We start from the raw sequence: 57,671 nt of genomic DNA, 5'->3' as shown, positions 1-57,671 counted from the left end.
CAAGCATACTCATCACTTGATCGACACACATTTCCAACTCATAAATCCCAGTATCCACTATCAAATCGGGTTTTTCCGGCGCTTCATACGGCGAGGATATACCGGTAAACAATTTGATATCGCCTTGCCGCGCTTTTTTGTATAGACCTTTTACATCCCGCTGCTCGCATACCGACAAGTCGCAGTTGCAGTAAATTTCGATAAAATCACCGTGCGGCACTAAATTTCGCGCATATTGCCGTTCGGCGCGAAAGGGCGAAATAAAGGCGGTTAACGTTATGGTGCCGGCTTCCAGCATTAATTTTGCGACTTCGGCAATTCTACGGATATTCTCCTGGCGGTCTTCATGACTAAACCCCAGGTCGCCGCATAGACCTTGGCGAACGTTGTCGCCATCCAACACAAACGTCCGACACTTTAATTGATACAAACGCTCTTCTACCGCATGAGCCAACGTTGACTTGCCCGCCCCAGACAAGCCGGTAAACCACAAAATAGTGGATTTGTGCCCGTTTAAATTCTCTCGGCGACTACGAGTTACCGTGGCATGATGCCAAACAATATTTGTACTTCCATTTTCCATTTAATTAAACTCCATAATTGTTCAACCAAGACTACTTCATCGCGGGCAAACGATGCAATCCTCTTTAACGACTGCGGACACCGTGTCGATATATTTTTACGCCTCTTCCTTTACTACCGGATTTCGCGGCAAAGATGACCACAAGGGGTTTAAAAGCCAAGTCAACAGTTAGGGCTTACTCCCAAATCAACGCAATCAACGATTTTCAATAACTTTCTCCCACCCATCGTTAATCAGCGCGTTTTCGGGTATCATTTGCCGCCTTTTTCGACTAGCCCGGCTTTTCATGCGAATTGGCCCTTACGAACTTCCCAACCAAGTATTACTGGCGCCGATGGCAGGCATCACAGACGCGCCATTTCGGCAAATCTGTAGCGAATTTGGAGCGGGTCTTACCGTGTCGGAAATGGTGATTTCTAATCCCAGCTTGCAGCATCACCCACGCACCCTGAAAAAACTGGATTACACTGGCGATAATAGCCTACGCTCAGTACAGATTTTGGGCACGGACCCTCGGCAAATGGCTGAAGCCGCTAAACTAAATCAAGATCGTGGCGCACAGATTATCGATATCAACATGGGCTGCCCGGCAAAAAAAGTTTGTTCGGTGGCTGCGGGTTCAGCGTTACTGAAAGACGAGTCATTAGTGGCTAAGATTTTAGATGCGGTAATCGGTGCCGTGGAAATTCCGGTAACCCTGAAGATTCGTACGGGCTGGGACTTTGCCAATAGAAACGCGCCTACCATCGCCAAGATCGCCGAGAGCAGAGGCATTCAAGCGCTCACCATCCACGGTCGCAGCCGAGCCTGTAAATTTACCGGAAATGCCGAGTACGACACCATCAAGCAAGTCAAACAGAGCGTCAGCATTCCGATTATCGCAAACGGCGATATCGATAGCGCCGAAAAAGTGAGACAAGTCCTCGCGTACACTGGGGCGGACGCTGTGATGATAGGGCGAGCAGCGCAAGGCAAGCCCTGGATATTTAAAGATCTAGTCGCCCATCTTAACAACACGACATATCCACCACTTTGCTTGACCGATATCAAAGCCGTCATCAACCAGCATCTGGAAAATTTATACAGTTTTTATGGCAACGACAGTGGTGTTAGAATCGCCCGCAAGCACATCGGCTGGTATTTCGATCATCTCGGCATACTGCCTGCTGACCAAAAGACTGCCATTAACCAAGCCCAACACGCTGCGCGGCAACTCGCGCTAGTCAATGCCTCTTTCAATTTGATGACATCACGAGCCGCCTAGATGGGAACACACCTTACACATAAAGTCACCGACAGCGAGCAAACGCTGTCTGACCATGTCCGTCATTGCGTAGAAGACTATTTCGCTCACCTAAACGGGCACGATTCCAGCGGTTTATATCATTTAGTGTTAGCGGAAGTAGAAAGACCCTTGTTGGAAACTACGCTGAAACACTGCGATTACAATCAAAGCAAAGCCGCGATTATCCTCGGTCTCAGCCGTAGCACCTTACGCAAAAAGCTGGAACATTACGGCATAGGTTAATTTCCAACCCTTCTCTTTACCCTTTATTGAGGTTTGCATGAATCCCCCTTTGGGCATAAATAAAAAAGTGACCCGCGCTCTGGTCAGCGTCTCCGACAAAACCGGTATTCTGGAGTTTTGCCGCGAACTAAGCCACCTAGGCGTCGAGCTACTATCTACCGGCGGCACGGCTAAACTACTAGCCGAAAACAATATTGCCGTTACTGAAGTCTCCGATTACACCGGCTTTCCGGAAATGATGGACGGCCGCGTTAAAACCCTTCATCCGAAAGTTCACGGCGGCATTCTCGGTCGGCGCGGCATCGACGATGCAGTGATGGCCGAGAACGGCATCAAAGCTATTGATATGGTGGTGGTTAACTTGTATCCGTTCGAGCAAACTGTGGCAAAACCCGATTGCGATCTGGAAACCGCGATAGAAAATATCGACATTGGCGGCCCAAGCATGATCCGGGGCGCAGCGAAAAACCATGCCGACGTTGCTATAGTTGTCGATCCTGTCGATTACCCAAGAATCTTGACCGAGTTACAACGCAATGCGAGCGCTCTTAGCCACGACACCCGTTTTAAATTGGCGCTGAAAAGCTTTGAGCACACCGCCCGTTACGACACGATGATTGCTGCTTACCTCAGTAAAGTCGTTGATACCGGCAACTTCCCGGAAACCCTAAACCTGCAATTCCACCGCCTACAGAGCATGCGTTACGGCGAAAATCCGCATCAAAACGCGGCATTTTACGGCGAGAAAAATCCGCCAGCCGGCAGCATCGCTAGCGCCAAGCAATTGCAAGGTAAGGAACTGTCTTATAACAATATTGCCGATGCGGACGCTGCGTTGGAATGTGTTAAAGCATTTAACGGCCAATCGGCCTGCGTGATCGTAAAACACGCCAATCCCTGCGGTGTCGCGGTAAGCGGCGACATTTTCGACGCCTACAATCTGGCGTATGCTACCGACCCGACCTCCGCATTTGGCGGCATCATCGCTTTCAACCGCGAATTGGACGAAAAAACTGCTGCGGAAATCGCAGGACGCCAGTTCGTCGAAGTCATCATCGCGCCGGCAATATCAAGCGGAGCGCAAGCGGCGTTGGCAAAAAAACAGAACGTCCGGGTGCTGGAGACCGGCTACTGGTCCGATAACAACACATCCTCCCTGGATTTTAAACGCATCGCCGGCGGCTTATTGGTACAGGATAAAGACACGGGCAGTATTTCTGCCAGCGATCTTAAAGTAGTCAGCAAGCGCGCGCCTACCGAACAAGAACTGGCGGACCTATTATTCGCATGGAAAGTCGCTAAATTCGTTAAATCCAATGCTATCGTTTACGGTAAAAACGGCCAGACCGTCGGCATTGGCGCCGGACAAATGAGCCGAGTCTATTCGGCAAAAATCGCCGGCATCAAAGCTGCGGATGAAGGCTTAACAGTACCGGGCTCAGTAATGGCCTCCGACGCCTTCTTCCCGTTCCGCGACGGCATCGACGCGGCGGCGGCGGCCGGCATAACCGCGGTGATTCACCCCGGCGGCTCCATGCGCGACGTAGAAGTGATTGCGGCCGCCGACGAACATAATATAGCGATGGTATTGACCGGCATGCGGCATTTCAGACACTGATACAGGATTACCAAAAATGAATATATTGATCGTGGGTAGTGGGGGCCGAGAACATGCCTTGGCCTGGAAAGTCAGGCAATCCGCAAAAGCCGATAATGTTTACGTTGCTCCCGGCAATGCAGGCACAGCGCTGGAACCCGGCATAAGCAATGTCGATATTCAAGCCGATGACATTGAAGGTTTGCTGAGTTTCGCCCAAGCCCGAGATATAGAGCTAACCATTATTGGACCGGAGGTACCTTTAGTCAAAGGCATAGTTGACAGGTTTTCCGCCGCCGGTTTGAAGTGCTTCGGACCGACGGCTCAAGCAGCACAGCTGGAAGGCTCCAAATCTTTTTGTAAGGATTTTATGATCCGCCACGGCATTCCTACCGCAGCATATAAAAGCTTCACCGAAGTCGAACCGGCAATCGCTTATATCCGCGAAAATGGCGCCCCCATCGTGGTCAAAGCCGATGGATTGGCTGCGGGTAAAGGTGTGATTGTCGCGCAATCCGAACAAGAGGCAATAGCAGCCGTCGAAGACATGCTAGCTGGAAATACGTTCGGCTCGGCCGGCCACCGTGTGGTGATTGAAGAATTTTTGGATGGCGAAGAAGCCAGTTTCATCGTCATTGCCGACGGCTTGCACGCCTTAGCCATGGCGACCTCTCAGGATCACAAAGCGCGTGATAACGGCGACCAAGGTCCCAACACCGGAGGCATGGGGGCTTATTCGCCAGCACCTGTCGTGACGCCGGAGATCCACCAACGCGTCATGGATGAGGTAATTTTGCCAACCCTAAAAGGCATGCGGGAAGATGGTAACGAATATACCGGCTTTCTATACGCCGGCCTGATGATAGGTAAGAACGGTAGTATCAAAGTCTTGGAATATAACTGCCGCTTTGGCGACCCGGAAACGCAACCGATTATGATGCGTTTAAAAAGCGATTTGGTTGAGCTTTGTTTGGCGGCCATAGACAAAAATCTTGATCAGACGGCTACAGAGTGGGACGAACGTCCCTCATTGGGTGTGGTGCTGGCAGCGGGCGGCTACCCCGACAACTATGCCAAAGGCAATCCGATTAGCGGTTTACCAAGTGATATAAGCAGCGATTACAAAGTGTTTCATGCAGGCACCAAACAAGTCGGCGACCAAGTAGTCACCGCAGGTGGCCGCGTACTATGCGCTTGCGCATTGGGCGACAGCATCGCTCAAGCCCAAGAAAGGGCCTACGAGCTATGCCGACAAATCGACTGGCAGGATGTGTATTTTCGAACGGACATTGGCTTTAAAGCGATTAGATCAGAAACCGTCTAACAAGGTTTCAGAATAAGGTAGGCAAGATGTAATCCGGCCAATACACCCGGATTACATCGCGACAAAAAACTTAGGCGTCGCCTACGCGCAGAACTTCAAGTTTGACGTTCGCCAAGCCCGCTTGGATGAAACCAAGTTCGCTGGCAGCCCTTTTGGACACATCAAGCAACCGTTTATTGGCTTTGTGAGCGCGGCTATTTATCCGCAACTCGACACTACGATTATTACTTAGATTAACGACACGCACCAAAGAACCGAACGGCAAGCTCGCGTGAGCCGCAGTTAGTGCGTTTTTATCATAAAATTCACCGTTTGCTGTCCGCTGACCATGCATTTTGTCGCTGTAATACGATGCGACGCCGCTTTGTTCAAGGGAAAGAAAACCGTTCCTTTCTGTTTTCGCTAAACCTACAGAGCTAAAAGACGCTAGACTCGCTGAAAGCAATAAAATTGCCGTCAATTTCGTTTTTCGCATCCTACCCTCCTTACGTTGAGTATTGACAGGAGGTTTGAGGTTATCCGAATAAAAACGCTTTGACAAGCTTTTTTCGTTAGCCTACAAGTTTCGCAAACTGTCAACAACTATTTTTACGCCAGCCAAAACTGTCTTAAAACTGCTAAAAACAGGGCCTCCAGCATAAATCTCAACTTATAGACCACCACTTAAAAAAAGAAAAAAACTTGCTTAGTCACGGCAACCTTGGAGATGTAATACAGACAAAATAATGCACCACCGAAAGCCAACCAGCGCTTACGCCCCGACTGGCGGATGGCCAAAATCCCCAAGCCTACGTAAAACAACAACATCAATAATTTGGCTACGATCCAAGCAAATTCGTTTGATAACCAGCCCCCTTGGAAAACCAAGGCAAATCCGGTCAACAAGACCAAACTCGCAATAATGTGCGGACTGATCTTTAGCCATTTCTGCTCCAACAGAGCTGGCTTTAACTCGGCGAGCGCCACTCGGCCGATAAAACTGATAACCAAAACTGCCACGAAAAGAAGATGTATATGTTTAAGCATGAATACCCCTAGTTAATTAACGATTGTTTTCCTGATTTCCGCCCGCTCGAACAGCTTACTCCGCGAGAACAAACAGGCTGTCAGAATTAGAGCTCAATCCTATCATGCAACCTGCACGATGGCCGAAGTTAACAATACTCCCTTCTTCATCGCCTTGCCGAATATCCCGAAAAGCTACACGGATTCCCCGCGACATTCTTCGACTTATGCCCCGCATTATCGACTTAGGGCTTACTGACATTATGCGTTACAAGCCGCGCCAAATCAGATAATCAACAACTATATCGCATAAAGACAGGATGACTTTCGTTCAGAAAAATAACGTAATTAATTGATTTTATTAAAAATAAAAAACAACCATAGAACTGAAAGATTAATCGCAAAAATATTGTTTTGACACAAAACAGTTTTGAGTGTAAAAAATGCACCGTCGACCAACAATAATACTAACTTCGACATACAACTCGAGTTGCCCCTTTTAGGGCTAATTATTACAACAACAAGATGAGGATTATAAAAATGGCTGAACAAGAAAAAGACAATACCTTTACTGTAGTTGCTGTCGTTACTGCAATTGCTATTGCCGGCGTCGTTATGCTGAAAGCAGACGAAACCAAACATCTTCAATACGGCGGTGAAACTTCTGCCGCTGCCGAAGCTCAAGTTTTGGCAAAACACAAAGATTTTAATAACGATGTGTTAAGCCAAGCAAAATAATTTTTGCTTAGCAATTTGGGCGCCAGCTGATAACTCGGTTGGCGCCTTTTTTATGCCCGTAAGTTTCTCATTCCATTTCTGATAGTTCGCTTTTTCAACACCTCACCCTACTGTAGAATCGAGCCTTTTACCAATTCTATTTCACCTACAGATGGACGCTATCCAACGCATTGCCGAAGAACTCTCAGTTAAGCCTCAACAAGTCGCCGCCGCCGCCGCCCTGCTGGACGACGGAGCCACGGTACCGTTTATTGCTCGTTATCGCAAAGAAGTAACTGGCGGTTTAGACGACACGCAATTGCGAAACCTCGAGGAAAGACTGATTTATCTGCGGGAGCTCAATAGCCGCCGTGACTCAATTCTCGATACTATTCGCTCGCAAGGAAAGCTCACGCCGGAACTGGAAAGAGCGATACTCGACGCCGATACCAAAACGCTGCTGGAAGATCTATATCTTCCCTATAAGCCTAAGCGCCGCACCAAAGCGCAAATTGCTCGCGAAGCCGGTCTGGAACCATTAGCCGACGCCATTCTTAATAATCGCGGCGCAATACCAGAACAAATCGCAGTTAACTACATCGATGCTGAAAAAGGTGTCGCGGATGTCGTAGCCGCCCTGGACGGCGGCCGACAGATCATCATGGAACGCATTTCCGAAGATGCCGAACTACTAACAGAGTTGCGTGAACGTGTTTGGAGCAAAGGTATCCTGCACGCTAGCGTCGTGACCGGCAAAGAGACAGAGGCCGCAAAATTCAAAGATTATTTCGACTACAGCGAAGCGATCAACAAGATCCCTTCACATCGAGCCTTGGCCCTATTCCGCGGCCGTAACGAAGATTTACTGTCTTTAACCCTGAAACCGGCAGAATTGGACCAGGAAGAACACCAATTATGCGCCCAGTTCGTCAGCCAACGCCTGCAAGTGAAAGACACAGCAAAACCCGCCGACGCCTGGCTAGCCGAAACTGCCCGCTTTGCCTGGAAGATCAAGCTGTTTACCCGTATCGACATGGATCTAAAGTTGCGACTGCGCGAAGCAGCCGAACAGGAAGCCATTCGTGTGTTTGCCAGCAATTTGCGCGACTTGATGTTAGCGGCGCCCGCTGGCCCGAAAGCAACCATGGGCCTGGATCCCGGCATTCGCACTGGCGTCAAAGTAGCTGTTGTTGACCCTACCGGCAAGTTGTTAGCCACTGAAACCATTTATCCACATCAACCGAAAAACCAGTGGGATCAATCGATAGCGGTTCTGGCTAAATTGATTCAGCAGCACCAGGTACAGCTGGTTAGTATCGGTAACGGCACCGCGTCTCGGGAGACTGACCAACTGGTAGCGGACTTGATGAAGAAGCATAAAGACCTGTATTTTCAGAAAATCACCGTTTCCGAAGCCGGCGCATCGGTCTATTCTGCCTCGGAACTGGCCGCCAAGGAGTTTCCGGACCTTGATGTGTCGTTACGCGGTGCGGTATCGATAGCCCGCAGACTACAAGACCCCTTGGCGGAGCTGGTAAAAATCGACCCAAAATCAATAGGGGTTGGCCAATATCAACATGATGTCAACCAAGTGCAGTTGGCCCGTATGCTCGATACCGTAGTGGAAGACTGCGTGAATGCGGTCGGGGTGGATGTGAACACCGCTTCGGTTGCCCTGCTGAAACAGGTATCCGGCCTACGCAGCAGCATCAGTGAAAACATTGTTGCGTTTCGCGATGCCAACGGCCCGTTTGCAAACCGCAATCAACTGAAAAAAGTACCGCGCCTCGGCGACAAAGCCTTCGAACAAGCTGCCGGCTTTCTCAGAATCATGACCGGTGACAACCCGCTCGACGCCTCGTCCGTGCATCCGGAAGCCTACCCCGTGGTCAATGCAATCCTCGATGATACCGGCAAATCAATCCGTGACCTGATCGGCCAAAGCCAGTTTTTACGCAGCCTGAATCCAGCAAACTATGCCAACGCCAATTTCGGCGTCCCCACCATCTCAGACATTTTACAAGAACTGGAAAAGCCTGGCCGCGATCCGCGCCCGGAGTTTAAAAGCGTACAATTCAAGGACGGAGTGGAGAAAATCACCGATCTTGAACCCGGCATGACGCTAGATGGCGTAGTAACAAACGTCGCCAATTTCGGTGCTTTTGTAGATATTGGCGTACATCAAGACGGCTTGGTGCATATCTCGCACTTAGCGGATGACTTCGTCAAAGACCCGCGCAGCGTGGTTAAAACCGGCGATATGGTAAAAGTACGCGTACTGGAAATCGATGTGGCACGCCAGCGTATTTCTCTGAGCATGCGAAAACACGTCGACGCAGGCGATATTGTTCCAAAAGAAAAACAGCAAAAATCCGTCCATAAACCCAAACCGCAACCCGCACTGCAGAACAGTATGAGTAATGCATTTGCCAAGGCATTGAAAAAGTAAACAGTTCAGGCCTCTGCTATACTTTTGAGCAAATGTTGGCCGGCCGGACCGGTTAATCCGGCTCGGCCAACAGATCTTACATCCGTTCTCATATACAGGATCAGTCATGAAACGAAATACTCGCACCCTGGCCACTGTTTTACTGGCAGCTTCCTTATTTACCAGCTTGCCGACCCGGGCAGACGAAGCAGAAAGTTATGGAGAAACCTTCGGGCGAAAATTGACCACCGGCTTGGCGAACATAGCGACATCTTCTCTCGAAATACCGAAGAGCATTATTCTAATCAACAATCAGAGCAACGTTATTTACGGCTTTATCGGCGGTACGTTTAAAGGATTATTGAATATGGGCGGGAGGATCGGCGTCGGCGTGTTGGATTTGGTTTCGGCGCCAATTCCCACGCAGCCTATCGTCCATCCTTTATACGTTTGGGACAATTTCAACGCCGAAACCACTTACGGCAAAGCCTTCCGACCCAGTGATTAGTCACATAATTTTGTGGTGGAGCGTTCGCCGACTCCACCATTTCATCAAGCAACCATTTTCAATTCGCTCATACCGTTGGCTTTTTTTACCAATTCTATCTGCGTTTTAATGCGCTTTTTTACCGCTTCGACATGAGAAATGACACCGACCGTTTTTCCTTGAATCTTCAAGCCCTCTAAGGCGCTCATTGCCAAATATAAGGCTTCCGCATCTAAATTACCAAAGCCCTCATCCAGAAACAGCGAATCGATAGCCTTACCGTTGTTGGCAATCTCGGATAAAGCCAAGGCCAAGGCCAAGCTCACCACAAAACTCTCGCCGCCAGACAAGGTTTTCGGCAAGCGCCGCAGATTTTTTTGCTTGGTATCTTCAATCTCTAGCGCCAAACCATTATCGCTGGCTAAACTGCGAATATAGTAACGCCCGCTCAGTTTTTCCAAAATCCGATTGGCTTGCGACAACAAATTATCCACCAATAGCTGCTGAATACGTCGCCGAAAACCACCCTGCTCGTCATTGATCAACTTCATTTCCGCTTCGGCTTGCGCATGTAACACCAATTGCTCAGCCAATAGCCCCTGAAGGTTTTGATATTTTTCTCGATAAGCAGACTGTTTATCCAGCTTAGTATCCAACGTAGCCACTTCTTGCTCGGCAATATCAATTTTCTGCGATAACTGGCGTTGCATTGCTAAAAGATCGGCTTCGTTTAAGTTGGCCGGCGTAACCGCCAACTCATTTTGTAAATCGGTTGACACTTTAGCCACTTCTTCGCCAATTGCCATCAATTGCCGATTTTGCTGCTCCAGCATTTGCTCAATTTCCGACCGTCTATCAATCAAATCTAAAGCCGACCGCAAGCTATCAACATCAGCAAAAACGCCGCCCGCAATTTTATTAGTCAATACTCGCCGCATCGCATCCAGTTCGAGTTGCTGGGTAGCTAATTTCCGCTCCAGTTCGACGATTAGTTTTTGCTTCTCCAAGATAAGCAGATGCAAACCCAGTGACTCTTCGCTTTGCAAGCGGCTCAAACCGCCTGCCAACTGCTCCTGATAACTGGCTATTTTTGCTTGGCTAGCGTGCAGCCTATCTTGCAAACTAACAATTTCCTCCAGCAAGCCTTTCTGACGTAATTCTCTAATTTGATAATCCTGGCGCCGCGCATTGAGCTTATCGAAGAGTATATTTTCTTTGCCTTTTCCAGGTAGCTTCTCACCCAACAAAGCTAACTGCTTTTCAAGCTTATCAACAAGCGCTTTTTGTTCCGCCGTACGACTAGCGAACAGCTGTTCGGATTCGATATATTCCTGAGGACGACTACGCCAAGTCGTATCAAGCTGCTCCACCGACGCCGTTAATTTTTCCACCAAGGCCTGTTTGGCTTCTACCTCGGCATTCCATTTAGCCACATTACGCTGTAACTGCGCGTGATCATTAACCAGGTTTTTGATTTTCTCCAATTCTTGGCTTTCTGCGTCCAACAAGCGTTTTTGCAAAGACAAATTGTCTATGTTCAATTCAGCGCTGACGACGTTTAAACGATTGCTCAAAACCAACCATTGCGAGCGCATTTGCTGCAATCTTTGCTGCCGCGCCGACAATTGTGTGCCTTGCTTTTTTGCTACTGCCAACTGGCCGGAGACACTATCAATCGCCGCTTTTAAAGCCTGCATCTTGCCACGTTGATCGACTAAGGCCTTTTTGGAGTTAGTCTGTATTGGCGGTTTAGAGACATAAGGATGATCTAACGAGCCGCATAAAAAACAAGGTTTACCATCAACCAATTTGCCGCGATCACCGCTAAATTTTTTCAGCAATGCTTCATTCAGGACAGCTTGCTCCAATGCTTTACCGATATTCTCTTCACGGTCCATCTCTTCTCGCAGCGCATCCAATCTGGCTTGCAAGCGGGTTTCATCGGGCAGGTCCGGCGTTTTATTTCGAGAGAACCAACTAAAAAAACTTTTTTTGGTAAATTTGGCGTTAACCTCGGCCAATGAGTGCAACTCTCGAAAATCATTGACCCGTGCTTGCTGCTCGGCTAGTAACTCCTTCAACTCCTCGAAGCTTTTGCCTTGCGCCAGCTCGAGCAGAGTTTTCCGTGCCGCGTCAATGCGCCCACTCAAGTCCGCGACTGTTGTTTTAGCATCTCGCAATGCTGTCTGGTTTTTTTTAAGCGCAGCAGACGTGTTCTTAGTCCAATTAGCCTGTACCTTCTGCTTTCCAGCCAAATCCACCAACTCGGTCCTTAAAATGCGCAACTGCACAACGTCGGGAAAGTCGGACAGCAAGCTAGCATCGGCTTGATTAAGTTGCAGCCAGCCTTCTATTTCGGCAAGGCTTGCCTTTCTTTCATCCAATTGCAATTGCAGCGATTGTAGTAGCTCGGTTTCACGCGGTAATTCCAGCTTCAGATCACTGACTTTCAACTTCAGCGCGTCAATAGCCTGTTTTTGTTCCTCTGTAGTCTTACCATGCAAACTTGGGGCGATTGCGCTACTGACATCTTCACCAAGTTGGCGCTGTAGCGCGTTCAGCTCCTGACGATAAGCACCCAAGGTAGCCTGACTTTGGACAATTTGTCCCTGCTTGCCATCCAATAAAATCACTTCTTCGCGAAATTGTGTCGCTTGCTGAGTATCGACAATTTTCTGTAGATCGTCTTGTAAGACCTTAATTTGCGCTTCAACTTTTTTTGACTGTTCGAGAAGCTGTCTTTGGCGCCCTTCTAGGGCATGAATGTTTTCAATCGTCAACAGTTGCTGTTGCAACTGATTCTGTTGATTTTTAAATTCGGCAACTTGATCCTTGAAATCCTGTAAGTCATGCTCACCGGCTTGCAAGGCTTCCGGACCAAGTAAAGGAATCGCTTCGATATCCTGTTGCAGTTGCGTCAAACGAGTTAGCGAATTTTGAAAATTATTCTCCGTCTGCTGCCGGTACTCGGCGTATATATGCGTACCGCTGATCTTTTCCAGAATATCCATGCGCTCGCTATCGAGCGCATTCAAAAAAGCCGCAAAATCACCTTGCGGTAAGACCATGGATTTGCTGAATTTATGGAAGTCCATACCCGTCAGTTCGGCGATTCTAGTCCGCACGGTATTCGGCGTCCTGGCCAGCAACTCCGGCTCATCACTTAGCCTAGTCAAACTCATTTCCGGCTGTAAAACCTGGTCTTGATTGACATCAGTAGGCCGTTTCACATGCCAAGAAGAACGAAACTTCTCACCATCCAAAGCAAATTCAACCTGCGCGAAGCTATCGTTAGCCTGCTTGGTGATTACATGCTCGGCAGGCTTATCGAAACGAAACGTTTCACCGTATAAACCCAGAGTGATGACGTCGAGAATACTGGTTTTACCGGAGCCGTTTGGCCCGGTGATGGCAAACACACCGCTATCGGCAATCGGCCCCTGGTCGAAATCGACTCGCCCCTCGCCTTCCAGTGAATTTATATTTTTAAAGACTATATTGAGTATCCGCATAATCCCAGGCTTTGAAGGCTGTTGGTGGCAATTTGCTCGACCTCGAATAGCGTCAAGCTAATCCCAGCAAAACAGATTGAAAATCTATGCGGGTATTTTAGTGAATTTGATTCGGACGCGCTGATTAATCTGAACCTTTCGGCAAAGCGACCAGATAGTAGAAGGACTAACGGCTTAGTACTGCAATATTCTGACGTAGAGTTCCGAACTCTTGTTTATCGAAGCCATTTGCAACGCCGCGAGCCTCAGCCGTTTTGATCACCTGTTCAGCTTTGTCATATTGCTTTAGGTGAATGAACAAGTCGGCTTTCTCACTGTAGAAATACATTCTGTCAGGCGCCAGTGCAATGGCTTTATCAACATTTGCAAAAGCTTCTTCAATATGGCCTTGAAAAAAGTATATTTTGGCTTTTATGATATATAGAACTAATCTATCGGAAAAATCGGGCTGCGCCAAGGCGGCGTCCACCCATTCCATCACATCCCCTGAAATATTCTTACACTGATATTCAGCATTGAGAAGGCAGCTTGTCATCAGCCGCAACGTTACTAATGTTCGTACCGAGTAAGCCTTGTTGGCGATACGAGCCACAACCTCCTGATGCACCAACGATTTCAACGCCTGCATATAACGGCTGTCCAGTACGAGCGAATCGTCATAACGTTTTGGCATGGCAATTCCCGGCTGATCATTTTTAGCATCATGAAAGTAAAGAAGCTTGTTCAACTCCGTATAGACTTGAACCAAAGTAGCAACCTCTAGTTCATTACCTTGTGCCGCCAATAAATAGTAACGGTAACTTTCGGGATTCGGCCCAAGTTTTACTTCAAGACTATGAGCATAGAGACTATTGGCCCTAATCGACGTCGGATGATTGCGCACTTCAAAATAACTTAAAGCATCCAAACTTGACCAAATTGAAGCACGAGTAAAAGTAGCCAGCCCCAAACTAAACACGACTACAGCGAATAGCAGATTTAATAACTGTTCACTGATTAATTTAGAAAAAATATTATAGGTCAACGCAACTGTTGCGATGACCAACCCAATACTTGGTAAATAATTACGATGCTCGTAAATTAATTCCAGCGCAAAAATACTGGACTCCATACTTTGGCCGATCAAAAACCAAAGAATACCAAAAGTTAAAAATGGCGTTTTTTTGCGTAGGCAATTGAATACACTGAGCGCTAGTAAGCAAGAAATACCAATAACCGAATACAAGGTATTGATCGGCTGAAACAAACCTTTGCTCAAAGAGAAATCATCATGGTCGAAGCTGAGCTGAGTATTATCCGGATAAAACAGTAAACTCAAATAATAAAACAGCACTCTGCTTTGAGTCATGACTCGTTCAATAAAAGTAAAATTACGTGTCGCATATCCACCCAACACATATTCCGGGTGACTAACTAAATAAACCATTGCCGCAAAAACAGGTAGGACCACGGCCAATGCATAGAACACTTGTACACGAACGCGAAAAGCATCATTGGGAATCGATGGCAGCAGAGTCACCTCAGATACAAACATCAACAAAGGCAATAGTAGAGCGTTTTCCTTCGCCAAAACGCCCAACCCGGTTCCGGCCAAACAACCAACCAGCATCAGCACAATACTGAACGGTTTTTCTAGTTGAAGTCTGCCCTTTAAAAAAATCAAAAAACCCGTCAGCATAAAAAAGCAGGACAAACTGTTCATTCGTTGCACGACGTAAAGAACAGACGTTAACTGCAACGGGTGCAATCCCCATATCAGTGCTGATAATAAAGCTAATTTTTGCGCAGGATAGTTTTGAGCAGTTGCGGTAAACAGCAATCGACTGAGAAAAAAAACCAGAATACTGTTGACGACATGAATAGCAACGTTCGTCAACTTAAACGCGATAGGATCGAAGTACTGGCCTGCGAAATAGAAATTCAACGCAAAACTTACATTGGCTAAAGGTCGTTTAAAAACCCCGCTGGCATTGGAGCTCCATGTGGATATTAGCTCACTGAGGTTAAGATGAGTTAGTAACACCCCTTTATTTTGCAGAATATTCGGATAATCATCGGCTATAAATGGACCCATCCGACCGGGCAAATAGACCAAAATAATTAGCAAGCTTATTGCGATCAATTTGACCCAATCGCTTTGCCAAATTTTTCTATCAAAAGGCCCAGCCGAGATCATCATACATTATTGGAAATATAGACACACTAAACAAAAGGGGCTATTCGCCCCTTTTGCATTCTGTTTCAACCTTAACTATTAACTTTTCGGACGATACTTAGCAGGCAGGGTACTATTTGTACTATCGACCGTCCATTGCATACCAACACCTATAGCACACACACCTGAATAAACCAGTTTGTTGGTAGATGCCGTAACATCTGAACCCAACGCTCCCCCAGTAGTATATAAAATTGTTACTCTTGCGCTATTTGTAGCCGCTGATGTAATCTGGACAGAAGTGACATATTTACCAACGATTGAAGTTGGCTGAGCCAAACCGAAAGTCCCGTTGCCTGTTGTACTCACACCCAGTGTTACTTCACTACAACCCACGCCACCAGCAGTTAGCGCTGGCGAAGCCAAACTAGGACCTTCAGACACCTTGGATTTAACCGTATAATCTTGATAAGCCGGAATCGCAATGGCGGCCAGGATACCAATGATGGCGACCACGATCATTAACTCGATCAAGGTAAAACCTTGTTGTACTTTTTGCATTTGCTTATTCATAACTACCTTCTTTTTTATGATGAACTGGATTTGAAACTCTTAAACTTATACACAATTAGTATGCCAATTACTTACACAACAAGATCAAACGACAAAATAGAGCATCTTTCCTATGATTTTCAATACCTTGACCAAAAGGCTTTCCATCAAAACCATGGCAACAGGGAAACTAGCCTATAGCTACAACCCTATAAGGCAAGTAGTTTTTGTTCATAACTGACGTTTTTTGTCACTGCCGATAAATCACTAAACAATACGAATCGGTTTATTACAAACCCTTCCCAATAAACCAAAACTCAAGCATCATCAGCATCCATACTAAATCACCGTAATAGGCGGCATGCACGCTTTGATGCATCTCAATGGCGTGATCCAAAAAGTCCGATTTAAAAAACTCACGCCGCTTCAAATCATTTATTGCGCCATAAGCCATTTGCTTAAGTGGTTGATGATCCTTCAGCCAAACACCAAAAGGCAGGCCAAAGCCGTGCTTGGGCTTATTGATAATCCGTTCCGGGAGGAAATCCGTCATGGCCTGTTTGTAAAACCAGCGCAGTTTCTGTCCACGCAACTTGTCATTCGAGGGAATCCGGCATGATAAGTCGAGAATGCGTCGATCCAACAAGGGGTAGCAAACTTCAACACCTGCCATTTCGCACATCCGGTTGACCTTCACTAAGTCGTTATCGTGCAGCGTATTTTTCCAATCCAAATACAACATGCGGTTCAAAGTACTAGCGGATTCCGGCCGCCAATAATCGTCCCTAAACTGACGCAAGGGCGCGTCCGTATCAATTTCCGCTAAAAAATCAGCCTGAAAAATATCTGCCGCAGCATGCCGGTGCAAAAAGTTGTAATCCTGCAAGCGGTCAGGCATCGCTGCATTCGCTTGCTCGATATAGCGCTTCGCCTTAAACGGCAACTTCTGTTTGGCTATTGCGTCCGGCAAAGCATCTAATGTCGCTTCGAGGCCTGCGCTGATAAATTTTGGCAGGCGTTGATAACTCTCGAATAACATTTGCTTGGCGTAACGCTCGTTACCTGCAAAAATCTCGTCACCACCATCACCGGCAAGCAAACGGTTGACACCGTGATCCTTCGCCAACTTGGCACAGTAATAAGCGGCCAGAGCTGACGCATTCCCAAACGGTTCATCATAATAAGCCGCTATTGCCGGCACGGCATTAACAGTATCTTCGGGAGTGACGTAATACTGGTGTTGCCGCGTGTTGAAACGCTGGACTGCAATGTTGGCATACTCGATTTCATCATAGCCGTCAGCATCAAAACCCATCGAAAAGGTTTTCGCCTTACCTGGAAATACCTTGGCTAACGCACCCGCAACACTGGAGCTATCCAGCCCACCACTCAGAAACGCACCGGTATTGTCCTCGTTATCGGCCATACTTCTTACCGCATCGATCAACGCCTGCTGCAATTCTCGACCGGCTTGTTGTAAATCGCAGGCTTGCTCATGGAATACCGGCAACCAATAGTGGTTTAAGCTGACTCGACCATTTTGATACACCAGACATTGCCCGCCTTCCAGTTTTTTAATCTGCCGATAAATCGTGCTGGGACTGGGACAATGATTGAGATAGATGTAATCGAATACCGCTTGCGGCGAAATAGCGTTACTGACCTCAGGGTGACGTACCATAAAATCAGCACTTGAGCCAAATATTAGGCCGCCGGCAATTTCTGCATAATAGATGTTACTAAGACCGATCGGATCGGTAGCCAACATCAGCCGCTGCTGATCGGTATCGATGAGGAGCAAGGTGTCAGCTTCCGGCAAACCGACTAAAAAATCGACGCCGCGACTTAAATAGGCTTCTAACAAACTCTGCGAGCGACCGGTTGGCGAAGGGGTTAGCAACAACACCCCACTACTGTCCGCAATACCGGTCGCGGTGGTTGAAAAGGCGTAGTTCTGACCATGCCGAACACTAAATGTCGAATCTGCCGCCGTCATTTTCCCCAGCAAGGCAATAGATTCATCCTTTTGGAGACTGCTCCCCATCCATCCCGCAAATTTTGTCATAGTGGTAAGTGTAATTAAGCCTTGACGTGACTAATCACATAACGGAACTTTCCTGAGCGTTCCTTGGGAATGTAATCAGTGTATTCGATCTTGATAGTAACTGCTTGTCCCAAACGTTTTTTAAATTCATCGATGATTTTTTGTTCGTAAGCAGCTTGATATTTAAGCGTTTTAACAATTTGCACGGTCGTTTTATCCAAACTATCCTGGGTGATTTTAAATGAATCAACACCTTCTAAATCGCGCAGCACATAAATCAATGCCAACCCATGTAATACCGTTCCATCCTGAGCCACTACAAAATCGGTGGTCCGACCTTGAATTTCCTCCAACAATGGTAATCCTCGACCGCAAGCACAGACCTTATCAGACAATATTCCCATGTCGCCGGTACGATACCGAATAAATGGAAAATCTCTGGTCGCCATATGCGTAACTACAATTTCGCCAAGTTCTCCGTTAGGTAAAGGCTGGCCTTGTTTGTCGACAATCTCGACGATGATATCTTCAGCCGTAATATGCATACCACCTTCGGGACACTGATGCGCTATAAACCCCGCATCGCGCCCACCATAGCCATTCGCAACCGGACAAGCAAACACGCTTTCTATTTTAGCCCGCTGGTGATCATAAAGCCGTTCCGAAGTCACGAAAGCGACTTTAATCCCCAAATTATTCAATGCCACGCCCTTTTTCTCGGCATGACTGGCAATATGGGCCAACGCGGAAGGATAACCAAATAACATTTTCGGGCGAATCTGCTGGATTTGCCGAATAAAGCCGTCCAGCTTTTCCGACGACATTTCGAATGCCGGAATCAGGTGTGTACGCAACAACTTATCGCGTAACAAGCGAATTTTATCCTGCGCGCCCAGTTCAATTGGAGACCCCCAGATTACTGCTTCCGGATCGCCTATATCGACACCCCACCAACGGGTAGCTCGCCATTTTGCCGCGACATCATGACTAACCCGGCGGCTACCAATGTAAAAAATCAGTGGTTCACCGCTTGAACCGCCTGTGTTGAAACGCGCTAGCCTCTCGGCGTCATCCGCTTTCATGTCATCAAGATGTTGCCTTATTTCCGGCTTACTCAACAACGGTAGCTTGGCTAATTTTTGCACACTATCGATGCTTTCCGAATCAAACCTCAACTCCGCAAACAGCCGCCTGTAGTAAGGGACATGAACCTGCACATCTTTTAGAAACGCGCGTAAATTTTGCACTTGCAATTGTCTGATTTCGTCGGGTTTTAGCCATTGACTGTGCTCCATGCCGCGCCTAACCTCGACGGTAGTGTGCTTTTTTAACGCCTCGTGAAGCGGAAAGATCACCGTTGAACAAAAAGACGTATAAAAGCTCATGACTCCACCAGTTTTTTAAATTCCGCCAACAAAATATCCACCCGCTTATCCCAAGAGTTATCAGCCGCATAATTTACAATAGCTTGCTGGTCCCACCGCCGTTGCAGAGCATTATCAAGCGCTAGCAACAATGCGTTAGCATCCCCAAACGGCACGATAGTACCCAATGTTCCATCGGCAACCACCTCGCGATTGCCGCCGACGTCGGTGCTAATCACTGGCAAACCGCAAGCCATGGCCTCCAGAAACACGTTAGCCCAACCTTCGTTGGCGGTCGCTAGTACGAATAGGTCGGCCGCCGATAGCGGACCATGTAATTGTTCGGCAGGCATCGCCCCTAGAAAACGCACATGCTCACTGAGATTAAGCGTTTCAACCAGCTGCTCCAGGCGACTACGAATATTGCCTTCCGGACTAGCGCCGCCGATGACTAAGTATAGCAATCGCGGATATTTTTCGATTAATCCCGGCAAAATCTCGATTACCCGATGAAAGCCTTTTCTATCAACCAATCCGCCGACCGAAATCAAGACCTGCATGTCTTCGGGAATTTGCCAATGTTGCCGCGCCTGTTTCTTATCGACAGGAAAAAATTTTGCGGTATCGATACCGTTGCCCACCACCCGAATTTTCGCCGTGTCGGCACCCAAACTCACTACATGCCGCTTTAATGAATCCGATACCGAAAATACTTGGGCGGCATCATTAAGGGCTTTCAACAATCGTTGACGGCGGCTGGGAATTTTAGACAACGGCACTTCCGTACCGCGCAATGTGATGGTGACCGGCACCTTAAAGAATTTGCCAAGCAAAGTTGCGGCATAACCGTCCGGATAAGCGAAATGTGCATCAATCAGATTAAATGCAAAGTGCTTTTTTAATTTATAGCAAATTGCCGCGCTACACAGTGCCATAAAAAAGCCATCCCAAGATCGCCCCAACCCAGGTATTGATAAAAAGCGCGGAAAATAGACCGAAATACCGTCTTGATCTTCGTATTTATCCGGTTGCGGCCGGTAATTCGGATTAAACCATTGAATCAGGCTTTGCAATGGAAACCAGGGAACCGGGGAAATAACCACCAAAGAGCAATTACGCGCCACTTTTGACATGCGCTCGCGAATAAAAACGCCGGCGTTTGGCCTGACCCGACTAGGATACAAAGAACTGAATACAATCAGTCTCGGCGAGTTATCTGCCATCTTTACCCGCCATTATCCGGCCGTAAACAGCTTGATAATGACTAACGCTTCGCCGCCAATTACGTTCTTCTTCGACATAGCGCCTGCCGGCTTGCCGAACTTGCTCCCACTGATCGTGCTGATTGAGCGCAGCCAACACCGTTTGCGCCAATGCCGTTTTATCTCCGGCCTTGAACAGATAGCCGGTTTCCCGGTCGCGAATCAATTCGTGATGCCCGCCGACATCCGACGCGACCAACAATCGGCCTTGAGCCATGGCTTCCAGCGGTTTCAAAGGGGTCACCAAATCGGTTAAACGCATCGCCAATCGCGGATAAACAAAGATATCGACTAGATTGTAATAGCGCTGCACTTGATCGTGAGCGACGCGTCCGGGAAGAATGACCCAATCCAGCAAGCCCAGCGCCTCAATTTTCTGCAAGATTTGCTGCTGTTGCGGCCCACCGCCCACTAACAACAAGCGGACATTTGGCTGGTGTTCGATAATCGCCGGCAACGCATCCAACAATAGCAATAAACCCTCGTACGCATAAAAAGACCCGATAAAGCCGAGCACGATTTTGCTACTCAAACCTAGCTCTACTTGCAAACCAGGCTCTGCGGTCTCGCCATAGGTAAACTTATCGATATCGACAGCATTGGGAATCACCGTAATTTTTTCCGCCGCGACTCCGCGCCCGATAATATCTCGGCGCAGACCTTCGCAAATAGTTGTGACGGCATCAGCATGTTTAAACACGTGAGTTTCCAAAGCCTTGGTCAATCGGTAACGTAAACTGCCTTCCTGAGTGGTACCGTGATCGACGGCCGCATCCTCCCAAAATGCCCGGCATTCGTAAACCAAGGGTAACCCATATTTTTTAGCCATTTTTAATGCCGCAAACCCATTTAACGCCGGAGAATGGGCGTGCAGAATGTCCGGTTTGATCTGTGGAATGATTTCATCCAACCGTTCCGCCAAAGACTGCACGATGGCCCACTGATTTAAAACAGGTAAATTTGCTGCAAAACCTTCCGGAATGACAGATCGAAAAAAGGTCAGCCCATCAATGGTTTCGATGGGAGCCTCCGCGACTTGATGTTTAGCCGATGTAACGTGAAACGTCTCCCAGCCCAGTTTGCGTTGTTGTTCAAGAATGGCACGGGTACGGAAGGTGTATCCGCTGTGCAAAGGAATGGAGTGATCCAATATGTGTAATATCTTCATGTCGACAACGGGTTAAGGAATGTTCCTATTGGCAACCTGTCGGGTTAGACATGATTGCGATGATTTATGTTTTTTTAGTATTGTCAGCCAACCGCAACCAAGCCTTTCTAGCTAAATGCGGCACTAATATATGCAAGGGCATTTTTAACCAATGCGAACGAAGAAACAGCAACCATCTGGCAAAGCCGGTCAACGTATTTGTGCAGCTAGAATGGTATGGTTTTAGAGCTTGCAAGAAAAGATAGTCCATAACTCTGTTTTTACCGCATCCCGCAAAGATGGAAGAAGCCTGAATGGCACTATCAGGAACCGGCGTTCCCAGTATCTTATTGGCGTAGCGCAGCGAGTAAAACAAGGGCTTACCCAATCCTAACATTTCTGCCCGGTAATGCAGATTTTGCCAAAAACTCAGATCCTTGCCACTAAACTCTCTCAGCAGTAAATCGATATCGCTCAAATCGCGCAAACCATTTTCGAATTCCCCCCCCAAAAACAAATGACTAGCACTGTGCAGCACCATATCTTCAGGCGACAACACCCAAAAATCAGTATCGGCCACATTAACAGCGGCTTTTAGCAGTAAGTCGGCATCAGGGTATAAAATGCAGGTTTGCGGAAGTATATTGTGATGAATATCCAGCGAAGTGCCACGCTTAATATGCCTTAGTGGCGGCAATTCATGCATCCAACGCTCGTAATACCGTTGATCGTAATCATCCATGGGCTCAGGAAACCATCCATGCCATTTCAACGCATCTTTGACTTCTTTCAACTGGTGCTTCGGTACCAGTATATCAATATCGCTGAATACCCGTCCCAATCCGGCGTTCAATCCTGATGCCGAATAAGCAGTGCCTTTCAGCAAAATTAACCGAATATTCAAAAGCTTGAAAACCTGAGACAGGTTATATAGCTCCCAATTGACAATACGTTTTTGAGACAACCAATAGGTCTCGGCTGAATCGAGATGATATGCGAAATGCTGTGGCGGATTGAATAATCGGTATTCTTTCCAAAAGAATGTCAGCCTGGACAATACACCAACACTTCTTGCTTGTCTTAGCAGCAGTTCCCAATCAGGAGCTGTGTGAATATCATCCTTGACTTTTATCATCAAGTATTCACTTATCAAGTCAGACATCATGCGACTCGCTGCTGTACATCATCCAATAATTGCACAAATAAATCAGATGCTTGGTTAAAATCACCATCGTAAATAAAATCATAGGCCTCACAGCTTTTTACCAGACCCGTCATGGTTTCAAAGCCCTGAGCGCCTAGTACACTGTAATTAAAAGAAAGATCCGCCAGCCGCATAAACGCCTCGGCCCTAGGCACAGCAGTTAAACTCAAGGATGATTCTGCCTGATATTTCGGAAACACAACCAAGCAGGGTATTGCGGTTTGGCCAGCTTTTTCTACAGAATCGGCTGGAGGCTTCATCAAGCAAACCGACCCTTTCAAAGTGTCATGAACGATAGGACTGAATTGGCATGTTGGAAATGTATCAGCTATCACCGATATCGATTCGTTTTTCAAACTAACAGGACGCGGGACCGGAACGACATGCCCGGTTGCGCGGTCCACCAGTGTTAACTCGTCAGATAATAAGCGCCAACCGTTGTTGATTAAAGCTGCGCACAAGGTACTTTTACCGGAGCCCGGCGCACCAGGTAGAATCAAGGCTTTGCCGTATTTTTCGACCACGGCGGCGTGAACAATCAGAAACCGGTGAGAATAACCGGATATGCACCAGTTCAAACCCCATTCAAAAAATGGGAACGCCTGTGCGTAAGGCAAAGGCTTGAAAGGCATAAATTGATCAAAGGCAAACAGCACCTGTTTTCGAAAGAAACGTCTTACGCCCGATGGCTGAATCAAGCGGACATAGAAGTCGCAAAAAGTATCGGGCGGTAATATCGAATAGGCCGAGTAAAGCTCAAGGATACCCCGCTGAACTAACGGTATAGTGGAGTGAATTCTAATTGAAAAAGGGCCAATCCTGATAACAAGTTGCCCAGACGCTATTAGGTCTGATATGGGAAAAGGTCCGTTCAAAGTCTCTATATTTTTTTAATAATCTGCAGATTCTGCAACGCATCTAATATACCCGTTAGCGATTGCTGATCAAAATTTTCTACACCTTCATCAATAGCCCTAATGCGCAACACCGACTCAGTGATTGGGGCTTTGGAGTCCAAAATTATAGATAGAATAAAACTGGCCTTCCTATCTAAAAGATGGGTTTCTCCACTTCCATGATGAAAAAGAACAACTTGGTCATCAAAAACCAAAAGCTGAACACGGAAGTGTTGACAAATATTCCATTTCACATCATTAAAATTATTGATGAAGATTGGCCAATAACTCAGCCGCACCAGCCTCATTGGTCACAGCTATGCTTCCGTCATAGAAAGCTTCATGAAACGCACATAACCGATAAAGTTTTACAACTTCCGCAGGACTTACATCCTGAATAAACCCCGCACTAGCATTTAGATAAGCTACACATGCGTCCCGTTTGAGCCCACTTCCAGACAGGGCATCCCAAAAAGTAGAAGTATCCGCTAAGTTGGTGGGATCAAATATCGACGCGAAAGTGGATGCATTTTTGTAAATATAGCTACCGCCCGCACATTGACCGTTGCTTCCAGACCCTCCTGTAAAAGTACTAACACCTAGAATGGCATTGCACATTGCAGTAGCAGTGGTTGTTGAGGCCGTTATACAAGAACCCGAAGCACCTTTTTTATAATAAAGCGTTCCGCTGGTTTTTTTTTCCACCCTAACTGGACATACACCCGCAGCAATCCACTGGACATAATTGGGGGCGGTAGTAGTGTCTACATTGGCTAACCAATCAGTGGGGGACTTTCCCGTCTTACAAACCGACATATCCTCTGAGTGATTTGAAACATTGCCAGACTGTACACCGGATATCGTACACTGATAAACACTACCTAAAGCCGTCTTACTGGTTAGAGTCATTAAAACCGGAGCAATCACGCCAGTTTTCGCGAAAGTCCTCCTGGATTTATCGAGTGGGGCGCCAACATGCTGAGTTTCTCCCCTAGTGCCTTTTTGTTCTTCTATTCTATTCATCTGAAACCTCGCAATTAAACTTTGAATTGGTTCGCACTCTAGCAAAATGCTTTGTATATGTCTATTGCACACACGTACAGATTCAGAGTCTCAAAGGCGATCATTTAGAGTTATTTCGAAGAAACGCTTCAAACATCAATAGCGACCAAATCGACGCGCTGTAATCGCGCAGACCGGACTGATGTTGAGTAACCAAATGATGCAAATAAGCCTCATCAAACCAACCGGTACTTTTCAGGGTTTCTCCCAGCAAGGCCTGCTGCACACGCTGCTTTAGCGGCCCTCTAAACCAACTGCTCAATGGCACTGCAAACCCCATTTTGGGCCGGTAAAGAATATCATTGGGCAGATAAGGCTCCAACGCTTTCTTAAACAAATATTTGCCTTCGCGTCCGTGTAATTTCAAATCGGGCGGCAAGGTTGCCATCCATTCCACTAACTTATGATCCAATAATGGCACCCGCACTTCCAAGGCATGGGCCATGCTGGCCCGATCGACTTTAGTCAGAATGTCGCCCGCTAAATAAGTTTTTAAATCCAGATATTGCACCATCGATAATGGATTATCCGGGGCTTGCTGACTATACCGACGGAATACTTCAATAGCCTGATAGCCCTGTAACTCACTTTTTAAACTATCGCTAAATAACTTGCTGCGCATACCGTTGGAAAGCACCGATACACTGTGAAAATAACCCGCCATCGAATCACGGCCTATAGACTCCAGCGTCGTTTTCGCCCTCAGTACCTTGGGCGCCCAATCCAACTTCGGATATACCCTACCTAAGGTCGAAAACAACGGCATCCGCAACGCATCAGGCAATAAAGCCCTCATCCGCTCTTCATAGGTATGCCAGCGATAGCGCCGGTAACCAGCCAGATTCTCATCACCGCCATCGCCAGATAACACCACGGTTACCTGCTTCTTGGCCAATTCGCAAACCCGGTAAGTCGGTAACGCAGAACTGTCCGCATATGGCTCGTCATACAAACCGGACAATTGATCAATCAGGCTAAAGTCGTCAGGATCGACTTGTTCGACGCGGTGTGCGGTGTGGTAACGTTCAGCAACCTGAGAGGCAAATTGCGCTTCGTTGAATTTAGGATCGCCGAAGGAAATCGAACACGTATTAACCGGATCTTTGGATAGTCCCGCCATCAATGCTACTACACCGCTGGAGTCCACACCGCCAGACAGAAAGGCCCCCAACGGCACATCGGCGACCATTCGAATTTTCACAGCCTCGCGCAAGCGCTCAATTAACTCTTCGCCGGCTTCGGCTACGTTGCCCGCGGAAGCTGGCTGAAATTTAACATCCCAATATTGTTTAGGTCGAAAACCATTCTGCCCGCGTTTAATCGTTAGCGAATATCCGGGCTCAAGCTTATAAACACCTTTATATATTGTCTTAGGATCGGGAACATATCCAAAGCCGAAATAATCTTCTATCGCAGTGGGGTCAACATTTTTAGGCAGTAAAGGGTGCTGCTTTAAGGCTTTTAGTTCAGAGCCGAAAATGAATTGGCCGTTGCTTAACTCAGCATAAAACAGCGGCTTTACACCAAGACGATCTCTGGCCAAAAATAAGGTCTGCCGCGGTCTATCCCAAATCGCAAACGCAAACATGCCGCGCAAGCGTTCCACACAAGATTCGCCCCAAGCTTGCCAAGCATAAAGAATCACTTCTGTATCGCAATGCGTCCTGAAGCTATAGCCCAATGTCTCCAGCTCTTCACGCAATTCCGGAAAATTATAGACCTCGCCATTGTAGGTCAACACCACATTGCCATCCTGACTATGCATCGGTTGTTGACCGCTGGACAAGTCGATAATAGACAGTCGCCTGTGCCCAAAGCCCAAACCGGGTTCGGTATGTAACCCGCCTTCGTCAGGCCCGCGGTGAAACTGGGATTCGTTCATCCGCGACAACAAGTTGCGGTCTATTTCACTAGCACCTGTAATATCGATAATACCGACTATGCCGCACATATGAGTTCTCTCTGAATCATTTACTGCTTGTCATAAACTTGCCGATAGCGATCCACCATGCTATCGATTGAAAATTCCGCCTGAATCCGCTGAAGCGAGGCTTCGCCTAATTGCCGCCGCTTGTCGTCATCCAGCACCAACTCACGCATCTCGAATGACAAGCCCTGTACATCCTCTTTTTCTACCAGACATCCGGTCGTACCGTCCAGTACCAACTCAGGATTTCCGCCGACACGCGTAGCTATAATGGGCAGACCGCTAGCCATCGCCTCCAATATAGTATTGGAAATTCCCTCCGCCTTTGAAGGCAGTACGAAAATATCGAGGCTACGCAAAATTTCGGGGATGTCATCACGCTCACCCGGCAACCAGGCTTTATCGATCAAGCTGGCGGCATTCAACAAGTCAATCGCTTCGACCCGCAAAGGCCCATCGCCAATCAAAAACATACGGGCAACTTGGGCGAATTCCGGCGATTTTTGACAGGCATCGATAAAAGCCCTAACCAGCGTCAACTGATCTTTCACGCCGTGCATGCGTCCAACCGTGCCGATCACCAAGTTTTGATCCAAATTCAGCGAGCAATCGTCCGGTATTTGTCTAATTCCGGAACGAGGATAAAACGTTTTGGTATCGACACCGTTACAGATGCGCGTGATTTTCGCGGCACGAATGCCAACTCGATTCAGCAAATAATCCTGTAAATGCTGCGATAGCGGAATGAAGCGATGAATGATTGAACCCAAAATCCGTCGCAGCCATTGATACTTGACATTGCTGCCGTCAGGATCGAAAACATCCCAACCATGTTCGCCATGCACCCGATAAGGCACGCCGGCTAACAATGCGCAAACCTGATATTCGATAGCCGCCAAATTACGGGTATGCACAATAGCGGGCTGCCATTGTTTCAACAAGCGATAGACTGTATAAAACGACGCCCAATCCTGCCCTGGCCGCTTATGCAACTGATGGACAATCACATCTTGCCGCTTAATACGTTGGCTGAATTCGGTGCTATTCGCCAAACAGATAATGGCGTGCCGGTAACTGTCTTCCGGTAATTTATTAATGATATTGACCAGGCCGTTCTCCAGTCCGCCAATACCCAGCCTATAAATGATGTGCACGATTAAGGGTGGCAACGGTCTGGACATTTATGCAGTCTCGCCCGCCAACAATCGGCACAAGCGTTGGCCGTTTCGCTCCCAACTGAAATCGCTTTCTACATAGCGGCGATTGACGTTAGCCGACTCAACCGGCTGCTCCAAAAACCGTATAACTTGGCTGGCAAAGTCTTCCGGAGCGTCGGCTATCGCCACCTGCAAATCAGTTCCTCCCGGTATGCCCTCCATAGCCGCCGAGGTGGCTACTATCGGCTTGGCCATTGCCATGCCTTCCAACACTTTGTTTTGAATGCCCCTAGCAATCCGTAAGGGCGCAACGACAACGTCCGCGTGAGCAACATAGGGCCTGACATCGTCAACTCGCCCCGTCACAATTACGGCAGGCTCGTTTTCCGCCAATTGCAACACCTCTTTGGCGGGTTTGGAACCTACTATATAAAAATGTACGCCCGGCAATCGGCTTTTGATAACAGGAAATACCTGCTCAGCAAACCACGTGACTGCATCGACATTTGCCCAATAATCCATCGCGCCAGTGAAGACAACAGTCCTCTGCTTGGCCGGGAATGGCGTCTCATACGACAAGTCTGGATCGAACCAGTCCGTATCCACTCCGTTGTTCACAAAACTAATCTTGACTGCGGATTCCGGTGCCAAAGTTTTGAACAAGCCTGCTTCTTGTTCGGATACAAATATTGTGGCATCGGCCCGCGCAGCGATACATTGCTCATAGGCCAGCAGTTTTTCCGCTTCACGCTGGTAAATCCAAGTGGCGGGCCAGTCTTTACTTTGCGCATATTGCCGCCACTTGTCGGAATCGACATCTACAAAATCGGCCACGCAATGCAAGTTGGTATATTTATCAACATATTGTGCCATCGGCGATGAAAAGATCATCACCCTCTCAATACCCTGTTCGCTGATCGTTTTATCCACCCATTCCTGCAATTTGCGGTTACGGTAATACGGCAAACTCAAGGCTTCTCCGCTCAGAAAGCCTGTCAAGCTTTTAATTTTACCGTTCTTGGGATTTAATTCGATACAGCAAGTATCTGCACAGAAAGACTTTAAGACATCGATATGCTGCTTATCATCCGGGTCATCAATAAAGGTACCGAGAAATATCTGGTATTCAGCAGCTAAAGCCTGCAAAAAATGAAAGGAACGAATCTTGTCGCCTTTATTCGGCGGATAAGGTATCCGATGGACTAAGTAAAGTAATTTAGGCTTTGCCATCAACCCAAATCCTTGGCAAGCCAAGGGCCGACCAACTGGCTGACTGGCAGAGGTAATCGCTTCCAAGCTTCAATAAACAAACGGTATTTAGGATTGAGTGGATTGATTTCGGGTATTTGTTTGGCTTTGACCAGATCGACCTCGTAATAAAGCGGCTCCGGTTCGAAACCCCAGTGCTTTTTAAAGCGATACGAGCCTGTGCCAATTTTACTGCGACCGTAATCGAAAACCCGGCATCCCTTTTCCACCGCACGCCGCATCACTTCCCAATACATGAAATCGTTGCCTTTCAAATCACGGGCCGCGTCTGTGCCGCCGCCGTAATAGGGTAAAACTTCATCCTTGAAATAAAAACTCATCACACTCGCTACTAATTGGCCCTCATGCTCTATCGTTAGCACCTCGCACTTCTCGCCGAACACATCCTGCAAAAGTTGAAAATATTTTTTCGGAAATACCGGGGTGCCTAAGTTCCTGACACTTTCAGAATAGGCGCGATATAAACGTTCTACATTATCGTCGATGACACTGGTAAGACCGGCTTTGATGCCAGCCCGCACCATTGCCCGCTGCTTGCGCGGAATCGCATTTAGATTTTTTTCGACGTCTGGATCGAGTTCTTTTCTAAACGTGACGTAGAGTTCTTTGTGTGGCCAATCGGGATGACGCTGTTGCCGATTCCGCATCTCCAAACTATCTACGCCTAATTCTCTGGCCAGTTGTTGCGCTTGGGTTTGTAACGCTGCAAAAGCTTCATCATTGCTGGCGACAATTCCGCCGTAAACACAAAACGCGTTTGAAACCAAAGAATTGCCAAATAACAAGCTATTTACATGGGTCAAGGGCAAAACACCGGTGATTTCACCATCTTGTTCAGAGTAAAAATAGTAAGTATTGTGGCCGAAAGCTTGTTTAATTACCTGCTGCCAAGCTGATAAATGAAAAAAGCTGCCATCGGCCGCAGCCATGACATAGTGATCCCAACGCTCTCTTTGGGCTGGCTCAAGTAATTTGATCATGACTAACTATGATGATTTGTCTGTTTGCTTGATTAGAAACACGCTCTGCATGGTATCCCAAGCAAAATCGGTCAGTAAGCTGTTAAGGCGACTGTGCATTCTATCCAGATTCAAATAATGTCTGAAACGGGTTTTAAACGACAAATCATGCTGCCGCGGCTGTTCGGGATCTATTTCCCAAGGGTGAAAATAAAAAATTCCAGACTGATTTTCGTGTTTATTGAGATGGCGGTAAGCCCACTTCGAGAACTGATACGGATACAATCGAAAAAACCCGCCGCCACCGCAGGGGATATTACGATCCAGTATTTTCAACGTAGTAATCGGTATTTCCAACAGTTTAGGCGCGTTATCCGGCCTATAAGCGAAGCGGGGCGCTTCCGGCATGCCATATAAATCGTGTTTTACAGGATATATACTGGAACTGTACTGAAAGCCCTCGTCCTCCAATACCTCAAGCGCCCAGAGATTCTTCGCACCTATCGAATAGCTAGCGGCGCGATAACCCACAATTGGCTGACCGCCGATATCTTCAAGAATCTGCCGGCTAATTCTAAGATCTTCCCGGAACTGCTCCGGTGTTTGTTCCGTTACACGGGTGTGTTGATAACCGTGCGAAGCGAGTTCGTGCCCTTCATCGACAATTCGCCGTACCAGCTGCGGATAACGCTCGGCTACCCAGCCCAAGGTAAAAAAAGTGGCTTTTACCTGATGTTGCGCAAATAAGTCCAAAATCCTCTGGGTATTCTGTTCTACCCGGTGCGGCAAACCATCCCACTGACTACGCTGGATATTTGCCTCAAACGCAGAGACCTGAAAATAATCCTCGACATCAACTGTCATAGCATTAATGCATACAGGGGCATTCATACAGCCTCAACCCGCCAACTGATAACGACGCACAATTTCATCGACGATACGGCCAGCGGCGTTACCATCCCAATACTCTGGAACCAGCCCACTCTTACCGCCCGTGCTCAACACATCATCTACACATTGCATAATTTTAGCGGGATCGGTTCCCACAATGGAATTGGTACCCTCGGTGATCGTGATAGGCCTTTCGGTATTTTCCCGCAAGGTCACGCAAGGTACGCCCAATGCAGTCGTCTCTTCCTGTAAGCCACCGGAATCAGTCAAAACCAATTGCGCGGCCTGCATCAAACCGAGCATTTCCAAATATGCCACCGGCGGTAACATAATCACCCTTTTCTCCGGCAACATGCTCAGTAATCCCGCCTCTGCAATTTTTTGCTGTGTGCGAGGGTGAACCGGAAATATCACAGGGAGTTTTTCGCTGATATCCCCCACCACCCGAATCAAGCGCGCTAGTGTTTCGGGTTCGTCAACATTGGAAGGTCTGTGCAGTGTTAACAAGGCATAAGCTTTTTCCGAAACAAGCTGTTTGGAACCGTATCGCTGCAATGTTTCCGCCAAAGAAGAGGCTTGTTGGCAGTTAGCCAGAAGCGTGTCGATCATCACATTCCCGGTAAAGCATATCCGCTGTTCGGAAATACCTTCCTTAATCAAATTGTCCGCCGCCGCACGCTCCGTGGTGAATAACAGGTCTGAGATTTGGTCAGTCAAAATCCGGTTAATCTCTTCAGGCATTTGCCGATCATAACTTCTCAAACCGGCTTCAACATGGATCAATGGAATATTTTTTTTCACTGCGACCAACCCGCAGGCGATTGTTGAATTGACATCCCCCACTACCAACACGGCAAAAGGTTTAACCTCATCCAAAACCGGCTCAAAGCGCAACATGACATTTGCAGTCTGCACTGCATGACTGCCCGATCCGACACCCAAATCCTTGTCCGGCTCCGGAATACCGAGCTGTTGGAAAAAAGTATCTTTCATAGCTTGGTCGTAATGCTGACCGGTATGCACCAGATAAGGCGTTATCAAATGCCGAACAGCTTGTAACTGCCTGATAATTGGCGCCATTTTCATGAAATTAGGTCGCGCGCCAACCACGCAAACCAAGACTTTAGGGGACATTTTTGTTAATCCAGGGAGGTTGTTTCGCTGTAAACGGCATCCATATCCAATTGCAGCAGAATAGCTTTTCTAAGCAGAGCTTTTTCTTTATTCAGACTGTTTCGAAGATTGGTGACAACATCTTCGAGTCTGGCAATCCTATGTTCGAGAGATTCTGAATCAGCACCACTGAAACGATGTAACGGCGGCATGGAACTCTCATACTCCTCGTCAGCAACCTCGAGCAACATTTCTTCCTTAACCTCGACGATAACTTTAGTCACTGCCTGTTCGTCCAACAGCTTCAACTCTTCCAAATAACCGAACAATAGTAGACGATCGCACAAGGAATTAATGCGTCTAGGAATACCTCCACTAAACTCGTGAATAGCCTCAAACACACTTGGCGTAAACTCAGGAGTCCCAGACCAACCCGCAGTTTGCAACCTAAAAAGTATATATTCTTTGGTCTCTTCCAAATCCAACGGATCAAGCTGAAATGTAGATACAATGCGTTGCTTTAGCTGCTCCATATCCGCAGAGTAAATGGTGCGTTTCAATTCGGGTTGCCCAATCAAAAACACCTGAAAAACAGGATTACCATTAACATCCAAATTGGTAAGCATACGCAATTCTTCTAAGGATTGTTTTGGCAAATTCTGCGCTTCATCGACGATTAACAGTAATCGCCTACCTTCTCTGGCTTTTTCAGCGATAAACTTTTCGAACCCCGATAATAAACTGGCCTTATCGGTCAGAGAAAATGAAAAACCAAATGTCGATGCAGCCATCCGCAAAGTGTCTTCGGGACCAACTTGAGAAGTCATCATCACACCGATTAACAATTTCTCTTTATTCAAATTTTTTATCAAACTCTTTACCAGCATAGTTTTACCCGTACCAGGCGAGCCGATGACCAGAACAAAGCCCTCACCTTGCGTCAAGCCGTAATGCATATAAGCTAGAGCACGTTTATGCACTGAACTCTGAAAAAAGAAATCCGGATCCGCGCTTAGTTGAAAAGGCTTTTGGGTGAGATTATAAAATCCGTCGTACATGTGTTTTCTATTTAGAATCGTACGTTAAAATTAGCTGTAGCCCTGTTTTCAACATAACCACCAAATTGGGTGGAATCGGATATTTGATTGATATGCCTGAACTCGAGTCTTGTATCCATTAATAAAGGGCGCCCCAAATTAATAGGAACCCCCCTGCTCACACCCAAAGCTACATCATATCGAGAATTGCTGGATAACTCTCCATCCGTATGTTGCCAAGAAGGTCGTAGATAGAGATCCATCCTAGAGGCAAATTGCCATTGCCAGCTACCCGTTACACCATATGACATGTCTTCTCCAGAACGGGTTTCATATGTTCTACGTTCGTTAAACACAGAAGCGTTGTAAGTGCTCTTACCGGTTTGGTAGGAAAAGGAAAGGTTTCCACGCTTTCTAATAATTACGTCATTGACCAAATCAAACGGATTCAGAACTAACTGGGTATTGTTAAAATTGGGGCCTGGAATCAGCGACGACCTTCCGGTAAGAGGATCAGTTGGGCCAGGGGTGAGAAACCCCTGCGCTACTAAATCTTGAGTATTTACCACCTGAGTTAAGCTGCCCGAAGCATCCCGAAGAAAAAATCCCTGCTCAGCGAACAATTGTTGCAACGTCGTTGTCTCTTGGGAATAATTAAATGCAATGGTCGCCTGCTTAGCGCGATAGTTAAAGTTTGCATCCCAAGAATCGCCAGTGTTTAACCCTACATCTTTATTACGATACGTAATGGTCGAACTAAGATTTTCCGAAGGATTAAATTGCAACGTAGCATGCTTGTTATTACCGATACCAACCTCAAGTGAATACCACTTGCTTGGTGTCCATTGCCCCCCAACCGTATAAAAAAAACCATTACTTATGCTGTTCGTCGAAGTTTGAAAATCGTTATTTTCAAACCCTGCTTGTCCGAAAAGATTAAATTTATTATTGATATAATATCGAGCATTACCTTGGTATTGTTCAAATCGAACATCTTGTCCGACAGCCCTGCTTTGCTCTTGAGACGAATAGTTTAATCCCCAGTTAACTCTATTAAAATAACTGCCGCTGGACAATCTAGCCTGGCGCGTAATAGTATCCGAATCGGACACCAAATTTGACAACTGCGGTGTAACTAATGACCCATTTAAATTCTCGAACGAGGATTTACTATAACCGACTTTAGCTAAACCCGTTGCAAACTGACCAAAACGAGGCGTCCAATAAGGTGAAATACTGAAAGTCTGAACTTCAGTCCGCCCACTATTACCAGAAATATTATCAGTCGTAACAAACGAATTACTAATATTTTGCTGACTTATTGAACTTGCAGTTTCCAAAAAAAGAGTGTTACGAACGGCTTGATACAAAGAATTCATATTAAGCTGATGATTTATATCTATAGCATCCCTACCACCCGCATTATAGAGACCTTGCATGCGATAATTTAAATTGAAACTGCTCCACGGGGAGTTTCCATACAATGAAACTCCAGGACTAACCTCAGTTACAAAACCGCTTTTCTTATTATTTTCAGAAAGAGTCAAATTATCTGAAAATATCTCGCTTGCGGACAAACTTGGACTTAATCGCCAATCAAGCGCTTTTGCAGAGCTAGAATGTAAAACCATACCTATACTTAAACTAGAAAGCAAGGTGGCTAAAGATAAACCGGAAAGACGATTACTGTCACAAATGTCCATATTTCCCATAACTATAATTGTGACCGTATATATCTATCTCTTTTCTTGTTTTGTTCAAAAGGGTCATAACAACATCGCAATTACTAAGCTTCGCAACCGACTCATTAACCACGCTCTGCGGAGTAACTTCCGCCGCAATTACCAGCACTACCTGACCTACAAGTTCTGCAAGTATTTGGGCCTGAGTAGCAACAAGTAACGGGGGGGAATCAAAAATCACAATACGGTCTTTATATCGCCGGCTCACTTCTTCCGCAAATAAATACATCCTTTGACTCGATAACAACTCTGTCGAGTATTTATGTCTTTTACCTGCTGTAATCAAGCTAAGATTTGGAAGATCTGTTTTTAACAAAATATCTGAAAAAGTGACTTTATCATCTTCTAAATACTCTATTAAGCCGCGAGGACTATTAATCCCTAATTGCTTTGATATACTCGGCTTTTCAACATCAGCATCTATAAGTAAAACCTTTTTATCTCTTTCGTTAGCAATGCTCAAAGCCAAGTTAATTGAAACGAACGTCTTCCCTTCTCCAGGCAAACTGCTGCAGATAAGAATTAAATTAGAACGATTAATACCATTATTTTCTGCACCCTGTATATTGTTGACTAAAGGCCTCTTAATAACCCTAAACTCTTCAGCCAACTGAGATTTTGCATTATTATTGTCTATAAAACCATTTTCGGCTAAGCCTACCCAATCAACAACAACCTGCTGCTCTGGCGAAAACGCGTGAGAAGACTCTCGTAACTCAACCGACTCTAAATTGCTTTCGCTGGCACCTCTATCAGGTTTACTTGTGATAGCCGAGTCTTGGCTACTATTTTCCACAACTAACCCTTGGCTCCCTGCCTTTTTCAGCGCATTCTCTATAATGCTCATATGTTTACCTGTTTAATACGACTTTACTTGAGTATCTCAAATATCATGATACCGATATAGCCACTTAGCAGTATTGCAAAAGTCGAAATAAGTAACCAGTCGACATTATTGGTCTGACTTATACCTTGTGAAGTAAGAGACACACTACCTAGGGATGGCAGCCCGGTCACAATTCTTACTTGTCTTGTTGACATAAATACTGGCCGTATAAAATAAACTAAAAACGCAACACCGAACCCTAAAACCACCCCGACTAAAAGCGCGAACGAGTAAAATAACTTTCTATTAGGAGAACTAGGTTTATTGGGCTTGCTAGGAGGATCAGCAATTTTGAATTTCAAGCGAGATGTCTGGTCGTCCACACGCTCGGTAATATGAGCCTGTTCACGCCGGTCCAGCAACTCTGAATACTTTCCACTTATCGTTTCATAGTCCCGGTTAAGATTCTTCATTTCCGTTTCAATGGTCAATCTTTCATTCAAGCCTTCTTCGAGCTTTGCTATCCTGTTTCGAATTGACTCAACTAAAGTTTGGCTCGATGCAACTTCGGCCTGAGCATTATCAAACCCCATCTTTAACGCTTGAACATAGGGGTTAGCCATTTTCTCAGCTCCAATACTCTCCGAAACACCTGCAGCCAAATCTTCATTTGATTCTGACTGATTAGGCTTTGATTGGTTTTCTTGAGTCTTCAGCGTTTCAATTAACTTATCAATTTCAATTATTTCTGGATGACGTTCGGTGTATTTCAGCAACAACTCGGTCCGCTTATCTTTCAGCGATTCTATCCTTGCGTTATCCGCAGACACTTCCTGAGTAGATGTAGGTAGTCCCCAGTCCTCATCGGACTCTTGTATTTCAGCAACCTGCTCCGCTAAAACATTTCTTCGAGAAATAGCTTGATCTAGAGCAGTGTTGGCATCTAAATACTGCTCCTTCATTTTCTGCAAACTCTGAAATTGATCTGAACCATTAAGTAAATCTATATTTGCCCGTTTGAATTCTTCCTTTGCTTTTTCAGCATCTTGCAATCTAATCTCATACTCTCGTATCTGCTGCTCAATGAAACGCTGCGCATCACTTGCATCAGCCAATGCTTTTCCCTCGGTCTGCTCTGAAAACACAGTTAGAACAGCCTGAACCACGCTTTTGGCAACTTCAGGGTCTTGGGACGTATAGGCAATATCAAAAATATCTCCTCTGCCACCAGCAATTGTTATGTCTTTTTTAAGTTTTTCTATCAATTCGGTTGTAGATCCAGAATTATCCTGTGATCTGCTTAGCTGGGATAGTGAAATAATTTTTTCTAGATTAGGCCTTGTAAACATGAGTTGCTGAATTATTCTAATTAGTGCAGATATATCAGGCTCTATCACCATCCCCCTCATAAGTGGCCTGATAACTGTAGCTGAATCAATATGAACTTTAGCTTTTGACTCAAATTTGTCAGGCATCATGAAAATGTACGCCCAAGCGCCGGAGCAAACAACCAAAGCAAAAACAATCGCCAGGCGCTTATACTTTAAAGTCCCTTTCAAATAAAAATAAACTTCAGAAAGATCTTGTTGCATATTAACTAGCCATTGTTTTTAATCTAAAATTAATGAATATACTACCCACAGAATAAGTCAACCTTTTTACAAAAACCTAAAAATATGCATCAGGAATAATTAAAATGTCTCCAGGCATCATCAACACATTCGCTGACAAATCTGTATCATCAATCAAGTCGTCAATCCTAACACCAAACGGCTTCAACTCTCCGTTCACATCCCTGATTACGCTGGCTCTATTCCCATCAGCATATTGATTCAAACCGATCTGTATAATAACATCCAATAAAGTCATTCCCCTTTCGTATGGAATGGACTTGCCTTGGTAACGTCCGACGCCACCACTGCCACCACTGCCACCACTGCCACCACTGCCACCACCAATCCTGCCAATAACCCTAATTTGCTGAGTACTAATCCCTTTAAAGCCGCTCACCATAACAACTACCTGCGGACTCTTAATGTAAGTTGAAAGCACCTTCTCAATGTCACGGGCTAATTCAAACGGTGTTTTACCGCTGGCCAATAACTCCTCAACCAAAGGAACGGTTATCTTGCCATCCGGCCGGACTGGGGCTGAAGTGGATAGCTCCGGATTACCCCAAACGAATATATTGACACTATCCCCCGGCCCTATCTGATAAGTGTAATCAGCCGCCTGCTGCACATCCTCAAGTAGTGGTTGCGAACAGCCCATCACGCTTAACATAAGGACAAATGCGTTCATATAACACAACAATTTTTTGCTAAATATCGGCATAATCATAATCTACGTAGTTACTCAATTACCGGCTGAATTCTCTGTCTCTTCTAAGATCTTTTTTGCATCATCTTTACCTGCAAAATTGCGCTTTTGTTTTTCAGACAGACTAATCGACTGTTTAAGCTCGCTTATTGCAGTGGCTTTATTGCCAGCGTTAAGATGAGCGACACCTAAGTGATATCTAAACTCAGGTAATTTAGGCTCTTTTAATATTAAAGCCTGTAATAGTTTGAGCCCCTCCGAATTGCTACCCGTTTTAATCAAGGCCCAGGCATATGTGTCTTGAAAATACGGATTTTCAGAATCTTTAAATACTTTTGCTAATTCTACCCCCTGATCAATCTCGTCAGGATTGTTAGACTCTATCAACAATGACGCCAAATTGTTAATAGCCAAACTAGTACCAGGATTCTTATCGAGCAAATTTTTATATACTTTTATCGCACTTTGCTTTTCGTTCAATTGCTCGTACAAACCAGCCAATGCCATAGATAATTGAGGATCATCCTGATTAATTTCTAATCCTTGCAAATAAACCTTTTTAGCTGATTCGATATTTTTATTCATCACCGCTTCAACCCTAGCTAAAGCAAGGTAAATAGATGTTGCTTTTGGAGTATATTTAATCTGATCCGTTAATAGCTTTTTAGTTTTGGCAAAATCATTATTTGCCGCGTAAAGATCACTCAAAGCGCCGACAGCATTTAATTCATCCGGATACTTGGCATGATGCTTCTCTAAATAAGCAACAGCCTTATCTCTTTGCCCAAGAGCCTCGTAAGATCTGACCAAATTAATCAATGAATTGAGATGATTAGGATGCTGTTGTATCAACTTGTCATACAAGTTAATTGCCTCAGAAAACTTACCTTTACCCTGCAAAATGTTGGCTTGAAGATATGTAGGCATAGCTTTATCTTTAGAAAAAAGCGCCAGCCGCTGAATGGCCTCTTGGGCACCATCCCATTTTTTCTCCAAAATATCCAACTCAGCTTTACTAGTAAGAAGTAAAACGTCGTTTTGTTTTATCGATAACGCCTTTTCAAGATATTGCCTAGCATTCTCCTTTTGACCGGACTGTAAGTAATTACCATATATACGAGAAAAAGCCGCTAAATTGGCTGGATTAACTTCTAAAGCCTGCTTAAAAATTTTTTCAGCCTGTTTCCGATCTTGTTTTATTAAATAGGCCTCACCTAACAAGGAATAAACATCATCTACATTAACTTTGTTCCATACAAGTTTGTTAAGAAGCTCAATAGCTTCATCTGTTTTATTTTGAGCCAGCAAAAAGCGACCTTTAAGCAAGTTTGCCTGAATCAATTCTGAATTAACACTAAGAATATCTCTCAAAGAGCTCTCTACAGTACTATATTGCTTTTCCATCAGCGCAATTTCCGCGAGAATAACCTGAGCTGATAAGCCTGTTTCGTTATTTTTCTCTAGCTCAACGACTTGCTCCAGACCCTTTTTAGCACTCTCAGCATAACCTGATGCAACCATCCATTTTGATAACTCCAACAACATCTTAGGCTGCTTCTGATGACGACTAAGCATGGACTCGTATTCTGCGATGACTCGATCTTTAGCACGAGCATTTAGAAATTCAATCAAAACGATTTCAGGCTCGACTTTATCGTTTGATTTTTGGACCATTTCTCTTAACAATCCCTCCGCTTCCTCAAGCTTACCAGTCATCGAATAAATAGAGGCCAAGCTTAATTTAAAGTTGTTGGCATCTGGATATAGTTGAATAAGCTCCTCATATCCCTTTACCACGTTATCTATGTTGTTTAATCCAGCATCGAGCTTGATTTTAAATAAACGCAAGGGAAGGTTTTTAGGCTCTTTTTCCAACGCCCTGTTCACTAATACCAATGCTTGATTTATTTCATTTTTTTCAGCAAATAAAGCCGCCTGCAATGACAAGGCTTCTACATTATCTGGGCTGTCTTTTAAAACCAAATTAACTACTTCTGCTGCTTGATCTTTTTTCGACTGTTTAATATAAACGGATGCCTTGATCAATTTTGCATCAATGTTGCTTGAATCGCTCGCCAAGACTAATTCAGCTTGCTCCAAAGCTTTGTCCAAATCTCCGAAAATAATATCGAGCTTACCTAGCTTTATTTTTGCGGAAGTCAAACCAGGCTCTAACTCTAAGGCCCTAATCAGATTTTGCCGCATCGATTTGAAGTTATTATTTTTCTCGTCCAAAAGGGCCATATAGAAATAGGCCTCACCAAACTTATCACTGCTTTGGCTTGATGTCTTCAACTCAAGCAAGGCCTTATCAAATTCCCCTTTTTCAAAAAGCTCCTTACCTTTTTGCAAATGATTTTGAGCAGCTTCCTCAGGTGAGGAACAGGCCGCTGTTTGCAATAAAAATGAACATGCGAAAACTACGGAACTGATTAGATTTGTTTTCATCCTATTACCAAAACTCCAAAACTTTTATCTAGTTAACTTATTAATTTCCGGGCAAAATAGACTTGCATTAAACCCTGTGATACTAGTTAACAATATTTTCTTTTATCCAAGAGTATAACTCCTGCAAATCCGGGTGCATATTTTCTAAAACCGCCTGCGTAGTAACGAAATAAGGTGCGCGTATGCCGTGGTAGTCGATATCCTTACCAACACGCTGAAAATCTATACCTGACCGATGCATCAACCGCGGCAAGAACGGCTCCATCATTGCAAACACATTTGTACGCCCATCCACTTCTGTCAAAACAGTAGCCGCAAAAAAACAAGCAACTGCTATTGACGAAAAAGTCCTCTGCTCTTGTGGCGAAAATTGTAAACCGTTAATTTCACCAAAACGTGTCAAAGCCTCACCTGTACGCCGACGGAATGCCCCATCAACAGCTAGTCTGGATATCTCGCACACTGTATTTCTCTGAAGCTTTAAGTTATCTATAACCTTATTATCCAGACTGTCACCACAGTACTTTTCTAACGGCAATGGCTTATTCTCTCTCTCGCCGACAGCAGGTACCAATCGCACGCAGCCGGCAGGCATTCCCGTCTGCAGATGAGTAATCAGACAATGCCGGGAGTATTCATCGTAATCATCTATCTCAAGACGGTTAGCAAAACGTTCAACAGACTCATATTTAAATTCTTCGCAGTAAACGCGATACCTTACTTGAAAAACATATTCCTTTTGAGCATCACTTTCGGCGAGGTCCACCTTGAAGTAACGACTAAAACTTTCCGCCAGAGATGATTTAGGTGCAACATCCATTTTTTCCCCTCATTTCCGCGAGTGCCATCCAGCTACAAATATTTATCGATGTCATGCGCTTTAATTCCCCATGCCAGCAAATGCTCTATTCGATCATTTGCTAATCCCAAACGATTAGACATAGCTTGAAACAGCCCCTTCAAAAACAAATAACCCTGCACCGGATGATCGTCCAAATAAATACTCAGCATATCGCTACGAACTTCAAGTAAACATACATCCGTTAATGAGACAACAGAAGCAGTTCGTTCTCTGGATTCATACAAACAGACATCTCCAAACACTGCTACAGCCTCCAAATCGCACAAGCCGGGACTGATCCGTCGATTACCGTCCAGCTCTGCCCCACCCAAAACCCGAACGACTCCTTCTTCGAGAAGGAATAAAGTGTTTCCTTGCTGGCCTTTTTGAACAATTGTCTCACCCGCATTTAGGCGATATCGTTTCCAGCCAGAACCTTCGGAGAATTGCGTATTAGCTAGTACGTCACTAAATAATTCTTTCATGCCCATCTGAGTTTGCAAAGTAATGGTCCAGCTTACTGCATTTAAGATCGTATAATAAGTACATGGATATTTTAAAACCCATTAAACATCGACACTAAATGCAAAGCTACATTTATTACAGTTACTTGAGCGCGGCAACCGCTTATGGTTTTTTACTTTTGTACGCTTGCTTTAGGAAAAATTGGCATCTGCCTTTCATAATAGCAGTTTTGTGCTCGTTTACATGGTGCACAAGCGTGATAATCGCCACAAAAAACAGCCATTTCTTCTTCGCTGACACCCTGCCGTACGAAACCCTCCGCAACGCATCTTGGTTTTTACAGCTTGGGGTACTGCTATCCAAACAGATATATAACGATCACAAACAAATATTCAAATCGAATGTTAGCGTAGTCGCCACCATAATCTTGGCGATGGTTTTAGGCATTGAGATCTTTCCTGGATACCTAACCATCATCCGAGAACACCTTAACGTCGACCCTCGATTCGCATCGCACGTTGTATTCGCTGTGTTTGGACTCATTCTGGTTGAGCAGCTTTACCGTAGCACCCCCTTGAAGCAAAGGTGGAACCTCAAATTTCTGTGCATAAGCCTTGGCTCGCTATTTGCGGTGGATTTGCTGGTTTATAGCAAATCGTTACTGTTCAGCAGCCTAGATTTCGCTCTCTGGCAATCACGAGGTGTAATCAATGCACTCATGACACCACTTTTAGCGGTCACATTAAGCCGACTAAAGCTTAACAGTCAAAGTACGGAACTGACAACACCTCGCAAAACTATTTTTTACTCAACGATCCTGTTCGGTTGCGGCATCTATTTAATCCTTATGTCATTTGCCGGTTTTTATATCAAACGCGCAAATACCGAATGGGGTGAAGCAGCACAAACACTATTTATTTTTCTTGCCATTCTCCTGCTCATTATCCCGTTTACATCCGGCAAAATTAGAGCCATTTCCAAGGTCTATTTTAGTAAGCATTTTTTCCACTACAGCTACGATTACCGCGAAGAGTGGCTCAAGATCAGCAAATCGCTGGCAAAACTTGAGTCGCTTGAGGAGCTAAAAGGATTCATCATAACCACTTTGACGGACTTAGTGGAAAGCGCTGGCGGCGGCTTATGGTTAAAAAACGATCAAGGCCATTTTTTTTTAGCTGCGGAACAAAATCTCAAACTCACTCCGCAAGAAATTGAATATCTCCACAACATAGGCGATCTACCTCAATATCTAGCTAACAAACAATGGGTCATCGATTTTTTCGAACTAGCTCATGCTCCGGAAGTTTACGATGATATAGATCTATCGCCGTGGTGCTACGAAGATAGCCAAGTGTGGCTTATAGTGCCGCTATTTCACCTAAACAAACTTGAGGCTTTTGTAGTGTTAACTCAGGCGCGCGCACCAAGAAAACTTGACTGGGAAGACCACGACCTGTTGAAGACCGTGGGTATGCAATTAGCCAACGCGCTAGCTCTGAACCGGACAAGTGAAGAACTCGCCAATAATCGTCAATTTGAAACTTACCACCGCCTTTCAGCATACTTGGTGCATGACCTCAAAAATCTGGTAGCTCAGATCTCCTTGATCGTAAAAAACGCCGAAAAGCATAAACATAACCCGGACTTCTTCGACGACACCATAGACACGCTGAATAACGTGGTCAAAAAAATGCACCATATAGTAGAACAGTTAAAACAAGGCGAAACCAACACAACCACAGCCAACACTTTCATCAATTTGGTGGAATTAGTTAATAATATTGCGCAACAGCATCTCGGTACGCCACCGTTACAAATGAACACGACACTCAGCGAGTGCTTCGTGACGGCGGACAAAATCAAATTGACCAATATCTTGACTAATTTGGTTCAAAACGCACAAGACGCCATAGCGACAAGCGATGGCTGGGTTAAGCTTGAATTAACAAAAAACCAAGACTATGCTGTCATCAAGATCATTGACAACGGTATAGGCATGGACCAACAGTTCATTGCGGAACGCCTATTCAAGCCGTTCGATACGACAAAAGGCAATGCCGGAATGGGCATCGGCGCTTACGAAGCCCGCGATTACATCCTAAAGCAGTCTGGAAATATCCGGGTTGATAGCAATCCAGGCCAAGGCACCGCTTTCACCATTCAGTTACCACTAGCACAGCGAGTTTCCGCAAAACAAGGAAATAATGATCACTTCTAAAGTACTGTTAATTATCGAGGACGACCCAGGCTTACAAAAACAACTTAAATGGGCCTTCGAACAATACGAAGTAGTAATAGCAAGCAATAGAGATGAAGCAATAGCAGCACTTAGACGTTATACGCCAAGCGTTGTTACCTTGGATCTCGGTTTACCACCCGACCCTACCAACGCCACTGAAGGTCTAGCAACTCTCAAGGAAATTCTTGCTTTAGCGCCAGCCACCAAGATAATCGTGGTAACCGGCAATGATGACCGCGCAAATGCTATTCATGCAGTAGCCCTAGGCGCTTATGACTTTTATCAAAAACCGGTAGACCCGGACGTCTTAGGCTTAATCATAGAAAGAGCGTTTCAGCTCGACGCACTGGAACGCGACTATCAAATATTGCAACAGCAAAAGCCTCTGACGGGTGTGATCGCCACCAGCCCGCAAATGCAGGCAGTGATGCGGATGATCGAAAAAATTGCGCCGACTCAAGCGACCGTATTGCTAATCGGCGAAAGCGGCACCGGTAAAGAGCTAATGGCAAAAGCCTTACATCGCTTAAGCGCACGCGCCTCACAACCTTTTGTAGCGGTTAACTGCGCAGCCATACCGGAAACATTATTAGAGAGCGAATTATTCGGCTATGAAAAAGGCGCATTCACCGGCGCGGTAGCACAAACCAAAGGCAAAATCGAATATGCGCAAGGCGGCACATTCTTTTTAGACGAAATCGGCGACTTACCTTTTGCCTTGCAAGCAAAATTGCTACGATTCATCCAGGAACGCGTCATAGAACGGTTAGGGGGCAGAAAAGAAATTGCCGTGGACGTGCGCATCATATGTGCAACACATCGCCACCTACCGGATCTTATTGCGCAAGGCAATTTCCGGGGCGACTTATATTACCGACTCAGTGAGATCGTCGTTGACATCCCCCCCCTGCGCGAACGCGAAGGCGACATCATCACTATAGCCAATGCGCTGCTACAACGTTATTGCCGCGAGAACAATTCTAAGGAAAAGCATTTTTCCCATGACGCGGCCCGTGCTCTTGAAGCCTATAACTGGCCCGGCAATATTCGCGAGATGGAGAACAAAATTAAACGCGCAGTCATTTTATCCGACAGCAATTTCGTTACAGCAGAAGAACTGGAAATTGGCACCGATAACGACAAGTCCATGCCGCTGAATCTAAAATCAGTACGAGAAGCGGCGGAAACCATCGCCATCAAACGAGCGTTGACTTACGCAGACAACAACATATCCGAAGCAGCCAAATTATTGGGAGTTACGCGGCCGACACTGTACGGTTTATTTGAAAAGTACGGATTGCAAGCTTTGCTCCGCAATCATTCTGATGAACACCTGGATTGACATAGAAGGCCTGCCCGCGCGAACAGTTCATGATTGTAAGAAGGGCTTTACACGGCGGATTGAAACAGATAAATCAGATTCTCGATACAAAAGAAATAACGCCGATTTGCTTTACCTGACGCCCGCCCGCATCGACCGAAATATCACTAGTAATATCCGAATATAACCGGAAATCGTGTCGGTAATCCTCAAGCCATAAGGAATTATCCAACACTTGCTTTGCGCTCAAATAATAAGGTATACGCATACTTTGACGACTGCCAGCCTCGCCTATGGGCTGTATATCGAAGCCTTGTTTTTTGACACTATAAGCCAGTGCCGGATTGGATAACATATACCAATGTTTAATGCCCTGCTGGACCGAATAAAGCGCAGCGGCCCGATACAGCCCCCACATTATGTTTCTATTGATATTGCGGTAATCGTGCAGGAAACTAATTTTGCGACTTTCTTCAGGTGCGTCTATGGCCGAGTTTCTAAAAGCAAAGCGCCTTGCTTCCTTAGTAATGCATAGCCTGGAAATTTCAACGGAATTTTTGTATCTGCCGCTCGGTATCCTCTCATGTGTAATACTGCTTTCCTGAAACGGAAAAACGTGACCTTTGTGCCTGACCATCCTCAATCCGCCCAGCCACTGCTGCGTGTATTTATGTCTGACTAAAAAATGAACTGCACGACTATCCCATTCGTCCATTTCTAGCTGCGCCGGAAACTGCTCCTTATCCTCAAAGCCTATTTCATCGCAATAAACCCGATACCTAAGTTGATAATGAATTTTTTTACTTTCCGGTGTATCGGCTAAAAAAACCTCAAAACAACTATCGAAAGACTGCTTCTGTCGATTCAAGAGACACCAACCTTATAAAGAAATATTCCTAACAAGTTCAAGTAGCTATAGTTACTTTCTCTCGCCCCGTAGAAAAGATGGTATAGCAAATCGAGTTAATTTCAAGTTAAATTGTAAAAAAAACCGACACTCACTGATGAGCGTTTTTTAATTTCGCCGCTCTATTTAGCTCGCATTCCAGCGCAAATCCAGTGTAAACGGATAGTCTTTATTTAACTCCTCACTTGGTAATTCCAACACCGTATCGGTCGGCGTATGCCCATGTTGCCAGAAACGGCTAACCCTGCGCCCTTCTGCTTCGTAAGCGTTAACCGGTAGCGTGTCGTAATTGCGGCCGCCCGGGTGAGAGACATGATACGTGCAACCGCCGATAGACCGGCCGTTCCAGGTGTCAACCAAATCGAATACCAGCGGTGCCTGCACGCCGATAGTCGGATGCAAAGCTGACGGCGGGTTCCAAGCCCGATAGCGAATGCCTGCCACCAACTCTCCTTGCTTGCCGGTAGCCCGTAACGGCACCCTGCGACCATTACATGTCAAGGCATAGCGCTCACCCATCGCTCCGCTGAGCGTCACTTGCAAGCGTTCGACCGAGGAGTCGACATAGCGGGCGGTGCCGCTGCTGGTGATTTCTTCGCCTAACACGTGCCAGGGCTCAATAGCCTGATATAGATCCAATTGCAAATCGTCAACCCGCAAACTGCCGATCCTGGGAAAGCGAAACTCCAAAAACGGTGCGAACCATTCGGTCTTGAATTCGTAACCGGCCGCCTGAAGATCACGCGCCACATCGTAAATATCGCTGGCAATGAAATGTGGCAACATAAAGCGGTCATGCAATTGCGTTCCCCAGCGCACCAAAGGCTTCTTGTAAGGCTCGCGCCAAAACCAGGCCACCAGGGTTCTTAGCAACAGCATCTGCATCAGACTCATGCGTGCATGCGGCGGCATTTCGAAAGCACGCAGCTCCAGGAGTCCAAGCCGCCCGGCATCGGTACCCGGCGCATAGAGTTTGTCGATACAAAACTCACTACGGTGCGTATTCCCGGTCATATCCACCAGCAAATTGCGAAATAGCCTATCGACCAGCCACGGCGCGGCTACTTCGCCCTCCGGCATTTGTTGAAAGGCAATTTCCAGCTCGTACAAACTGTCATTGCGGGCTTCATCGACGCGCGGCGCCTGACTGGTTGGACCCAAAAACAAGCCCGAAAACAAATAGGACAAGGCCGGATGATGCTGCCAATAAGTGACCAGACTACGCAACAAATCCGGCCGCCGCAAAATAGGACTATCGGCCGGCGTAATACCGCCCAAAGTCACGTGATTGCCGCCACCGGTACCGGTATGACGGCCATCCAACATGAATTTCTCGGTGCCAAGCCGTGTCAGTCGGGCCAGTTCGTACAAAGTGGTGGTGTTATGCACCAGCTCTTTCCAACTGGCGGCCGGATGAATATTCACCTCGATCACGCCTGGATCGGGTGTCACCGGCAAGCGGGTGAGACGCAAATCGTGCGGCGGCTGATAACCCTCTATCACTACCGGCATTTTCAGCGCGGCAGCAGTCGCCTCCACCGATGCGATAATGTCCAGATAATGCTCCAACTCGGTAGTGGGCGGCACAAAGACATATAATCGGCCTTCACGGGTTTGCACCGACAAAGCGGTATGCGGCACCCATTCCGGATCGTGTGGTCTATCATCGTCGGCTGCATCCATTTCGGTCGGATGTAATTCCTGCTTTGCCATTTGACTGTAACGACGGCTAACTTCCGAATCAATATCACCCAAAGGTTCCACCGCTTCGTAAAGGCTACGTTCATGGGGGTGATCGCGCTTTTCAAACGGCACCCAAGGCAAACTGTTCAAAGGTAAACGCAACCCCATAGCAGAATCGCCCGGCACCAGGAACATCTCCCCGCGCCGGAATTCCCAAGCACTGCTGTTCCAAGCGCTGGCTTGATAGCTCCAGTGCAGCGGCAAAACGTAGCCGACCGGCTCGCCGAGATCCGCGCTGAGCAATTTGGCCAAGCGCTTGCGCTCCAAGTCGTCTTTTAAATCGATTTGCAAAGGATCAAGGTTTTTCGGTACCAATCCTTCCTGTAACAGGTAGTAGAGCGGATCTTCGAAGCCGGGCAGAATAAACTCACCGGCCACGCCCAATCGTTTGACCAAATCGCGAATAAAGGCTTCCGCTTGCTTGATGTCGAAGCCATAATCGCGGGTCTCATCAGCCAATAAGGCCGGATTCTTCCAGATCGGTTTGCCGTCCTTGCGCCAAAAACACGCTAACTGCCAGCGCGGCAGCGGCTCCCCCGGATACCATTTGCCCTGACCGAAATACAACAAGCCCCCCGGCGCAAAGCTGTCACGCAAACGTCTGACCAATTTTCCGGCCAACTTGCGCTTTTCCTCGCCGTCGGCATCCGTGTTCCATTCCGGCGCATCCATGTTGTCGATGGATACGAAAGTCGGCTCGCCGCCCATCGTTAGACGTACATCGCCGGCTTTCAGCTCGGCGTCCACCTTTTCGCCCAGACGTTCGATGTCCGTCCATTGCCTGTCGGTGTAAGGTTTGGTTACGCGCGGATCCTCATGGATGCGGCTGACCCGATTGGAAAAACCGAAAGTAGTCTCGGCCTTGCCGATAAAGCCGCCGCTGACCGGCGCCGCGCTGACATAGTCGGCGGTGCAGGCCAAGGGAATATGCCCTTCGCCGGCGAATAAGCCGGAGGTAGGATCGAGGCCCACCCAGCCCGCGCCCGGAATATAGACTTCGGCCCAAGCGTGCAGATCGGTAAAATCGTGATCGGTACCGGATGGGCCGTCCAGCGATTTCACATCCGCTACCAGCTGCACCAAATACCCGGATACAAAGCGCGCGGCCAAACCCATGTGCCGCAACACCTGTACCAACAACCAGCCGGAATCTCGACAAGAACCCAGCTTCTTTTCCAGGGTTTCCTCGCAACTTTGCACGCCCGGCTCCATGCGGATTGCATAGTTGACAACCTGATTCACAGCTTGATTGATGCCCACCAGAAAATCGACGATCCCTTGCTTATCCCGCTTCAATCCGACTAGAAAGGATTTCAGTAAAGGGCCATGCTCACGAATTTCCAGGTAAGGCGCCAGTTCCTTGGCTAATTGCTCCGGATAACTAAACGGGTAATGTTCGGCATACTCTTCCAGAAAAAAATCGAAGGGATTGATCACCGTCATGTCGGCGATCAAATCCACCTCTATCGAAAACTCGATGGTTTTTTCCGGAAATACCAAGCGCGCCAGATAATTACCAAACGGATCCTGCTGCCAATTAATGAAGTGTTTGTCTGGTTTGATGGTCAGTGAATACGCGCTGACCGCCGTCCGCGAGTGAGAAGCCGGCCGCAGGCGCAACACATGCGGACTCAGTTGGACCGGGTGATCGTAGTGGTAACTGGTTTTATGATTGATCGCGACTCTGATACTCATGCTGACACCGCATTGGCTGCTTCGCTCTCGGCCTGCAATAGCCTTAGGTTTTCTTCCACGCCCGCCGCATGTGTCAATTCCGCCACATTCTGCTTGGTGAAAAAACCGTCGAAATTACCGAAACGTTGTACATACTCCACAATCAAGGAGGAATGTTCGGACGCGCTGGAAAATATCTGCTTCAAACCTTCCTCGCGCGAGCCGATCACATCCAGCAGAAAATCCTTGCCCCTGGCCCGGATAGCCTGTACCACATAATCGATATTGGCTAGGCCGTTAATCTCGCCATCCGCCACTTCCAAAGCCACATGGTGCAAGCGCGGACCATAGTTACGCACAAAACTCTCGGTCGGTGACGGCAAGCCCACCAGATGATTAACAAAATACGGATGATTGGCGGCGGTAAACACTTTGGCCGGACTGATCCGCTCCTCGGGATAATGGATGCTTTTGGTCACGTTAGTAGACGAATTCTGATTGGCAATATCGTAAGACCCCCAATAGTAATAGCTGGACAGCGTCAAATATTCCAAAATCGCCACTTCCCGGTTCTGACTATAAACCCGGGTGGCTAAATGATCGATGGGCCGGATCAGTTTGTCCAGCCCCAATTCTTCCTGAATTTCCTTGGCTTGCAGGTAACCGCGATTCACGTCGTCAAGGATGATGCTATTGCCCAAGGCATATACTCTGATGTCCTCCGGCGGCCGCTCCCAGTAAGCAACGATGTTATGCGTGTACGGCGACGGCTTGACGATAGCCATATTGCCCGGCAATTCCAGTTTGCGGATTTGATCCTGATTGAAGAAGCGGATTTCCCGGGCTTTTTGCTGCTCGACCACTTCATGCAAATTACTGACCCGAAAAATCTCGCCCATATAGCGTGAATTGGGCTTGTGGGCGCCGATCGGATACACCTCGTTCAGGCTGCGGAAGATGTCGCCCCGACCGGGTACACGTACTTCCCGCACTAACAAGTCCGGCGAATTCATATCGATCCGCAGCACATGGGTCCAATGGCTCTCGGACTCCAAGGTCACCAAATAGTGGTAAGGCGTCATCAACGCCAATTCGCTGACATAGGCCGCCGAACAGCCCGGCTCCACCGTCAACATCAACGCGTCGATTTCGCGGATCATTTCGGTCAGGCCGGTACGATCCCGGTTTTCCAATAATTTGACTAGAAACTCGTCAAACCAGGGCGAATTGGCCTTATCGCCCTGCTTGGGGTGGATCAGTGAATTTATCATTCGTTTACCTCTAACTCTATTTGTCCGTTAGGCTGAATCGCCAAAAAGTCCTTTAAACCGTCGGCAAATCAAATATTTCCGACACGGTTCAATCATGTATTTATTCCGGCCCGTTTAAAAAAGCCCGCTGAATTTCGGCGCCAAGCGCGTTGTTGCGCAAAATGAAATCCTGCAAAAACTCATGCAAGCCCATACTAAAAATGTCGGCCATCCGCCCGTAATGCAGCCGCGCATGATTTTCACCGGCCAGCCGCAGACACTCCATGCCCCGCTGCCGACACAACTGTTCCAAAATAGGCGCCAATTCGTCATAGCAAGCGTGCAAGGAACGCGGCATATCGTCGCGTATTACCAGTAATTCCGCCACTTTCCAGGGCTCGATAGTATCCCGAAATACTTTCTGGTAGGCCTCGAATGCCGACACCGAACGCAGCAAGGAACTCCATTCGTAATAGTCGACCTGGGCCTCTTGAGCATCTACGACCGGTAACAGCAACTGATATTTGGCGTCTAAGAGACGTGCAGTGTTGTCGGCCCGCTCCACAAAGCTACCCAAACGCACAAACTTGTAACTATCGTCGCGCAGCATGGTCCCGAAGGTAACGCCGCGAAACAGATGCGAGCGGGATTTGACCCAATCGCAAAACTCGCAAATATCGGCTTCGCGCAGGCCCTGGCGAATCCGTTGCCTGAGTTCCAGCCACAAGGCGTTGACGGTCTCCCACATTTCCGAGGACATCGCCACCCGCACCGCGCGAGCATTCTCGCGGGCCGCGCCAAGTGCGCTGACGATGCTGGACGGATTCCGCTCATCCAGCGCCATGAAGTGAATCACGTTCGCCGCCGTATAACCGGAGTAGTTTTTCTCGAAAGCCTCGATATCATCAGCAATCTGCACCGGCGGTTTCCAGCGCGCCGTTTCGTCGTAGGCGCTATTGGCGACCAATGACATCCGATAAGTCACATCCAGCACCCGGGCCATGTTCTCGGCGCGCTCGATATAACGCGCCATCCAATACAGATGATCAGCGGTACGGCTCAGCATGGTGCGTCTCCAGTCAATACCCAAGTGTCCTTAGTGCCGCCGCCTTGCGAGGAATTGACTACCAACGAACCTTCCCGCATCGCCACCCGGCACAAGCCGCCCGGTACCAGCGTCGTGGACTTGCCAGACAACACAAAGGGCCGCAAATCCACATGGCGCGGCGCCACGCCTTGTTCGACTAAAGTCGGACAAGTCGACAAAGCCAAGGTAGGCTGAGCGATGTAGTTGTCAGGTTCGGCCAAAATCCGCGCACGAAACTCCTCGATCTGCTGTTTGGATGAAGTCGGGCCAACCAACATGCCATAACCGCCTGACCCCTGCACCTCCTTAACCACAAGTTCCTCCAGATGCTCTAGTACATATTTCAAATCGTCAGAGTTTTCCAGCTTGTACGTGGGCACATTGGACAGAATAGGTTCCTCGCCCAGATAAAAACGCACCATGTCGGGCACATAGGTGTAGGTGGCTTTGTCGTCAGCCACCCCTGTGCCAATCGCATTAGCCAGCGTTACGCCACCATTGCGATATACCGAAACCAAGCCCGGCACGCCCAACATCGAATCTTCCCGGAAAGACAAAGGATCGAGGAAATCGTCGTCGATGCGCCGATAAATCACATCAATGCGCTTTGGGCCTTCGGTGGTGCGCATGAACACCGCATTATCTTTACAGAACAAATCCTGGCCTTCCACCAGCTCGATACCCATTTGTTGCGCCAGAAACGCGTGTTCGAAGTACGCGCTGTTGTACGCACCGGGCGTCAACAACACTACTGTAGGATCGTAAACACCCGGTTGCGCTACGGCACGCAGATTGTTCAGCAACACCTGCGGGTAATGTTCGACCGGCGCTACTGCGTAACGGCGAAACAGTTCCGGGAACAGACGCATCATCATCTTGCGGTCTTCCAGCATATAGGAGACCCCAGAAGGTGTGCGCAGATTGTCTTCCAGCACATAAAACTCATTCTCGGCGGTACGCACAATATCGACGCCGGCGATATGCGCATAAATGCCGCCCGGCACGTCCACGCCCTGCATTTCCGGCCGATACATCTCGTTTTCCAGAATGCTGGCGGGGACGATACCGGCCTTGATGATTTCCTGATCGTGATACAGGTCGTTCAAAAACGCATTCAGCGCCGTGACCCGCTGAATCACGCCCGCCGACAATACCCGCCATTCCGTGGCGGCCAGAATGCGCGGCACGACATCAAACGGAATCAGCCGTTCGGCGCCGGCCTCGTCGCCGTAGACATTGAAAGTAATTCCCACCCGCCGGAACAGCATTTCCGCTTCGCGGGACTTCTGCATCAACTGGGCGTGATCGGTACCGCTCAGCCACTCTGAGAACGGTTGATACAGGCGCCGCACGCTACCGGTTGACGTACGCATTTCATCGAAAAAAGTATTTATGTTCATGACCATCCTTCAGCAATCCACATGCCAATCTTATTAATGTCTATTTATCAAAAAGTTAAATCGCCGCTTCGCCGCCCAAACTAGATTACGCACCACATCAGTGCGACACTCGCCGACAAGTGCCCTGAAAACGAACAAAGCGGCTAAAAGCCGATTGTCATTTCCGTGCGCTTTGATTATTGTTGCCGGCCTCAATCAGCAATTGCGGCGAGGCCAGACTGATGCATACAGCTTTTTTCACCCTCTTCGGCGAAGTGCTATTCGACAATTTTCCGGACGGTAGCCGGATACTGGGCGGCGCACCATTTAACGTCGCCTGGCATCTGCAAGCTTTGGGCCGGCAAGCCTTGTTTATCAGCCGGGTGGGAGAAGATGAAGCCGGCCGCGAGATCCTCGCGGCCATGCAAAGTGTCGGAATGACTCGATCCGCCATGCAAATCGACGCTGCTCACCCGACCGGCAGCGTAGCCGTCAGCATAACAGACGGGCAGCCCAGCTATCGCATTCTCGACCAACAAGCTTACGACTACATCAATGCGGAGGCATTGCAGCACCAGCCCCCGCAGAGCTTGCTCTATCACGGCAGCCTGGCCTTACGAAACCCGGTCTCCAGGCAAACCTTGCTCGATTTAAAACATTCCTGGCGCGGCCCGATATTTCTGGATGTGAATCTGCGCGCGCCCTGGTGGCAAGCGGATGAAGTCTTGGGATGGGGCGCCGGCGCGGATTGGTTGAAATTGAACGACGAAGAGTTGGAATTGCTGCTGCCCGGCGAGCAGAGCATAAGCAACAAGATGCACTTATTGCAGCAGACTTATCATTTAAGCGGCGTGGTCGTTACCCGCGGTAGACAAGGCGCGCTGGCGCTGGACTCGTCGAGGGAATTATTCAGCATCGCCCCCGACGGCAACATCGACATCGTCGACACCGTCGGCGCCGGCGACGCGTTTGCAGCAGTTTTGTTATTGGGGATTGCCGAGAACTGGCCGATGGCTCAGACGCTAAAGCGGGCGCAGGATTTTGCGTCGGCGCTGGTAGGTCGGCGCGGCGCTACCGTCACCGACCCGGCGTTCTATCAAGGATTTATTGAAGCGTGGAGACAGTAGAGACGCACATCTTGCATCTCTACCGCAGCCATCAAGACTGCTGCCTGGCCGGAATACCGTCTGACCAATCACCGGATTGGGCGGAGAAAAACTTTTTAAATTGCGGCATGAAACTGGCGGTGATCGGAATCGAATAAAAACAATACATCGCCGCCGCTTCACCGGTACTAACCCCGAACAACCATTGCGGCATGAACAAGGTCATCACAGCCATCACAAAATGGTAAGAAGCGATGCGCCAATTGTTCTTCCAAATAAAACCGCTCCAGGCCAACGCAAACAGCGAACCATGAGTCACAAACAAGCCAAATGCGCTGGAGATGGCGTAGCCGATGTGATAAATGCCCATGTACAAACACGACATCATATTGCCAATGAAGTTCGGTTCGATACCAAACAACTGCCATTCTCTGGGCAAAAACGAGCAGATTATAAACAGGCCGCTCAAGGTCGAGCCAAGCATAAACGCTTTCTTTAAAGCCTGCGGATCGGAGGAGTACGTTGCCAAAGCCGGCATGATCGCAAAAGCCTGCAAGCTAATATGGTAAGTAGACAGTTCGCTCAACAATAAATTGGTGCCGTAACCGCATTGATCGGCCACCGGGTAGCCGAAATACTGAATGAATTCCATCAAAGAAAAATGGAAGATGGCATAGGCCCGAGCCAGTCTGACCCAAAAGGTCTCGTCTTTATCCAGAAAAGTCACACTCGATGCGACCAGGCCCGCGACGCCCAATCCCAGCGACATATTGGCACTAAAACACATGGTTAATCCGTCATTTAAATTTTTAGAAGCGGCGCGCACGCAACTGCGAACACCGGTTTAGTCTATTGGTTTCGGTCATGTTTACCGGAAGGCAAAGATACACGTAGCGGCGTTTTATTGCAGCAATTTTGTGGAAATACCAAGATGACTGGCCGGAACACCACTCACTTATTGCGGCCGATTGGCTAACACAATCCGCTCTATCAACTGTTCGGCGCCGTCCAACTCCCGGTCGTAAACGTTTGTACGATAAGCGTCGCTATTCAGCGTAACCGAGGATGCCGATGTCAAACCTTCTGATTTCGCTATATTAATACGGGTTAAGGTCGATAGGCCGGGCTGTAAGGGATTGGCCTTGAGTTCCGCGGCATCCAGCGCGACGCGTACCTGCATACGTTCGGCGATATGAATGAAGTTACCGGTGGCATTATCGGTCGGCAACAGTGCAAAGATACTGCCGGTACCCGGATTAATGCCTTGTACCCGGCCGTGATAAACCCGATCATCACCATACGCGGCAACCCGAATTTCCGCCGCCTGCCCCGGCCTAACCCCGGCTATCTGGCTTTCCAGAAAGTTGGCTTCTATCCACAGATCATCCAGCGGCACGATAGCCAGCAACGGCGCGCCGGCTTTTAGAGTATCGCCCACTTCAACCTTACGCTTGGCCACGCAACCCGACACCGGCGCCACCAGATTGCGGCGCTGATAATCCACAAAAGCCTGGCGCAAGCGGCTCTTGGCTTTTTCCACGGCGGGATGATTATCGACACCCGAATCCAGCAATTGCGCATCGACACCGCTTTGTTCGGCGCGAATTTCTCTAATAGCTGCGTCCAGCTCGCGGATTTTGTCCTGCGCGGTTTGCAGTTGCTGGTCGGAAACCGCACCGTCCTTGGCCGCCGCGTTGAAGCGCGCCAGATCATGATAGACTTGCTCCAGTAAGGCTTGTTTCACCAGCACCCGCTGCGTCAAGGTCTCTGATTTGGCGCGCAAACTGACAATATTCCGCACCGCTTCCGCCAATTCGGCTTGCGTCTGCTGCAAGGCAATGCCGGCATGCACCCCATCCAGCCGCACCAATAGCTGGCCTTTTGCCACGCACAACGTGTTTTCGGCCAACACTTCCACCACCGTACCGTCGGTCTGCGTTTTCAGCGTAATCAAATGCCCGGCCACGAACGCGTCGTCGGTGGCGATCCAGTCGCGATGCACCAGCCACCAATAAGCCAGATACGCCAAGCCAGCCAGCAATAATGCCAAAGTTACTCCTTGCAGCCGTCGGCGGCGTAGGCGCAGAATTTCACGTGGACGAATTTTTCTTTGCATGCTTGCGGTCATTGCGTTGCGGGTTTAGCGTCGCTGTAGCCACCGCCCAGCGCCTTGATGATATTTATCCGAGCTTTGTGTTGTTCGCCAACCAGAGCCGCCAAACGAAACCGCTGCTGGCAGACTTCCAGCTTGGCCAGACTCGGTGCGGCGCGATCAGACAAGCCGTGGCGATGTACACTGTCGGCTAGCTGTTCAGCGGCTAATGCGTCGGCCACACTTTGCCGCTGTGCCGTCAGGCGCGCATCAAGCTCGCGCCAGCGGCTCAGCGCATCGGCCACTTCCTGCACGGCATGCACCAAGCTGCGGTTATAGCGCTCGACAGCCGCATCGTAAGCAGATTGCTGATAATCCAGATTGGCGCGCAAGCGGCCGCCCTCGAAAATCGGAAACTCTATGGACGGCCCAATCGCGTAAGCCAGGCTGGAACCTTGCAACAACACATCGCTCAAGCTGACACTATGCAAACCGGTGAAGGCCACCAGATTGACGTCCGGGTAGAACGCCGTCTCGGCTACCTTGATTTCCTCGGCCGCTGCCTCGGCATGCAGCCGCGCCGCGCTAATATCCGGACGATGTGCCAACAAATGCAACGGCAAATCAACCGGCAGTGTTAACGCTTGCTCAACCTGAGCTTGTTCAATGACGATACCAGCGCCCCAATCCGCGCCCTTCCCGACCAGCGCCGCCAACAGGTTTTTATTCAATTCCACATCGGCGCGTGCCGCAGCCAAACCTTGCTCGGCGTTAGCAAGGGCTATTCGGGCCTGCAATATTGGTGCGTCGGCGGCCAAACCGGTCGCCAGACGCGTTTGTTCGAACCTCAACAAGGCCTGGCGCTCGGTGACGATACGCTCGGCAATGTCCTGCTTCTCGCTGGCGGCCAGCAACTCGAAATAGGCCTTGGCCACGGTAGACGCCAACAATAGCCGCGCATCGGCCAGTTCCGCCGCGACCGCCAGCGAGCGGCCGACCGCGCCTTGCAAGG

The 57,671-nt window shown here is 47.6% G+C and carries 46 protein-coding genes (1 of these 46 running past the window's edge); 10 read left to right on the top strand and 36 right to left on the bottom strand.

Going from position 1 to position 57,671, the window contains the following annotated elements:
• A protein-coding gene (gene cysC / locus NP589_RS09670) for an adenylyl-sulfate kinase (protein WP_256606793.1) crosses the window boundary here: on the bottom strand, positions 1–583 show its 5' portion. The gene continues 41 nt to the left of window position 1, outside the view; the window shows 583 of its 624 coding nt (coding positions 1–583); it begins with the start codon at positions 581–583; its stop codon lies beyond the left edge, outside the window.
• Positions 584–869: 286 nt separating this feature from the next.
• On the opposite strand from cysC, the gene dusB reads away from it, so the two are divergent.
• From dusB to purD, 4 genes are read left to right on the top strand one after another with little or no spacing between them, the layout of a single operon-like run.
• The gene (gene dusB, locus NP589_RS09665) at positions 870–1,847 is read left to right on the top strand and encodes a tRNA dihydrouridine synthase DusB (protein WP_256606792.1); all 978 of its coding nucleotides are present in this window, start codon (positions 870–872) and stop codon (positions 1,845–1,847) included.
• Positions 1,848–2,111 carry a helix-turn-helix domain-containing protein gene (locus tag NP589_RS09660; protein WP_064010228.1) on the top strand — a complete coding sequence of 88 codons (264 nt, stop codon included), beginning with the start codon at positions 1,848–1,850 and terminating at the stop codon, positions 2,109–2,111.
• Between the two features lie 37 nt (positions 2,112–2,148).
• A complete protein-coding gene (gene purH / locus NP589_RS09655) occupies positions 2,149–3,729 on the top strand; it encodes a bifunctional phosphoribosylaminoimidazolecarboxamide formyltransferase/IMP cyclohydrolase (protein ID WP_256606791.1) in 1,581 nt (526 codons plus the stop codon).
• A gap of 16 nt (positions 3,730–3,745) precedes the next feature.
• Positions 3,746–5,032 (top strand): phosphoribosylamine--glycine ligase, encoded by a 1,287-nt coding sequence (purD, locus tag NP589_RS09650; RefSeq protein ID WP_256606790.1) that lies wholly within the window; start codon positions 3,746–3,748, stop codon positions 5,030–5,032.
• A gap of 70 nt (positions 5,033–5,102) precedes the next feature.
• Here purD and NP589_RS09645 read toward each other — a convergent pair whose 3' ends face one another.
• The gene (locus NP589_RS09645) at positions 5,103–5,507 is read right to left on the bottom strand and encodes a septal ring lytic transglycosylase RlpA family protein (RefSeq protein WP_256606789.1); all 405 of its coding nucleotides are present in this window, start codon (positions 5,505–5,507) and stop codon (positions 5,103–5,105) included.
• A gap of 188 nt (positions 5,508–5,695) precedes the next feature.
• Positions 5,696–6,058, bottom strand: a complete 363-nt coding sequence (locus tag NP589_RS09640; RefSeq protein WP_256606788.1) for a SirB2 family protein — start codon at positions 6,056–6,058, stop codon at positions 5,696–5,698.
• 519 nt (positions 6,059–6,577) lie between these two features.
• Between NP589_RS09640 and NP589_RS09635 the strand changes: the two genes are divergently transcribed.
• From NP589_RS09635 to NP589_RS09625, 3 genes are all read left to right on the top strand, one after another.
• Positions 6,578–6,775 carry a hypothetical protein gene (locus NP589_RS09635; protein WP_064010233.1) on the top strand — a complete coding sequence of 66 codons (198 nt, stop codon included), beginning with the start codon at positions 6,578–6,580 and terminating at the stop codon, positions 6,773–6,775.
• A 151-nt stretch (positions 6,776–6,926) separates the two neighbouring features.
• Positions 6,927–9,203, top strand: a complete 2,277-nt coding sequence (locus NP589_RS09630) for a Tex family protein (RefSeq protein WP_256606787.1) — start codon at positions 6,927–6,929, stop codon at positions 9,201–9,203.
• A gap of 106 nt (positions 9,204–9,309) precedes the next feature.
• Complete coding sequence (locus tag NP589_RS09625) at positions 9,310–9,690, top strand: exosortase system-associated protein, TIGR04073 family (protein WP_256606786.1); 381 nt, start codon at positions 9,310–9,312, stop codon at positions 9,688–9,690.
• Positions 9,691–9,734: 44 nt separating this feature from the next.
• On the opposite strand, the gene NP589_RS09620 is transcribed toward NP589_RS09625, so the two are convergent.
• From NP589_RS09620 to NP589_RS09495, 25 genes are all read right to left on the bottom strand, one after another.
• Complete coding sequence (locus NP589_RS09620; RefSeq protein WP_256606785.1) at positions 9,735–13,181, bottom strand: AAA family ATPase; 3,447 nt, start codon at positions 13,179–13,181, stop codon at positions 9,735–9,737.
• A gap of 166 nt (positions 13,182–13,347) precedes the next feature.
• Positions 13,348–15,360 (bottom strand): tetratricopeptide repeat protein, encoded by a 2,013-nt coding sequence (locus NP589_RS09615; protein WP_256606784.1) that lies wholly within the window; start codon positions 15,358–15,360, stop codon positions 13,348–13,350.
• Between the two features lie 75 nt (positions 15,361–15,435).
• Positions 15,436–15,909 (bottom strand): pilin, encoded by a 474-nt coding sequence (locus tag NP589_RS09610; RefSeq protein ID WP_305890975.1) that lies wholly within the window; start codon positions 15,907–15,909, stop codon positions 15,436–15,438.
• Between the two features lie 268 nt (positions 15,910–16,177).
• A complete protein-coding gene (locus NP589_RS09600; RefSeq protein WP_256606783.1) occupies positions 16,178–17,953 on the bottom strand; it encodes an asparagine synthetase B family protein in 1,776 nt (591 codons plus the stop codon).
• Positions 17,954–17,967: 14 nt separating this feature from the next.
• Complete coding sequence (locus tag NP589_RS09595; protein WP_256606782.1) at positions 17,968–19,050, bottom strand: phenylacetate--CoA ligase family protein; 1,083 nt, start codon at positions 19,048–19,050, stop codon at positions 17,968–17,970.
• A 263-nt stretch (positions 19,051–19,313) separates the two neighbouring features.
• Complete coding sequence (locus NP589_RS09590; RefSeq protein WP_256606781.1) at positions 19,314–20,519, bottom strand: glycosyltransferase; 1,206 nt, start codon at positions 20,517–20,519, stop codon at positions 19,314–19,316.
• On the bottom strand, positions 20,509–21,726 hold the full coding sequence (locus NP589_RS09585) for a TIGR04063 family PEP-CTERM/XrtA system glycosyltransferase (RefSeq protein WP_256606780.1): 1,218 nt from the start codon (positions 21,724–21,726) through the stop codon (positions 20,509–20,511). Before NP589_RS09585 ends, NP589_RS09590 begins: the two co-directional genes overlap by 11 nt.
• A 64-nt stretch (positions 21,727–21,790) precedes the next feature.
• A complete protein-coding gene (locus NP589_RS09580) occupies positions 21,791–22,867 on the bottom strand; it encodes a nucleotidyltransferase domain-containing protein (RefSeq protein ID WP_256606779.1) in 1,077 nt (358 codons plus the stop codon).
• Complete coding sequence (locus NP589_RS09575; protein WP_256606778.1) at positions 22,867–23,784, bottom strand: HprK-related kinase A; 918 nt, start codon at positions 23,782–23,784, stop codon at positions 22,867–22,869. The genes NP589_RS09580 and NP589_RS09575 overlap by 1 nt, the downstream gene beginning before the upstream one ends.
• A gap of 5 nt (positions 23,785–23,789) precedes the next feature.
• Positions 23,790–24,059 (bottom strand): HPr-rel-A system PqqD family peptide chaperone, encoded by a 270-nt coding sequence (locus tag NP589_RS09570; protein WP_256606777.1) that lies wholly within the window; start codon positions 24,057–24,059, stop codon positions 23,790–23,792.
• A gap of 10 nt (positions 24,060–24,069) precedes the next feature.
• On the bottom strand, positions 24,070–24,828 hold the full coding sequence (locus NP589_RS09565) for a hypothetical protein (RefSeq protein ID WP_064010244.1): 759 nt from the start codon (positions 24,826–24,828) through the stop codon (positions 24,070–24,072).
• A gap of 100 nt (positions 24,829–24,928) precedes the next feature.
• Complete coding sequence (locus NP589_RS09560) at positions 24,929–26,818, bottom strand: XrtA/PEP-CTERM system amidotransferase (protein ID WP_256606776.1); 1,890 nt, start codon at positions 26,816–26,818, stop codon at positions 24,929–24,931.
• Between the two features lie 20 nt (positions 26,819–26,838).
• Entirely contained in the window at positions 26,839–27,975 is a 1,137-nt protein-coding gene (locus tag NP589_RS09555) for a TIGR03088 family PEP-CTERM/XrtA system glycosyltransferase (RefSeq protein ID WP_256606775.1), read from the bottom strand.
• Positions 27,976–29,181, bottom strand: coding sequence for a TIGR03087 family PEP-CTERM/XrtA system glycosyltransferase (locus NP589_RS09550; RefSeq protein WP_256606774.1), 1,206 nt, complete (start codon positions 29,179–29,181; stop codon positions 27,976–27,978).
• Complete coding sequence (locus NP589_RS09545) at positions 29,181–30,200, bottom strand: FemAB family XrtA/PEP-CTERM system-associated protein (protein WP_256606773.1); 1,020 nt, start codon at positions 30,198–30,200, stop codon at positions 29,181–29,183. The genes NP589_RS09550 and NP589_RS09545 overlap by 1 nt, the downstream gene beginning before the upstream one ends.
• Before the next feature lie 6 nt (positions 30,201–30,206).
• Entirely contained in the window at positions 30,207–31,043 is an 837-nt protein-coding gene (locus tag NP589_RS09540) for an XrtA system polysaccharide deacetylase (RefSeq protein ID WP_256606772.1), read from the bottom strand.
• 33 nt (positions 31,044–31,076) lie between these two features.
• Positions 31,077–32,204, bottom strand: a complete 1,128-nt coding sequence (wecB, locus tag NP589_RS09535) for a non-hydrolyzing UDP-N-acetylglucosamine 2-epimerase (RefSeq protein ID WP_256606771.1) — start codon at positions 32,202–32,204, stop codon at positions 31,077–31,079.
• A 5-nt stretch (positions 32,205–32,209) separates the two neighbouring features.
• On the bottom strand, positions 32,210–33,241 hold the full coding sequence (locus tag NP589_RS09530) for an XrtA/PEP-CTERM system-associated ATPase (RefSeq protein WP_064010251.1): 1,032 nt from the start codon (positions 33,239–33,241) through the stop codon (positions 32,210–32,212).
• 11 nt (positions 33,242–33,252) lie between these two features.
• On the bottom strand, positions 33,253–34,932 hold the full coding sequence (locus NP589_RS09525; RefSeq protein ID WP_256606770.1) for a TIGR03016 family PEP-CTERM system-associated outer membrane protein: 1,680 nt from the start codon (positions 34,930–34,932) through the stop codon (positions 33,253–33,255).
• Positions 34,910–35,809, bottom strand: coding sequence for an XrtA-associated tyrosine autokinase (locus tag NP589_RS09520; protein WP_256606769.1), 900 nt, complete (start codon positions 35,807–35,809; stop codon positions 34,910–34,912). The genes NP589_RS09525 and NP589_RS09520 overlap by 23 nt, the downstream gene beginning before the upstream one ends.
• Positions 35,810–35,832: 23 nt before the next feature.
• Positions 35,833–37,380 carry an XrtA system polysaccharide chain length determinant gene (locus tag NP589_RS09515; RefSeq protein WP_256606768.1) on the bottom strand — a complete coding sequence of 516 codons (1,548 nt, stop codon included), beginning with the start codon at positions 37,378–37,380 and terminating at the stop codon, positions 35,833–35,835.
• A gap of 76 nt (positions 37,381–37,456) precedes the next feature.
• Positions 37,457–38,122 (bottom strand): polysaccharide biosynthesis/export family protein, encoded by a 666-nt coding sequence (locus NP589_RS09510; RefSeq protein WP_256606767.1) that lies wholly within the window; start codon positions 38,120–38,122, stop codon positions 37,457–37,459.
• Between the two features lie 21 nt (positions 38,123–38,143).
• Positions 38,144–40,555 carry a tetratricopeptide repeat protein gene (locus NP589_RS09505; RefSeq protein WP_256606766.1) on the bottom strand — a complete coding sequence of 804 codons (2,412 nt, stop codon included), beginning with the start codon at positions 40,553–40,555 and terminating at the stop codon, positions 38,144–38,146.
• An 82-nt stretch (positions 40,556–40,637) separates the two neighbouring features.
• Complete coding sequence (locus NP589_RS09500) at positions 40,638–41,375, bottom strand: PEP-CTERM/exosortase system-associated acyltransferase (protein WP_256606765.1); 738 nt, start codon at positions 41,373–41,375, stop codon at positions 40,638–40,640.
• Between the two features lie 32 nt (positions 41,376–41,407).
• Entirely contained in the window at positions 41,408–41,881 is a 474-nt protein-coding gene (locus tag NP589_RS09495; protein WP_064010257.1) for a Crp/Fnr family transcriptional regulator, read from the bottom strand.
• Positions 41,882–41,979: 98 nt separating this feature from the next.
• On the opposite strand from NP589_RS09495, the gene prsK reads away from it, so the two are divergent.
• The gene (gene prsK / locus NP589_RS09490; protein ID WP_256606764.1) at positions 41,980–44,079 is read left to right on the top strand and encodes an XrtA/PEP-CTERM system histidine kinase PrsK; all 2,100 of its coding nucleotides are present in this window, start codon (positions 41,980–41,982) and stop codon (positions 44,077–44,079) included.
• Positions 44,066–45,442, top strand: coding sequence for a PEP-CTERM-box response regulator transcription factor (prsR, locus tag NP589_RS09485; protein ID WP_064010259.1), 1,377 nt, complete (start codon positions 44,066–44,068; stop codon positions 45,440–45,442). Before prsK ends, prsR begins: the two co-directional genes overlap by 14 nt.
• Positions 45,443–45,515: 73 nt before the next feature.
• On the opposite strand, the gene NP589_RS09480 is transcribed toward prsR, so the two are convergent.
• From NP589_RS09480 to NP589_RS09460, 5 genes are all read right to left on the bottom strand, one after another.
• Positions 45,516–46,289 (bottom strand): PEP-CTERM/exosortase system-associated acyltransferase, encoded by a 774-nt coding sequence (locus NP589_RS09480; RefSeq protein WP_256606763.1) that lies wholly within the window; start codon positions 46,287–46,289, stop codon positions 45,516–45,518.
• Between the two features lie 165 nt (positions 46,290–46,454).
• The gene (locus tag NP589_RS09475) at positions 46,455–49,766 is read right to left on the bottom strand and encodes a transglutaminase family protein (protein WP_256606762.1); all 3,312 of its coding nucleotides are present in this window, start codon (positions 49,764–49,766) and stop codon (positions 46,455–46,457) included.
• A complete protein-coding gene (locus tag NP589_RS09470) occupies positions 49,763–51,016 on the bottom strand; it encodes a hypothetical protein (protein WP_064036042.1) in 1,254 nt (417 codons plus the stop codon). Before NP589_RS09470 ends, NP589_RS09475 begins: the two co-directional genes overlap by 4 nt.
• A 100-nt stretch (positions 51,017–51,116) precedes the next feature.
• Positions 51,117–52,061 (bottom strand): alpha-E domain-containing protein, encoded by a 945-nt coding sequence (locus NP589_RS09465; RefSeq protein ID WP_256606761.1) that lies wholly within the window; start codon positions 52,059–52,061, stop codon positions 51,117–51,119.
• Positions 52,055–53,488 carry a circularly permuted type 2 ATP-grasp protein gene (locus tag NP589_RS09460; RefSeq protein WP_305890973.1) on the bottom strand — a complete coding sequence of 478 codons (1,434 nt, stop codon included), beginning with the start codon at positions 53,486–53,488 and terminating at the stop codon, positions 52,055–52,057. Before NP589_RS09460 ends, NP589_RS09465 begins: the two co-directional genes overlap by 7 nt.
• A gap of 215 nt (positions 53,489–53,703) precedes the next feature.
• Between NP589_RS09460 and NP589_RS09455 the strand changes: the two genes are divergently transcribed.
• On the top strand, positions 53,704–54,588 hold the full coding sequence (locus tag NP589_RS09455; protein ID WP_256606759.1) for a PfkB family carbohydrate kinase: 885 nt from the start codon (positions 53,704–53,706) through the stop codon (positions 54,586–54,588).
• A gap of 31 nt (positions 54,589–54,619) precedes the next feature.
• On the opposite strand, the gene NP589_RS09450 is transcribed toward NP589_RS09455, so the two are convergent.
• The 3 genes from NP589_RS09450 to NP589_RS09440 all read right to left on the bottom strand — a co-directional run.
• Positions 54,620–55,354, bottom strand: a complete 735-nt coding sequence (locus NP589_RS09450; RefSeq protein ID WP_256606758.1) for a DUF5765 domain-containing protein — start codon at positions 55,352–55,354, stop codon at positions 54,620–54,622.
• A 168-nt stretch (positions 55,355–55,522) separates the two neighbouring features.
• The gene (locus tag NP589_RS09445; protein ID WP_256606757.1) at positions 55,523–56,683 is read right to left on the bottom strand and encodes an HlyD family secretion protein; all 1,161 of its coding nucleotides are present in this window, start codon (positions 56,681–56,683) and stop codon (positions 55,523–55,525) included.
• Positions 56,684–56,691: 8 nt separating this feature from the next.
• On the bottom strand, positions 56,692–57,671 hold a 980-nt coding region (locus tag NP589_RS09440), incomplete at its 5' end, for an efflux transporter outer membrane subunit (RefSeq protein WP_256606756.1).

Origin of the sequence: Methylomonas rosea (genome assembly GCF_024505055.1) — a bacterium.
GTDB classification, from domain to species: Bacteria; Pseudomonadota; Gammaproteobacteria; order Methylococcales; family Methylomonadaceae; genus Methylomonas; species Methylomonas rosea.
Note: the sequence above shows the minus strand (reverse complement) of the source record. Positions and strands in the feature narration are given on the sequence as shown.

What these genes read in the sequence shown, in the direction of transcription:
- NP589_RS09615 (WP_256606784.1), bottom strand. Translation starts at nt 15,360, where the DNA reads ATGATGATCTCGGCTGGGCCTTTTGATAGAAAAATTTGGCAAAGCGAT.
- prsK (WP_256606764.1), top strand. Translation starts at nt 41,980, where the DNA reads ATGCAAAGCTACATTTATTACAGTTACTTGAGCGCGGCAACCGCTTAT.
- NP589_RS09475 (WP_256606762.1), bottom strand. Translation starts at nt 49,766, where the DNA reads ATGAGTATCAGAGTCGCGATCAATCATAAAACCAGTTACCACTACGAT.
- NP589_RS09450 (WP_256606758.1), bottom strand. Translation starts at nt 55,354, where the DNA reads ATGTGTTTTAGTGCCAATATGTCGCTGGGATTGGGCGTCGCGGGCCTG.
- NP589_RS09530 (WP_064010251.1), bottom strand. Translation starts at nt 33,241, where the DNA reads ATGTACGACGGATTTTATAATCTCACCCAAAAGCCTTTTCAACTAAGC.
- NP589_RS09520 (WP_256606769.1), bottom strand. Translation starts at nt 35,809, where the DNA reads ATGAGCATTATAGAGAATGCGCTGAAAAAGGCAGGGAGCCAAGGGTTA.
- NP589_RS09585 (WP_256606780.1), bottom strand. Translation starts at nt 21,726, where the DNA reads ATGAAGATATTACACATATTGGATCACTCCATTCCTTTGCACAGCGGA.
- purD (WP_256606790.1), top strand. Translation starts at nt 3,746, where the DNA reads ATGAATATATTGATCGTGGGTAGTGGGGGCCGAGAACATGCCTTGGCC.
- NP589_RS09500 (WP_256606765.1), bottom strand. Translation starts at nt 41,375, where the DNA reads ATGGATGTTGCACCTAAATCATCTCTGGCGGAAAGTTTTAGTCGTTAC.
- NP589_RS09540 (WP_256606772.1), bottom strand. Translation starts at nt 31,043, where the DNA reads ATGACAGTTGATGTCGAGGATTATTTTCAGGTCTCTGCGTTTGAGGCA.
- NP589_RS09495 (WP_064010257.1), bottom strand. Translation starts at nt 41,881, where the DNA reads ATGAAAGAATTATTTAGTGACGTACTAGCTAATACGCAATTCTCCGAA.
- NP589_RS09625 (WP_256606786.1), top strand. Translation starts at nt 9,310, where the DNA reads ATGAAACGAAATACTCGCACCCTGGCCACTGTTTTACTGGCAGCTTCC.
- NP589_RS09525 (WP_256606770.1), bottom strand. Translation starts at nt 34,932, where the DNA reads ATGGGAAATATGGACATTTGTGACAGTAATCGTCTTTCCGGTTTATCT.
- NP589_RS09465 (WP_256606761.1), bottom strand. Translation starts at nt 52,061, where the DNA reads ATGCTGAGCCGTACCGCTGATCATCTGTATTGGATGGCGCGTTATATC.
- NP589_RS09560 (WP_256606776.1), bottom strand. Translation starts at nt 26,818, where the DNA reads ATGTGCGGCATAGTCGGTATTATCGATATTACAGGTGCTAGTGAAATA.
- purH (WP_256606791.1), top strand. Translation starts at nt 2,149, where the DNA reads ATGAATCCCCCTTTGGGCATAAATAAAAAAGTGACCCGCGCTCTGGTC.
- wecB (WP_256606771.1), bottom strand. Translation starts at nt 32,204, where the DNA reads ATGTCCCCTAAAGTCTTGGTTTGCGTGGTTGGCGCGCGACCTAATTTC.
- NP589_RS09590 (WP_256606781.1), bottom strand. Translation starts at nt 20,519, where the DNA reads ATGGCAGATAACTCGCCGAGACTGATTGTATTCAGTTCTTTGTATCCT.
- NP589_RS09445 (WP_256606757.1), bottom strand. Translation starts at nt 56,683, where the DNA reads ATGCAAAGAAAAATTCGTCCACGTGAAATTCTGCGCCTACGCCGCCGA.
- NP589_RS09635 (WP_064010233.1), top strand. Translation starts at nt 6,578, where the DNA reads ATGGCTGAACAAGAAAAAGACAATACCTTTACTGTAGTTGCTGTCGTT.
- NP589_RS09620 (WP_256606785.1), bottom strand. Translation starts at nt 13,181, where the DNA reads ATGCGGATACTCAATATAGTCTTTAAAAATATAAATTCACTGGAAGGC.
- NP589_RS09565 (WP_064010244.1), bottom strand. Translation starts at nt 24,828, where the DNA reads ATGAATAGAATAGAAGAACAAAAAGGCACTAGGGGAGAAACTCAGCAT.
- NP589_RS09580 (WP_256606779.1), bottom strand. Translation starts at nt 22,867, where the DNA reads ATGTCTGACTTGATAAGTGAATACTTGATGATAAAAGTCAAGGATGAT.
- NP589_RS09545 (WP_256606773.1), bottom strand. Translation starts at nt 30,200, where the DNA reads ATGATCAAATTACTTGAGCCAGCCCAAAGAGAGCGTTGGGATCACTAT.
- NP589_RS09510 (WP_256606767.1), bottom strand. Translation starts at nt 38,122, where the DNA reads ATGCCGATATTTAGCAAAAAATTGTTGTGTTATATGAACGCATTTGTC.
- NP589_RS09505 (WP_256606766.1), bottom strand. Translation starts at nt 40,555, where the DNA reads ATGAAAACAAATCTAATCAGTTCCGTAGTTTTCGCATGTTCATTTTTA.
- NP589_RS09610 (WP_305890975.1), bottom strand. Translation starts at nt 15,909, where the DNA reads ATGAATAAGCAAATGCAAAAAGTACAACAAGGTTTTACCTTGATCGAG.
- NP589_RS09515 (WP_256606768.1), bottom strand. Translation starts at nt 37,380, where the DNA reads ATGCAACAAGATCTTTCTGAAGTTTATTTTTATTTGAAAGGGACTTTA.
- NP589_RS09460 (WP_305890973.1), bottom strand. Translation starts at nt 53,488, where the DNA reads ATGGTCATGAACATAAATACTTTTTTCGATGAAATGCGTACGTCAACC.
- NP589_RS09600 (WP_256606783.1), bottom strand. Translation starts at nt 17,953, where the DNA reads ATGACAAAATTTGCGGGATGGATGGGGAGCAGTCTCCAAAAGGATGAA.
- NP589_RS09640 (WP_256606788.1), bottom strand. Translation starts at nt 6,058, where the DNA reads ATGCTTAAACATATACATCTTCTTTTCGTGGCAGTTTTGGTTATCAGT.
- NP589_RS09660 (WP_064010228.1), top strand. Translation starts at nt 1,848, where the DNA reads ATGGGAACACACCTTACACATAAAGTCACCGACAGCGAGCAAACGCTG.
- prsR (WP_064010259.1), top strand. Translation starts at nt 44,066, where the DNA reads ATGATCACTTCTAAAGTACTGTTAATTATCGAGGACGACCCAGGCTTA.
- NP589_RS09470 (WP_064036042.1), bottom strand. Translation starts at nt 51,016, where the DNA reads ATGATAAATTCACTGATCCACCCCAAGCAGGGCGATAAGGCCAATTCG.
- dusB (WP_256606792.1), top strand. Translation starts at nt 870, where the DNA reads ATGCGAATTGGCCCTTACGAACTTCCCAACCAAGTATTACTGGCGCCG.
- NP589_RS09455 (WP_256606759.1), top strand. Translation starts at nt 53,704, where the DNA reads ATGCATACAGCTTTTTTCACCCTCTTCGGCGAAGTGCTATTCGACAAT.
- NP589_RS09645 (WP_256606789.1), bottom strand. Translation starts at nt 5,507, where the DNA reads ATGCGAAAAACGAAATTGACGGCAATTTTATTGCTTTCAGCGAGTCTA.
- NP589_RS09630 (WP_256606787.1), top strand. Translation starts at nt 6,927, where the DNA reads ATGGACGCTATCCAACGCATTGCCGAAGAACTCTCAGTTAAGCCTCAA.
- NP589_RS09555 (WP_256606775.1), bottom strand. Translation starts at nt 27,975, where the DNA reads ATGTCCAGACCGTTGCCACCCTTAATCGTGCACATCATTTATAGGCTG.
- NP589_RS09550 (WP_256606774.1), bottom strand. Translation starts at nt 29,181, where the DNA reads ATGGCAAAGCCTAAATTACTTTACTTAGTCCATCGGATACCTTATCCG.